Origin of the sequence: Cryobacterium melibiosiphilum, assembly GCF_003602235.1 — a bacterium.
Lineage (GTDB): Bacteria > Actinomycetota > Actinomycetes > Actinomycetales > Microbacteriaceae > Cryobacterium > Cryobacterium melibiosiphilum.
This window is the reverse complement of sequence record NZ_QZVS01000059.1, coordinates 1-42,307: the sequence shown is the minus strand read 5'-3', so window position 1 is coordinate 42,307 and position 42,307 is coordinate 1. Positions and strand designations below refer to the sequence as shown.

Here is a 42,307-nt window from a genome sequence, read left to right as displayed (position 1 = left end):
GGCGGCGGCCGCCGCCGCGGCGGCATCGTGAGCGGCCTGCGCGGCCCGGGCCGCGGCATCCGTCGTCGTGGTCGAACCGGCCGTGCTCGCCGTGTTGCCCGAGGCGGTCAGGCTCTGCGACGCCTCGATGGATTGGGTGCCGAGCTGCCACCCGATGCCGAGCACCGAGACGGAAGCCACGGCGGCCAGGAGTACTGCGCGTGATCTCACCAATCAAACCTTTCGTAGTGAATCTGTCGGGTGGGCAGGCCCGCCGAACGCGCGTCGCGCACGACGGCGTCGGTCCAGCGGCGGGGGCCGCAGACATACACGTCGGAGTAGCGCAGCTGCGGAACCAGCGTGCGGAGGGTGATGCGGGCGGCGGCGGCATCCGCCGGCAGCCAGCTGTCACCGCGGGGTGCACGTGTGCCGGCGATGATGCGCAGCTCGGCGCCGCGGCGCTGGCAGAGTTCGATGATCTCGCTGCTGAGGTAGCTGTCGCCGACGCTGTGCGAGCGCAGCAGCACCGTGGCGCCGCCCGGGGCGAAGTCGGCGTTCTCGAGCAGCGACCGAATCGGCGCCGCCCCGATGCCGGCGGCGACCAGCACGAGGTGCGGGGCGGTGCGGGCGCGGTCGGTGAAGATGCCGTAGGGGCCCTCGAAGCTCACGCGGGTGCCGCGGGGCAGATTCGGCAGGTCCGCCGAAGCGTCACCGAGGGCCCGCACGGTGATGCGGAGGCTGTCGTTGGTCGGCGCGGCCGACAGCGAGAACGGATGCGCCTGCCACCAGAGCCCCTGGCTCCAGAACCGCCAGATGAAGAACTGCCCACTCTCGGCGCGCAGCTTGTTCACCTCGCGGCCCGTCAGGGTGATCGACACCACACCGGGGGCGATCCGTTCGATACGGTCGACGACCAGTTGGTGACGCAGCGACCGCACGATCGGCAGCACGAACCGGTAGACGATGATGGCGGCAGCCACCCCGAGGTACAGGGTGAGCCAGTAGTAGCGGGCGATGGCGCCTTCGGCGAGCAGTCCGCCGACGCTCAACTGGTGCGGGACGGAGACCAGCACCGCGAGATAGCCGAGCAGGTGCACGGCGTGCCAGGCCTCGTAGCGAAAGCGACGCCGCACGATGACGAGCGAGGTGACGACGACCGCGATCAGCAGGCCGAGGCCGAGGAAGGCGAGCGGCATGTCGGGCAGGGTGAAGAACATGCTCCAGGTCTCGGCGAACACATTCACGTTCTCGGCGGCCGCATAGCCGCCGATCAGGAACACGGCGTGGCCGAGTAGCAGGTAGAGGGCCGGTTTGCCCAGTTGCTGGTGCAGTGCCATGGCACTGTCGTGGCCGAAGGCCCGGTCGATGGGCGGCAGGCGGGAGGCGAGCAGCATCATGACGAGCAGCAGGTCGGTGCCGATCAGGCCGGCGAGGATCCCGATCGAGGTCAGCGTGTCGGCGAAGGTGCCGAAGTCGGCCGCCCCGCCGTCGGCGAGGAAGATGGCGACGACGAGGGCGACCGAGGTGATGCAGAGGGTCTGCAGGGTGTCGGCCAGGCGCATCCGCTTCGTGTAAGCGGGGCGTACGGGCAGCCGGCCGGGAGCCGGGGCGGGGACGCGAGCGGCCCGGGGCGCGGGGCTGGTGCCGGGTCGGGTACTGCGCGTGTCGAGGGTCATGAGAAGAGCATCCCGGCCGACCTCATCGAACAGCTATCGGGACGCTGAGAAAAACCTGTGATGCGGCACTGCGGTTCCGATGCAGCGGCCGACCCGCGCCCGAGGCGGCTGCATAACTCCTGCAGATTCTGCGGCCACTCCTACCAAAGCCCGGAAAGACGGGCAACGTTTCGGCCGATCGGGCAAACTGCAGGAGTTATGCCGCCGGCCGCCGACGCACCCCGACGCAACCCGCGCACCCCGCGCACCCGGCTGCCAGCACGGCCGAGGCGCCGGTCAGGCAGAGCGCAGCCGGCGGCGCTGGGCGGCCTGCACGAGGAGCACGATGCCGAGGGCGACCACTCCGCCGAGCGTGGTCTCGAGCACCCGGTCGACCAGCAGGGTCGCCACCGGCTCGGGGCTCACGAGGTGCACGACCGTCAGGGCGAGCGGCGTCACAAACAGCAGCGCGGCGCCATAGTGCCGGCCGATGAACAGCTCGGCCCCGAACTGGGCGACCGCGATGACCAGAATGAGCACCCAGACCGGCGGATCCGGCAGCAGCACGAGCCCCGCCACCCCCAGACCCAGCACCGTGCCGATGATGCGGTGAAAGGCCCGTGACACCGAGTGTGCGGCGTGCGGCGGCGGCAGCACGGCCACGACCGCGATGACCGCCCAGTAGGCATGCCCGAGGCCGAACGACATCGCGAGCGCGCCCGCCAGCAGGGCGCCAATCACGTTCTGCGCCACGTTCAGCCACACCTGCGGGTCGGCGACGGCTCGCGGACGCACGGTCGCGGCCCGGGACAGTTCCTTGAACAGGGCCGGTTCGCGGCGGCCGGCAAGGCGGCGCAGCAGCCAGCCCGACATCGTCAGCGCCCAGGCGACGGATGCCCCCGCTACCGCCACGAGCAACCGCGGCCCGAACTCCTCCGCCGGAACAGCGATCTCGGCGACGACGGCGTAGCCGAAGACGAAGAAGATCGGCGTGCCGGGGAACAGGCCGAGGGTGCGGCAGAGCACAATGCTCACCGTGAGCACGAGCACGAGCCCGCCGGTCAGGGCGAGCAGTCCGGCACCGAAGTTCGCCAGCGTCAGGGCGAAGGCGATGATCGCGAGCATGAGCAGTCCGGCGGCGGTGACCGTGCGCATCCGCTGCCGGTAGGGCTCGTTGCGCCCATAGAGGCTCGTCATCGCGCCGAACGCGGCGTAGGCGGCCCAGTCGAGCCGGCCGACCGAGGCGAGCACCGCGAGCGGAACGGCCACCGAGACCGCCGCGCGCGAGGCGACCTCAAACTGCCAGCCGCGCAGCGAGCGCAGAAACTGCAGCAACGATTCCGGCCGGCGCCCGCGGTCGGGCGCCGCCGGGTCAACCCAAGCCATGCTAGAGCTTTTCGATCGGTGCGACCTTGATCAGCAGTTTCTTGGCCCCGGAGGTGTCGAACTGCACGTGCGCGATGCGTTTGGTGCCCTCGCCGGTGACCTGGTTCACGAGTCCGTCGCCGAAATCAACGTGACGGATGCGGTCGCCCGCTTCGAGCGTCAGGCTGCCGTTGTCGCGCACGGTTCCGGTGATGCGGTTCGCCCATTCGGTCTTCGTCTTGGGGGGCGCCGGCGGCAGCCCGGCGAGTTCTTTGCTGCGGCCGTTGAAGCCGCCGCCGTAGCCGTCGCGGCGCACGTTGAGGGCGCGCGGCTGGGTGCCGCCACGGGAGTTCGCCATGCCCGGCGACTGCCGCCAGTCCATCAGCTCGGCGGGGATCTCTTGCAGGTATCGGCTCGGCATCGCCACGTTGATATCGCCGAACTGGGCGCGTGTCATGGCCAGCGAGAGGTACAGCCGCTGCCTGGCCCGGGTGATGCCGACGTAGAACAGGCGGCGTTCTTCGGCGGGGCCGCCGGGTTCGTTCGCGGACATCTGGTGCGGCAGCAGGCCCTCCTCGATGCCGGTCAGGAACACGGCTTCGTATTCGAGGCCCTTCGCGGTGTGCAGCGTCATGAGCGACACCGTTCCGGAGGCGTCGTCGAGGTCGTCGGCAGCCGCGACGAGCGAGACCTGGGTGAGAAAGTCGACGAGCCCCCCATCGGGGTTCTCCTTGTTGAAGTCCTTGGTCTGGGCGACGAGTTCCTCGATGTTCTCGGCGCGGGCCTCGTCTTGCGGGTCCCGGCTGCCGCGCAGCACGGCGAGCAGGCCGCTGCCCTCGAGCAGAAACTCGAGCACCTCGCTGACGTTGGAGCCGCCGGTGCCGGTGCCGTCTTCGGCGATGACCGTGGGCACGAGCATCAGCGCGGCGGCGTCGAGTAGTTCGGCGAGTTTCAGGATCGCGCCGGTGACCTTCGGGCCGAGGCCCAGCGCGCTCGACGACCGCATCGCCTGGCGAAAGGTGAAGTCGTTGTCGTCGGCGAAGCTCGCGAGCGCGGTTTCGGTCGCGGGGCCGATGCCGCGCTTGGGGGTGTTCAGAATGCGCCGCAGGGCGAGTTCGTCGACCGGGTTGGCGACCGCGATCAGGTAGGCGAGGGCATCCTTGATCTCGCCGCGTTCATAGAACTTGGTTCCGCCGACCACGCGGTACGGCGTGGCGGAGCGCACCAGGATTTCTTCGAGCGCGCGGGTCTGCGCGTTGGTGCGGTAGAACACGGCCATATCGCGGTAGGCCATGCCGGCGCGGTGCAGCACGTCGATCTCGTCGGAGACGAACTGGGCCTCGTCGTGGCCCGAGTAGGCGGTGAAGCCCACGATCTTCTCGCCGTCGCCGCCGGCACTCCAGAGCTTCTTGTCTTTGCGGTCGAAATTGTGACCGATCACGGCGTTCGCCGCCGAGAGGATGTTCTGCGTCGACCGGTAGTTCTGCTCGAGCAGGATCACCTTCGCGCCCGGGTAGTCCCGTTCAAACTCGGTGATGTTGCGGGTGTCGGCGCCGCGGAACGCGTAGATGGACTGGTCGGAGTCACCGACCACGGTCAACGAGGCGCCCGGGATGCCGCCGCTCGCGTCGCGCAGGTTGCGCACGTGCACGCCGTCCCGGTCCATCTGCTCCGCCAGCGCAGGGCTGACCGGCCGGGTCAGTTCGTGCACGAAGGCGTACTGGGCGTGGTTGGTGTCCTGGTACTCGTCGACCAGCAGGTGCCGGAACCGGCGTCGGTAGAGGGCGGCGACATCCGGAAACGCCCGGAACAGGTAGACCGTCTCGCCGATCAGGTCGTCGAAGTCGAGGGCGCTCGCGGCGCGCAGCCGGGCCGTGTACTGGCGGAAAATCTCGACGAACATGACCTCCTGCGGGTCGCTCATGTTCGCGTTGCGGGCGTAGGAGTCGACATCGGCGAGCTCGTTCTTGAGCTTGGAGATCTTGGCGCCGGCCGATCCGGGCGTGAACCCGTAGGTGTCGGCGTCGAGGCTCTTGATGATGCGCTTCAGGGTGACCTTGGTGTCGGCCGAGTCGTAGATGCTGAAGCTACTCGACAGGCCGATCTTGTCGGCCTCCCGCCGCAGAATGCGCACGCACGACGAGTGGAACGTGCTGATCCACATGCCGGATGCCCCGTCACCGAGAATCGCCTGCACCCGTTCACGCATCTCAGCAGCGGCCTTGTTGGTGAAGGTGATCGCCAGAATCTGGCTCGGCCAGGCATCCCGGGTCTCCAGGAGGCTCGCGACCCGGCGGGTGAGCACGCTGGTCTTGCCCGAGCCGGCACCGGCGATGATCAGCAGCGCCTGCCCGCGGTATTCGACGGCTTCGCGTTGTTGCGGGTTGAGCCCGTCGAGCAGGTGGCTGCGGTGCTCGCCGCCGGAACCCGCCCCGGCCGTGCCGACCGGGCCGCCGTGGCCGTCGAGGATGATCGGGGTTGCCGAACGTCCCGTCTGGGCGGGGCGCGCAGGCGGCTGGTATTCCGGAGCAGAAGAGGGTGTCATATCGAGTTCAATTCTAGGCGAGGCGTCTGACACCCGTTCCGGGAGGTCAGCCGAGCAGCAGTTCCTCTTCGCGCTGCAGTTCGGCGCGCACCATTACCGCGAGGTCGGGGTGGTCGACGAACACGCCGTCGACGCCGGAGCCCATGATGGTGCGGAACTCCGCGGACCAGTTGCCGAACTGGGCCTTGTATCGGCCGCGGCGAAAACTCGGCGCGAGAAAACGGTTCTCGGGGCGCAGGCTCCAGCAGTAGATATACAGGCCGGCGGCGTGGGCCGCGTCGACGAGGGGGCTCGCCCCGGTGACGGTACCGCCCTCGTCCGTTTCGAGAATGAGCGATTTGGGCACGCTGACTCCGTCGACCGTGCCGCGCAGGTCGTACAGGCCGGCGTCGGTCAGGTAGTGGGCGTAGCGCGGAGCGTCGGCGCCGAGCCGGGAGACCAGGTCGACCGGTTTGCCCCGGGCTTCGAGCAGCAGGATCCGCTTGCCGTACACGCCGCGGGCGTGCAGCTGGGCGAGCACGGTCGGTTCGAAGCTCTCGGTGATGAGGCGGCCGTCGCCCGCATTCCAGCCGGCCCGGTTGATCTCGGCGGCGAACAGTTCGTCGAGCGGCAGCCCGATCGACGCGAAATAGGACGGATGCTTCAGCTCGGCCACCATGCTGCGGGGCGCCCGGGCGATCTCCGCGGCCCGGTCGACGAGCTTCATGACGTCGCGCAGCCGCAGCATGGGGAACTGCCCATCGAAGCTCGCGCTGTTCTTGCGCAGCGCCGGGAGGCGTTCGCGCATGCCGAGGGTGCGGAGCTCCCCCCAGGTGAAGTCCTCGGTGAACCAACCGGTCAAGACCTTGCCGTCAACGGTTTTGGTCGTGTGGCGGGCGGCGAATTCGGGGTGATCGGCGACATCCGTCGTCTCGCTGATCTGATTCTCGTGGCGCACGACGAGCACGCCGTCCTTCGAGGCGACCACATCGGGTTCGACGGCGTCGGCGCCGAGCGCGAACGCGAGTTCGTAGGCGGAGCGGGTGTGTTCGGGGCGGTAACCGCTGGCGCCGCGGTGACCGATGACTAACGGATGCATCAGATCAGGCTAGTCCTGTGGTCGGCGTTCCCCGTGCCCGAGCGACTTTCGGCGCCTCGTGCCACGGGCGCCGGAGGCTGTAAATCCACTGATGGCCGCTGCAATCGGAGGGGCTCTTCGATACAGTGGTGGGTACTCCCTCTATAGGGGGGTCCCGTCTACCTAACTTGATTGTGAGCTGCGATTTACATGGCAACCTCCAACCCCGCGTTCTCCCGAAACGCCGCGTTCGGCGCCCCCGGTGCGCTGGCGGCTTCCCGCACCTTGTCTGACAACGACCTGCAGGACATGTACAACAAGCCCTCCGCGGGTTCGCAGGACACCGGTCACATGACCTACGAAGACACGATCACCAAGACCGGCATCGCCTTCGCCGTTCTGATCGTGGCCGCGGCGGTCGGCTGGATGTTCCCGATCCTGATGATTCCGGGCGCGATCGCCGGTTTTGTACTCGGCCTGGTCAACACCTTCAAGAAGGAGCCGTCGGCTCCGCTGATCCTGACCTTCGCGGCGGCCCAGGGCCTCTTCGTCGGCGGCATCTCGATGCTCTTCAACGGTGCTTACCAGGGCATCGTCACGCAGGCGATCCTCGCGACCCTCGTCGTGGTCGGGGTCACCCTGGCCCTGTTTCGCAGCGGCAAGATCCGCGCCTCGAAGAAGGCCACCAAGGTCTTCATCATCGCCATGGTCGGCTACGGCGTGTTCCAGCTGATCAACCTCGGCCTGATGGTCTTCACCGGCGCCGACACGATGCGCAGCGGCTGGTTCGGCGTAGCGATCGGGCTCTTCGCCGTCATCCTCGCCGCGTACTCGCTCGTGCTCGACTTCGACTTCGTGCAGAAAGGCGTGCAGAACCGCGCCCCCCGCAAGTACGGCTGGTCCGCTGCGTTCGGCATCGTGCTGACCGTCGTTTGGCTCTACGTCGAACTGCTGCGCATCTTCGCGATCCTGCGCGGCGAATAGCCGCCAGACCCCACCACGTCGACCCCCGCGCCGCACGGCGCGGGGGTCGACGTGTTTTCAGGCGGAGGCCGCACCAGTGCCGTCACGTCGCTGCCCCCGGCATGTGGTTGGCTTAAGGCATGCGTTTCATCGAATTGAGCCTGTCCGCCATGCCCGGGCTACTGCCTGCCGAACTCGAAGGCAACAATGCCCCGCTCGGCTATGTCTCCGGGGCCATCATTCTGCTCGGGCTGCTCGGTGTCGTGATCGTCGCCATCCGTCGCTGGCTGAAGGCCCCGAAAGACTAGCTCCGGAGGTCGTCCCACCCGGATTGAGCTTGTCGAAATCTCGACCGGCGCGCTTCGCGCACCGGCTCAACCAGCGGATTCATCCACACGCTGGTTGAGCCTGCGCGCGAAGCGCGCTGGTCGAAACCTCGTGAGCCGACCTGCAGACCGCGCCGCGGCTAGCTGTTGACCGATTCGCGGGTCGTGGTGCGGATCGCGTCGAGGATCAGGTCTGCGACCTCCCGCGGGTGGCTGATCATGGCCACGTGCGAGCTGTCGATCTCCACCGTGCGGGCCTTTGCCCGCGCCGCCATGAACCGCTCCGCTTCGGGCGGGATGATGCGGTCCGCCGATGACACGAGGTACCAGCTCGGGATGCTCTTCCACGCCGGCGGGCCCGACGGCACCCCGAGGGTGGACAGCGCCGCGGGACGCTGCGTGGCCGCGAGGGCCGCGGCATCCGCCTTCGGAAGATCCTGGCCGAAGATCGAGTGGAAGAACGCGGGGTCGATGTAGGCGTCGGCGTCGCCCTCCGCGGCTCCCGGGAACGGGCGGGCCAGGATGTGTTCGGTGAGGCTCGAGTGGCCGCCGCCGAGCTCGTTGGCAACGGCGACGGGTTCGCCCTCATCGAGAGCGAACGCGTTGATGTAGACGAGCGCCTTCACGTTGGGATTTCCGGTCGCCGCGTTGGTGATGACGGCGCCACCGTAGGAGTGGCCGACGAGCACGATCGGGCCGGGCACGGTGTTCAGGAACGCCCGCAGGTAGTCGGCGTCGCTGCGCAGGCCCCGCAGCGGGTTTGCCGGGGCGAGGGCGGTGAAGCCGTCGGCCTCGAGGCGGCTGATGGGACCCAACCATCCGGAGGAATCCGCGAACGCGCCGTGCACGAAGACGATGGTGGGCTGGGAGTTGCTGGGCATAGTGGTCTCCTGTGAGTTCTCCGTTGGGTTCGAGTTTTTGACCCAACCAGTCAACTCCCGCCCCGGCAAACGGTCAACCGACAGCCCCGATATGACAGAAGGGCCGGCTCACCACGAGCCGGCCCTTCCTGTCACGCTACCGCGGGATCACTCCCACTCGATGGTTCCCGGCGGCTTCGACGTCACGTCGAGCACGACGCGGTTGACCCCGTCGACCTCGTTCGTGATGCGGTTGCTGATCTTGGCGAGCAGGTCGTAGGGCAGGCGGGTCCAGTCGGCGGTCATGGCATCCTCTGAAGACACCGGGCGCAGCACGATCGGGTGGCCATAGGTGCGGCCGTCACCCTGCACGCCCACCGAGCGCACGTCGGCGAGCAGCACGACCGGGCACTGCCAGATCTCGCGGTCGAGGCCCGCGGCGGTGAGCTCGAAGCGCACGATCGCATCCGCTTTACGCAGCAGATCGAGTCGCTCTTGCGTGATCGATCCGACGATGCGGATGCCCAGGCCGGGTCCGGGGAACGGCTGGCGCTGCACGATCTCCGCCGGCAGGCCCAGTTCCATGCCGATGGCCCGCACCTCGTCCTTGAACAGGGTGCGGAGCGGTTCGACGAGCTCGAACTTGAGGTCGTCGGGCAGGCCACCCACGTTGTGGTGGCTCTTGATGTTCGCGGTGCCGCTGCCGCCGCCGGATTCGACGACGTCGGGGTAGAGGGTGCCCTGCACGAGGAACCGGATCGGGTCGCCGTCGATTTCCCTGGCCTCTTCGATGAGCTCGGCCTGGGCCTGCTCGAAGGTGCGGATGAATTCGCGGCCGATGATCTTGCGCTTGGTCTCGGGGTCACTCACACAGTCGAGGGCGGTGAGGAACTGTTCGCGCACGTCGACGGTCACCAGGCGGATGCCGGTGGCGGCCACGTAGTCCTCCTCGACCTGGCGGCGCTCATCTTCGCGCAGCAGGCCGTGGTCGACGAAGACGCAGACCAGCTGGTCGCCGATCGCCTTGTGCACGAGGGCGGCGGCAACGGCGGAGTCGACTCCGCCGGACAGGCCGCAGATGACCTTGCCGGTGCCGACCTGGGCGCGAATCTTCGCGACCTGTTCGGCGATGACGTTGCCGCTGTTCCAGTCGGCGGCGATGCCGGCGGCGCGGTGCAGAAAGTTCTCCAGCACGTGCTGGCCGTTTTCGGAGTGCTTGACCTCGGGGTGCCACTGCACACCGTAGAGGCGCTTGGCATCGTTGGCGAAGGCGGCGACCGGGGTCGAGACCGAGGAGGCGAGCACGGTGAAGCCCTCGGGCGCGGTGGCGACCGAGTCGCCGTGGCTCATCCACACATTTTGCGCATCGGGCTGGTCGGCCAGCAGCACGTTCTCGCCGTTGCTGACGGTGACCGGAGTGGAGCCGTATTCGCGGGCGCCGGTCTGGGCGACGGTGCCGCCGAGGGCGGTCGCCATCACCTGGAAGCCGTAGCAGATGCCGAGCACCGGAATGCCGAGGTCGAAGATCGCGGCGTCGAACGCCGGGGCTCCCTCGGCGTAGACGCTCGACGGGCCGCCGCTGAGCACGATGCCGAGCGGGTTCTTGGCCTGAACTTCGGCAGCGGTGATCGTGTGCGCGACGATTTCGCTGTAGACGGATGCCTCACGCACGCGCCTCGCGATCAGCTGCGCGTACTGCGCACCGAAGTCGACAACGAGTACCGGGCGGTCGAGGCCCGAGAGGTCGCCGGTCAGCAACGCGGCATCCGGCACAGTGGTGGAGCTGGGGGTGGTGCTGGTCATGAATGAGCCTGGGCCTTCTCGGCAACTGCCGCGGTTTTCTCAGCGTTCTCGGCGATGAAGCGCTTCACCGTGCGGGCAACGGGAACTTCAACGATGAATGACAGGGTGGGAACGACGCCGCCGAGGGCGATGAGCACGAAGCGCCAGAACGGCCAGCGCATCAGGCTCCACAGGCGGAAGTCGGCGAACAGGTACAGCACGTAGAACCAGCCGTGCGCGATCAGGATGCCGGTGCTGAGGTTGACGGCGGTGACCGTGTCGGTCGGGACGAGGGCGAGGAACCCCTGCGGGCCGCCCATTTCGATCTCGTGGCCGAAGCCGTACTTGATGACCATTTCGATGCACAGCAGCAGCAGGAAGACACCGGTGATGGTCGACGACACCTGGTAGAGCCGGAGCGCACCGGGGATTCTGGGCAGATCGGCGGGCTTGGGTTGACGAGGCATGGCCCAATTCTACGGCACGGTATTCTACGGCGCTGGCGCGTGGGCGTTCGCAGGGTGCAGGGCGGAGCGCGGCGCATCGTCGACGTCGGGCTCGCCCGCTGCGGCCGCGGCCGCAGCCGCTTCGGCGGCGTCCTCTTCTTCGCGTTCCACGGCATCCCGCACGAGGCGGTACCAGATGTACACCGCGAAGCCGGCGAACACGGCCCACTCGATGGCATAGAAGATGTTGAGCCAGTTCAGCTCTTTCTCCACGACCGGGATCGGTGAGTCGATGACGGCCAGGCCCGTGGCCGCTTCGGCATCGACGATGTAGCCGAAGTACACGGACTGGTCGGTGAAATCGGCCCACAGGTTGATGAGCGCCGCCGGGGACACGGTGTTCATGGCGTAGGGGTCGCCAGCCTCCTTGTCGGGCAGTTCGGGTGCTTCGCCGGGCAGGAACCGACCGGTGAGGGTCGTGGGCGCATAGTTGTCGGGGGCACCGTCGAGGGTGGCCGTGTCGGCGGCGCTCGACAGGGCGGCCAGGGCCGCACGGGCATCGCCTTCGTCTTCGGCCCAGCCGCGGGCGACGGCGATGCTCGAGCCGTCGGCGGTGACGAAGTGGCTGACCACCCAGTAGCCCAGGGTCTCGCCGTTGAATCGCTGGCCGATCAGCTCTTCGTCGCCGGCGACGTAGTACCCGCCCGTGGTGACCATCTGGCCGGTCGCGATCTGCGTGACCGGACCGTCGGGCTGCACGACCTCCGTGAGCGGGGTCACCAGTTCGGTGGTGCGTTCCACGACGACACCGGATGCGATCGCTCGCTCCAGCTGCCAGTGGCCGAGCACCGCAAACGCGGCGGCAATGGCGAGGGCGAGGAGCAGGGCGAGCACCCAGCGGGGGCGCACCATCATTCTGATCACGAATAGTCTCCTGGCCGGGTCTTGCGGTCCGGCGTGTCGGCGGGGGCGGTGGGGTTCTGGGTAGGGCTCTGGCCCGGCTGGTGCTCGAGGCGGTCGGTGACGAAGTCGAGCATCGAATCGCTCGATCGATCGGAAGCGGATCGATCGGAGGCGCCGGGGTCGGCATCCGTCGGGTCGCCGTCGCCGTTGGTGTACGCGTCAGGCTGCGCATCGCCGTGCGGGCGGGCGTCGGTCACCCTTTTGACGGCACGTTTGGTATCGTCGCCGCCCGGGTTGGCGGTTGCCGCTTCGACGAGGGCGATCTCCTCCTCGAGCATGGCGTTGCGCGGTTTGCGGCCGACGACCGGCACGTTGCCGCTCAGGTAGGCGCCGATCTTCTCCGAGTTGGCAGTGAAGAGCGGCCCGAGGATCGCCATGGACAGCACGTAGAGGCCCGCGAAGGGCTGCAGCCGGGGGTCGAGGCCGGCGCCGAGGGCCAGGGTCGCGAGGATCAGCGTGAATTCGCCGCGGTTCACGAAGATCGCGGCGGTGTTGAGGGCTTCCCGGCGGCCCATTTTGTGCAGGTACGCCAGCAGAGCGCCGGAGCCGAGGCTGAGCACGAATGTCATCACGATCGCGAGCAGCACGACGCCGATCACCGGCGGGAACTCGGCGACGTCGAGGGCGAGGCCGAAGTTGAGAAAGAAGAATGCCGCGAACACGTCGCGCAGCGGCACCGCGACACGCTCTATCTTGGCGCGGTACGTGGATGCGCCGAGCACGACGCCGATCAGGAACGCACCGATCGCATCCGTCACGCCGATGATCTCGCCGATGCCGGCGAACAGCACCACGAGGCCGAAGAACAGGATGGTGAAGAGTTCGTCGTCCTTGGTTCGAATGAGGCGGGACACCACCCGGCCGCCCCAGCGGGCGAGGGAGAACATGACCACCAAAAACAGGAACGCAATCGACAGCTGCAGCACGATCGGCCAGATCTCGGTCTCGCCGCTCAGCACGACCGACACGATGGAGAGGTAGATGGCGATGAAGATGTCGCCGACCACGGTCACCCCGAGAATCATCGGGGTCTCCTTGTTGGCGAGGCGCCGCAGCTCGATGAGCAACTTGGTGATGATGGCGCTCGAGGAGGTTCCGGTCATGCCCGCGATAACGAGCGCTTCGCGGGGACCCCAACCGACCATGAGCCCGAAGATGAAGCCCGCACCCATGTTGATGAGCACCCAGGAACCGCCGGAGATGAGCAGGGTCTTGGCGTTACCGAAGAATTCTTCCTGGTCGAACTCGAGTCCTAGGCTGAACAGCAAGAGCACGAGCCCGAAGACCGCGATCAGCTCGATGTCGCCGGCGGCGAAGTTGAGGGGGAACCACTCCGTGTGCGGGCTCGCCAGAACGCCCACGATCATGTACACGGGAATGGTCGGCAGGCCGATGAGCTTGCCGAGACGCCCGAGCACGTACGCGACGACAAAGAGGATGCCGAGTACCAGAAGGTCTTCGCCCAGATGCATGGGCTAGCCTCCGGGTGGCGCGTCGACGGACTTCGCCTTCACTTCACCGGTGCGGAAGAAGGAAAAGGCCTTCACGACCTTCTCGGGCGAGCCGGCGACCACGAGGGTGTCCCCGGGAAAAACCTTGAAGTCCGTCGCCGGGGCCGGGTTGGCGGATTCGCCGCGCACGACGGCGACGACGGTCAGGCCGGCGATGCCGCGTTCGGCCGGGTTGCCGAGGGGCTGGCCGGCGATGTAGTCCTCATAGTCCACGGTGAACCAGTCGATGCTGAGGCCGGGGATCTGGTCGAGGGCGGTGAGGCTTTCGGTGATCTGGGTGCCGCCGAGCAGTTCGGCGAGGGTGTGGGCCTCATCTTCGCTCAGGCGCAAAGAGACCTTGCTGGCGTCGGGGCCGCCCTCATCGTCCGCGAAGGTGATCAGGTCGCTGTGGCCGGAGCGGTGGGCGATGACGCCGACCTTGCCGCCGTCATCCGTGATGAAGGTGTGCAGAACACCGACTCCGGGGAGTTTGACCCGCCGAACATCAACCATTATTACGACTCCTGGGGATTATGGGCAGGGTTTATGTGCACCCTCCCCATTCTACCGGAGCCCGCATGCACGTCAGCCGGGCCGGGCGCGCAACACGTCCACGCCGGTCGTGGCACGCACTGAGCCGGTCGTGGCACGCGCTGAGCCGGTCGTGGCACTCAGTGCGCAAGCCGGCACTCGTTGTATCGAGTGCCGGCTTGCCGAACGAGTGCCGCGAGCGCGGCAGCCGGCGGCGCGCGCTAGTTGGTGACGACGATGTCGGGGGCCTCGAGGCGCACCCGGTCGGCGGACTCGTCGTCGGGCTCCAACTGCGACGCCCGCTCGGCGGCGACCCGCTTGAGGTAGACGGCCACTTCGCGCTCCTCCTGCGCGGCGTCCCAGCCGAGTACGCCCGCCATCAGCTTCGCCACGACCGGAGCGGCCGACACCCCACGGTCCCAAGCCTCGATCGAGATGCGGGTGCGACGCGCGAGCACGTCATCCAGGTGCAGCGCACCCTCGTGCGAAGCTGCGTAAACGACCTCGGCAGCGATGTAGTCGTCGGCGCCGGGCAGGGGCTCGGCGAGGGAGGCATCCGCTCGAATGAGATCGAGCAGTTCGTCGGTGAGGGTGCCGTAGCGGTTGAGCAGGTGCTCGACCCGCACGGTGTGCAGGTTGAAGGCCCGGCCGATCTTGCCGCGCTTGTTCCACGCGGCCTGGTAGCCCTCGGCACCGAGCAGCGGGATGTTCTGGGTGGTCGAGGCGGGCACCTTGCCGTCGAGGGCGTCCGCCGCCGCGTCGACGGCGTCCTTCGCCATGATGCGGTAGGTGGTCCATTTTCCGCCGGCGATCACGACGAGGCCGGGAACGGAATGCCCGACCAGGTGCTCGCGCGACAGCTTGGAGGTCTGGTCGCTCTCCCCGGCGAGCAGCGGGCGGAGGCCAGCGTACACGCCCTCGACGTCTTCGCGGGTGAGCGGCACGCTCAACACCGAGTTCACGTGTTCGAGGATGTAGTCGATGTCGGCGGCCGTCGCGGCCGGGTGCGACTTGTCGAGGTGCCAGTCGGTGTCGGTCGTGCCGATCAGCCAGTGCCGGCCCCAGGGGATGACGAAGAGCACGCTCTTCTCCGTGCGCAGCAGCAGTCCCATCGCGCTCTGGAACCGGTCCCGCGGCACCACAAGGTGCACACCCTTCGACGCCCGCACCTTGAAGGTGCCGCGTTCGCCGACCATGCGCTGGGTGTCGTCGGTCCAGACGCCGGTCGCGTTGACGACCTGCTTGGCCCGCACGTCGAAGTGTTCGTCGGTCTCGAGGTCGTGGGCGTGCACGCCGACAACGCGTTCGCCAACCTTGATGAAGCCCTCGACCCGCACCCGGCTGGCCGCGTGGGCGCCGTAGAACGAGGCGGTGCGCACGAGCGAGGCCGCGTAGCGGGCGTCGTCGACCTGGGCGTCGTAGTAGGTGATGCCGCCGACGAGCGCGTCGTTGGCGAGGCTCGGCATGAGCTTCTGCACCTGGCGCTTCGACAGGTGGCGGTGGTGCGGCACCCCGGGCGGGCGCCCGCCGGTGTACGAGAAGATGTCGTAGAGCAGCATGCCGGCGCCGATATAGAACCGCTCGGTGAAGCGCTTCTTGAGCGGGTACAAAAAGCGCACCGGCTTCACAAGGTGCGGCGCGAGCTGCTGCAGCAGCAGTCCGCGCTCGGTCAGGGCCTCGCGCACGAGGCGAAAGTCGAGCTGTTCCAGGTAGCGGATGCCGCCGTGCACGAGCTTGGACGACCGGCTCGACGTGCCGGAGGCCCAGTCGCGGGCCTCCAGGATGCCGACGCTGAGGCCCCGGGTGACGGCATCCATCGCGCAGCCAACGCCCACGATGCCGCCGCCGACGACGAGGATGTCGAGTTCCTTCGTCTTGAGCTTGGCCAGCGCAGCCGCGCGTTCCTCGGGACCCAGTTTCGTCGACCGGGTGACGTTGTTGGGGACTGAATCCTGCGTGGCCATGTGCGACTCCAATTTACGAGAAAAAGGTTCGGGCGGGCGGGGAACTACAGCGTTCCGGGTACAGCGTTCTTTTGTAGTGCAGCGAGCTTCTAGACGACGTTAGTTCACTCGGTACGGCGCGACAACCACTTCAACCCGCTGAAATTCTTTGAGATCGGAGTAGCCGGTGGTGGCCATCGATCGGCGCAGCGCACCGATCAGGTTCGCGGTGCCGTCGGCGACGGGAGCCGGGCCGTAGAGGATCGCTTCGAGGGGCGCGACGGTACCGACCTCGACGCGCTTGCCGCGGGGCAGCTGCGGGTGGTGCGCCTCGGCGCCCCAGTGGAATCCGGCGCCGGGAGCATCCGTCGCCCGGGCGAGGGCGGTTCCGAGCATGACGGCGTCGGCGCCGCAGGCGATCGCCTTGACGATATCGCCCGAGGTGCTGAGGCCCCCGTCGGCGATGACGTGCACGTAACGGCCGCCCGATTCGTCCATGTAGTCGCGGCGGGCCCCGGCGACATCGGCAACGGCGGTTGCCATCGGGGCGTGGATGCCGAGGGTTGCGCGGGTGGTGCCCGCGGCTCCCCCGCCGAAACCGACGAGCACGCCGGCCGCGCCGGTGCGCATCAGGTGCAGGGCGGCCGTGTAGGTGGCCGCGCCGCCGACGATGACGGGCACGTCGAGTTCGTAGATGAACTTCTTGAGGTTGAGCGGTTCCTGGTTCTGCGAGACGTGCTCGGCACTGACCGTGGTGCCGCGAATGACAAAGAGGTCGACGCCGGCGGCGACGACGGTTTCGTAGAGTTCCTGGGTGCGCTGCGGCGAGAGGGCGGCCGCGACGGTGACGCCGCCGGCGCGGATCTCGGCCAGGCGCGCGGTGACGAGTTCGGGCCGGATCGGCGCGGAGTACATCTCCTGCATGCGGGCGGTGGCCTTCTCGGGCGAGAGGCGACGGATCTCGTTGAGCAGCAGCTCGGGGTCGTCGTGGCGGGTCCAGAGACCCTCGAGGTCGAGCACGCCGACACCGCCGAGCTGGCCCATCATGATGGCCGTCGCGGGCGACACGACGGAGTCCATCGGTGCGGCCAAAACGGGGATGTCGAACTTATACGCGTCGATCGACCAGCTCACCGACACGTCTTCCGGGTCGCGGGTGCGCCGGGAGGGCACCACCGCGATGTCGTCGAAGGCGTATACGCGGCGTGCGCGCTTGGAACGGCCGATCTCGATTTCCATACTCACCAGCACAGTTTAGCCGGAGCCGCCGACAGTCGGCCCCGCCAGCCGCGCGCGGCATCCGCTTCACGACTGAAGCGGATGCCGCACGGGTGCCTAACGGCGGTAGTTCGGGGCCTCAACCACGATCTGCACGTCGTGCGGGTGTGACTCTTTGAGCCCGGCGGGCGTGATGCGCACGAACTTGCCCTTTTGCTTGAGCTCGGCGATGGTGCGGGCGCCCACATAGAACATGGACTGGCGCAGCCCGCCGATGAGCTGGTAGGCGACGGCGGCGAGCGGGCCGCGGAACGGAACCTGGCCCTCAATGCCCTCGGGGATCAGCTTCTCATCGCTCGGCACGTCACTCTGGAAGTAGCGGTCCTTGGAATACGAGGTCTTCGAACCGCGGGTCTGCAAGGCGCCGAGCGATCCCATGCCGCGGTACGTCTTGAACTGCTTGCCGTTGACGAAGACGAGCTCACCGGGGCTTTCGGTGCAGCCGGCCAGCAGTGAGCCGAGCATCACGGTGTCGGCGCCGGCCACGAGAGCCTTCGCGATGTCACCGGAGTACTGCAGGCCGCCGTCGGCGATGACCGGAATGCCGGTTTCCCGTGCGGCGAGGCTGGCCTGGTAGACGGCGGTGATCTGCGGCACGCCCACGCCGGCCACGATGCGGGTGGTGCAGATCGAGCCGGGGCCCACGCCCACCTTGATCGCGTCTGCGCCGGCGTCGATGAGCGCCTGCGCGCCGGAACGGGTTGCCACGTTGCCGCCGATGACGTCGACGTCGGCGAACGCCTTGTCTGATTTCAGGCGACGGATGATGTCCAGCACCCCGGCGCTGTCACCGTTGGCGGTGTCGACCACGAGCACGTCCACGCCGGCGTCCAGCAGCGCGGTGGCGCGCTGCCAGGCGTCACCGAAGAAGCCGATGGCCGCGCCGACCCGCAGGCGCCCCGCGTCGTCCTTCGTGGCGAGAGGGTATTCCTCGCTCTTGTCGAAGTCCTTGACGGTGATGAGGCCGGTGAGCTTGCCGGCGGCGTCGATCAGGGGGAGCTTCTCGATCTTGTGGCGAGCGAAAATCGCGAGGGCGTCTTCGGGGGCCATACCGACCTTGCCGGTGATCAGCGGCGAGGTCGTCATGACCTCGCTGACCCGGGTGAGGGCCTTTTTCGCGTTCGGCACGAAGCGCATGTCGCGGTTGGTGATGATTCCCACGAGGATTCCCTCGCCGTCGATGACGGGCAGGCCGCTCACGCGGAACTGGCCGCACAGGGCGTCTACCTCCGCCACGGTCGCGTCGGGCGAAGTTGTTACCGGATTGGTAATCATGCCGGATTCGCTGCGCTTGACGAGGTCGACCTGTTCGGCCTGGTCACCGATCGAGAGGTTGCGGTGCAGGATGCCGAGGCCACCCTCGCGGGCCATGGCGATCGCCATGCGGGTCTCGGTGACGGTGTCCATCGCGCTGGAGAGCAGCGGCAAAGACACGTCGATTCGCCGTGTCAACCGGGATTTTGTGACGGCTTCACTCGGAATGACGTCGGTGTGCCCCGGCAGGAGCAGCACGTCGTCGTAGGTGAGCCCGGTGAAACCGAACGGATCTGGCTGATCCATGAAACCCCTTTGCGTGTTGGAACTGTGTATAGAAAGGAACGAAAGAAGCCCGAAAATCTTACGAATTTCGGGTTCTTCAATGTTAAGCGTGTTTAGCCGCCGCGCATTCCGTTACCAGAACGGTGTGTGGATGAACGTCTGCGAAACATATAGGACATAATCGGCACGTACTCTCAACAACGTTGTTGGCAGTGAGACCCGGCGCCCGCCCGGTTTATCCCCGGTCGGCACCAACATGGAGGTCCCGTGAAGCCCATTCAGCTGGCTCGCAGATTCACACCCAGGATGATCGTCATCCTGCTTGGAGTGCTTTTTGCGGCCCTGACCCTGTCGACTTTCTCCGCGGGCAGCGCCCACGCCGATGAAGTCGGAACCGAGTATGAGTTCGCCCTCTCGGGCAACGTGCGCTTCAACGGCGACCCGCTCGAGGGTGTGCTCATCACCGCCCAGGGCGGCGGGTATGACGCCGAAGTCGAAACCGACGCCGAGGGCAAGTGGAAGATCGGTGTTCCCGAAAAGGACACCTACGAGGTCACCCTCGACGAGGACACCCTTCCCGAAGGCGTGGTCGTCGAGGACGGCGCGAACGTCTTCCAGGCCGAGTTCGACCTGATCGACAGCGTCTCGGTCAACTTTTTCCTGGGCGAGGGCACGCGGGAGACCACGAGCTTCTTCAACCAGTTCCTGGATCGACTCGTCAACGGTGTAAACTTCGGGCTGCTGCTCGCCCTCGCCGCGATCGGCGTCTCGCTGATCTTCGGCACCACCGGCCTCAGCAACTTCGCCCATGCCGAGCTGATCACCTTCGGTGCGCTGATGACGCTGGTCTTCTCGGGCTTCGGGCTGCCGGTCTGGCTGGCCATTCTGATCGCCGTCGTGCTCAGCGGAGCCCTCGGCTACACCCTCGATGCGGCGCTGTGGAAACCCCTGCGGCGTAAGGGGGTGGCGGTCATCCCCCTCATGATCGTCAGCATCGGCCTCTCGCTGGCGCTGCGGTATGTGTACCAGTTCTTCTTCGGCGGCAGCACGAGCCAACTGCCGGGGACCGGCCAAGCCGACCTGAAGTTCGGACCCATCTCAATCTCGCCCATCGACATCGGCAGCATGCTCATCAGCATCATCGTGCTGCTGGCGGTGGCCTACTTCCTGTTGCGCACCCGCATCGGCAAGGCCACCCGCGCCGTCTCCGACAACCCGAGCCTCGCCTCGGCCAGCGGCATCGACGTCGACAACGTCATCCGCATCGTCTGGGTGGTCGGCGCCGCGCTGGCCGGCCTCAGCGGGGTGCTCTGGGCCTACTTCCGCCCCGGCGTCAGCTGGGACATGGGGTTCCAGATGCTGCTGCTCGTCTTCGCGGCCGTGACCCTCGGCGGTCTCGGAACCGCCTTCGGCGCCCTCGTCGGGTCCCTCATCGTGGGCATCTTCGTTGAAGTGTCGACGCTGTGGATTCCCTCCGACATGAAGTTCGCCGGTGCCCTGGTCGTGTTGATCCTGGTGCTCCTATTCCGGCCGCAAGGCATCCTGGGTCGCAAAGAGAGAATTGGTTAGGGGTTCACATGGACTGGGGAGCAATCTTCAACAATGCCGCCGGCGAGCTGATCAGCCCGACCACGGCCGCCTACGCCCTCGCCGCCCTCGGGCTCGCGGTGCACTTCGGCTACACCGGCCTGCTCAACTTCGGCCAGGCCGGCTTTATGGCGCTCGGCGCCTACGGCTACGCCATTTCCATCCTCACCTTCGGCTTCCCGGTGTGGGGCGCCTTCCTGGTGGGGGTGGGAGCATCCGTTATTTTCGCGCTGATTCTCGGCATTCCCACTCTGCGGCTGCGGGCAGATTACCTCGCCATCGTCACGATCGCGGCCGCGGAGATCGTGCGGCTGCTGTTCACGACGAACGCTTTCGCATCCGTCACCGGGTCGGCGAACGGTCTCAGCGGCTACAAGAACGAGTTCGCGGCGCTCAACCCGCTCGCCGACGGCACATACGGATTCGGCCCGTTCGAGAACAACGCCTACGACACCTGGCTGGGCATTGTGGCCTGGTCGATCGTGATTCTCGCCGCGCTGTTCGTGTGGCAGATCATGCGCAGCCCGTGGGGCCGCGTCATCAAGGGCATCCGCGAAGATGAGGACGCCGTGCGCGCCCTCGGCAAGAACGTGTACGCCTACAAGATGCAGTCCCTGATTCTCGGCGGCGTGCTGGGCACGATCGCCGGCATGATCTTCGCGCTGCCCCGCGCGGTGGTCCCGTCGAACTACCAGACCACGCTGACGTTCTTCATCTACGCCATCCTGCTACTCGGCGGGGCCGCGACGGTTCTCGGCCCGATCATCGGATCGATGATCTTCTGGGTGCTGCTCTCCTTCTTCTCTGGCTTCATCGCCCGGGCTGTGGAGGCCGGCTGGTTGCCGTTCATGACCGTCGTTCAGGGTAGCCAGTTACGTTTCATCCTGGTGGGCGTCGCGATCATGCTGATAGTGATATTCAGACCGCAAGGCGTCTTCGGAAACAAGAAGGAGTTGGCCTTTGTCCGTTAATACTGTTCCGGTGCTTCCCACGGGCCCGACCGGCAAGCCCATCAAGACGACCGACCTGCACGTCGGCGAGGCAGAGCCCGGCTGCAAGAAGCGGGATCCGATCCTCGTCGTCGACGGTGTGCGCCGCACCTTCGGTGGCCTGACCGCCGTCGATGTCGACCACGTCGAGGTTCCCCGCGGCGCGATCACCGCGCTGATCGGCCCAAACGGCGCCGGCAAGACCACGCTGTTCAACCTGCTCACCGGTTTCGACAAGCCCGACGCGGGCAAGTGGACCTTCGACGGTCGCCCGATCGCCGGAGTGCCGGCCTACCGGGTCGCCCGGTTCGGCCAGATTCGCACGTTCCAGCTCACCAAGGCCCTCGGCCTGCTGACCGTCATGGACAACATGCTGCTCGGCGCGAAGGGCCAGAGCGGCGAGAACCTGTTTCGCGCCCTGCTCCCGTTCCTCTGGCGCAAGCAGGAGACCGACAACCAGGCCAAGGCACTCGACCTGCTCACCCGGTTCAAGCTCGATACCAAGAAGAACGACTACGCGGCGAGCCTCTCCGGCGGCCAGCGCAAGCTGCTCGAAATGGCGCGGGCGCTGATGAGCGACCCGACCCTGGTGATGCTCGACGAGCCGATGGCCGGCGTGAACCCGGCGCTGACCCAGTCGCTGCTCGACCACATCCTCAACCTCAAGGCGCAGGGCATGACCGTGTTGTTCGTTGAGCACGACATGCACATGGTGCGTCACATCGCCGACTGGGTGATCGTGATGGCCGAGGGCAAGGTCGTCGCCGAGGGTGACCCGCACGAGGTCATGAAGAACCCGGCCGTGATCGACGCCTACCTGGGCTCGCACCACGATGAAGACATCGGCGAAGACCCCGCCGCCGAGGTCGAGCACGTTTCCGCCATTACGGAGTTGCTCGATGACGAACGCTAGCCCCCTCGTAGAACCGACCGTTGCTCCCACCCGGGAGAAGGTCGTCGAGGTCAACAACGTCACGGCCGGCTATGTGACCGGCGTGAACATTCTCAACGAGTGCTCACTGACCGCCTACGACGGCGAACTCATCGGCATCATCGGCCCGAACGGCGCCGGCAAGTCAACGCTGCTCAAGTCGATCTTCGGCCAGGTCAAGGTGCGCGAGGGTGAAATCCTGCTGCGCGGCAAGAACATCACCAACCTCAAGGCGAACAAGCTCGTCGCCCAGGGCGTGGGTTTCGTGCCGCAGAACAACAATGTGTTCCCCACCCTCACCATTCGGGAGAACCTCGAGATGGGCATCTTCCTCAAGCCCAAGGGGCTCGTGGAGCGCCTCGAGTTCGTCACTGAGATCTTTCCCGAGCTCGGCAAGCGGATGTCCCAGCGCGCCGGGTCACTCTCGGGTGGTGAACGGCAGATGGTCGCCATGAGCCGCGCCCTGATGATGGGCCCGCACGTGTTGCTGCTGGATGAGCCGAGCGCCGGCCTCTCCCCCGTGCGCCAGGACGAAGCGTTCCTGCGCGTGAAGGAGATCAACAAGGCCGGCGTGACCACGATCATGGTGGAGCAGAACGCGCGCCGCTGCCTGCAGATCTGTGACCGCGGTTACGTGCTCGACCAGGGCCGAGACGCCTACACCGGAACCGGCCGGGAACTGCTGAACGACCCCAAGGTCATCGGCCTCTACCTCGGCACCCTCGGTCAGGATTAGCCGCTTCACCGGTGTCCCCATCAGCGGGGCACTCGCCGGTCAGACACTGTCTGACCAGCGAGTGCCCCGCTTCTGCGTGGGTGGAGCATCCGCTCAATCAGGACCCCGCCGCGACGGATGCCCCGGGCCAGCCCACCGAGGGCGGCCAGCCACCACCGCGCCCGAAACGGGTAAGCGCTACGGCCGTTACCGTAGCGGCCACCCGTATCGGGCGCGCGTATGCGCTCACGGCGCGGGCGCAGTCCGCCCAGGGCACGAGGAAGGGCCCCGGCGGAAGCCGGGGCCCTTCGGTGTTACTGGGGTGCTGCGTTACTCGGCGATGCGGGTGTACTTGTTTTCGCTCCCGTAGACGTACTTGCCGATCGTGGCGTCCTGGGGGTCGCCGTGCTCGTCGAAGTCGACCGGACCGGAGAGGCCGTCGTAGTCGATCTGGTTGCCCTCAGCGAGTTCGGCAGCGCCCTCGGCGAAGGTTGTCACCTTGACGCCCTCACCGGTGCCACCGGAGACCTGGCGGAGGTACGTCTTGAGCGTCTCACCCGAGGTGTCGTTGCCGGCGTAGGCGGCGAGCGCGAGCAGGATCACGGCGTCGTAGGACTCGGCGGCGTAGCTGAAGTCGGTCAGCGACGGGTCGATCTCGAGCAGGCGATCGGTGAAGTCACCGAGGGTCGCCACGTCGAGACCGGGCAGGGTGCCCTTGGAACCCTCAATGAGGCCGGGGGCGAGGTCGGCGCTGTAGTCGAAGAGGTTACCGTCGACGAAGTAGAGCTTGTCGCCCGGGAACCCACCGCTGCCGACGAGGTCGGGAACGATGATCTTGGACTGGTCGAAGGTGATCAGGGCGATCGCGTCGGGGTCGGCCGCGGTCACTTCGGCGATCTGCGCCGCGAAGTTCGGGTCACCCTCGTTGAACAGCGCCGAGGCGACAACCTCGCCGCCGGCGGCTTCGAAGGCCGCCGTTGTGGAGGCTTCGAGGCCGGTGCCGTAGGCGTCGTTGAGGACGATCAGGCCGAGCGTCTCGTTGCCGTCACCGGCGATCAGGTTGCCGAGCTCGGCGCCCTGCAGCAGGTCGGAGGGCGCGGTGCGCCAGTAGTAGTCGTCGTCGGCATACTCGGTGAAGTCTTCCGAGGTGTTGGCCGGCGAGAACTGCACGACGCCGGCGCCGGTGATCTTGTCGATCACGGTCTTGGAGACGCCCGAGGAGGCCGCTCCGACGATGGCGCTGACGCCCTCTCCGAGCAGGTCGTCTACGGAGTTGGTCGCGGTGTCGGTCGTGGTGTCGCCCGAGTCGCGGAAGGTCACTGCGACCTCGAGGCCCAGGCCGGCGTCCTTGATGTCCTGCACTGCGAGGTTCACGCCGGCGATCTCGGGCGGGCCGAGGAAAGCGAGGGTGCCACTCTGGGGCAGAAGCGTTCCGATCTTGAGCTCCAGGGCACGGTCGCCCGCGCCCACCTCCGCGACGACGCCTTCGTCGACGACGGCGGCATCCGTTTCAACGGGATCTGAGGTACCGCTGCAGCCGGTGAGCAGCAGAGCGCTCACTCCCAGCATGGCGACGCCGGTAACGACTGCACGAACTGAGCGGGAGGCCGGGGCCTTCGCGAATACGCTCATGTTGCTCCTTGGGACTAGAAAGAAAACAAAGATCACGGCAGCCGAGTGACTGCCGTGCTTTGACACTAGGCAACGCGGGTACCGATAACCTCACGGATCGTGTTACAACCGTGTAAAGCGACCAAATCGTTACGATCGAACGCCGGTTATGCCCTGATATTCAATGCTCTGCGCATCAACCAGTGCAGCGACGCATTCTCCCCAAGACGTGCAGACCGTCGGTCCGGCCGCGACCGTTTCCCAGCCGATTTCGACGGATGCCGCGGCATCGTCGCCGACGGCCGTCGCGGCGAGCGCCGTCAGGATGACCCCGTCGTAGCTCTCGGCACCGCCGGCCGTGGCCGCCAGCCCGGGATCGGCCGTCTTCAGCCGCGCCGTGAAAGCCTCGTCGGTGGCGAGCGGGGTACCACCGTTCGCGAACTCACCGAGCGCGAGAAACGCAAGCCCGGCCTCGGTGACGGATGCCGCCACTTCGGGAGTCGGCGTCGTCGCCGCGTCCCAGAGCACGACGTCGGCGCCACGGGCCACGAGGTCAGCAACGGCGGCAGCGACGTCGCCGGCGGAGTTGCGGTGGATCAGCTCGATGGTGCGGCCGGGGATGCCGCCCTCATCGGCCACGGTGCGTGCCGCGAGCTCGGTGCCGGCGACCTGGGCCGCGCCGCTCGCAGCCGCATCACCGATCGTGGGAAAGAGCGTGCCGATGCGCAGCACACCATCACCGATGGGCACGATGCCGGAGGTGATCGTCGGCGTCGGACTCGGCACGTTGACGGGCGGCTCGGTCGTGCAGCCGGTCAGGACGAACAGGGCGACGCCCACGGCGGCACACGCGACCAGGGCACGGCGGGGCAGGGCACGGGGCATCCGTCATCCTTTCGTTGGCATTCTTATCGAGGGTAGCGCGCGGGGCCCGCGCCGGGCAGGAGCGGTCGGGCGGATCGGCTCAGGTGCGTTCGAGCGTCGCCCGGCGCGGGGCGCGGCCCGACCGCACCATGTCGACGGTGAGGATGATGAGCGCCACCCAGACCAGGGCGAAGCCGGCCCAGCGTTCGGGCGGCATCGGCTCCTTCAGCACGACGACGCCGACGAGAAATTGCAGCACGGGCGCGATGAACTGCACGAGTCCGATGACGGTGAGCGGCAGCCGTCGAGCGGCCGCGGCGAAAAACAGCAGCGGTACGGCGGTGATCACGCCGGCGCCGAGCAGCGCCACCGTGTGCCAGGGTGAGACCGTGCCGAAGGTCAGGCCCGACATTCCAGCCACCACCACGAGCTGGATGAGGGCCACGGGAGCCAGCCACGCCGTTTCCAGGGTGAGCCCGGTGACCGCGTCGACGTCGCCGCCGACCCGCTTCTTGATCAGGCCGTAGAAGCCGAACGAGAAGGCCAGAACGAGGGAGATCCACGGCAGGGTGCCGTAACCGATGGTGAGCACGATCACGGCCACGAGGCTGATGCCCACCGCGACCCACTGCACCCGGCGCAGCCGTTCGTGCAGCAGCAGCACGCCGAGGAACACGGTGACGATCGGGTTGATGAAGTAGCCGAGGGCCGCCTCGACGACCTGCCCGTTCAGGGCGGCGTAGACGTAGGTCTGCCAGTTGACGAAGATCAGCAGGCCGGCCAGGCCCATCGTCCAGACGACCTTCGGCTTGGCGAAGGCGCCGGCCAATTTGCGCCAGGTGCGGGTGACGGTGATCAGCAGCACACAGAAGACGAGGGAGAAGAGCACCCGCCAGGCGACGACCTCGAAGGCCCCGCTCGGCGCGAGCAGCAGGAAGTAGAGCGGCAGCACTCCCCAGAGGGCGTAGCTGAGCACGGCGAGCAGCAGGCCGCGGCTGTGCTCGCTGCGGGGTGGTTTCGGGGTGACGGCAGCGGTCACCGGTGTCGCAGCATCCGTCATTGTGGGCCCTTTCCGACAAAAAATCCCGAATGGCAGGGCCATCCGGGATTTTTAGTTTACGGCGTGTGCCGCAGGGGAAGCGTCCTAGTGGACGACGACCGCGAGCACGTCGCGTGCGGACAGGACGAGAAGGTCGTCGCCGCCGAACTTGACCTCGGTTCCGCCGTACTTGGAGTAGATGACCTTGTCGCCGACGGCGACGTCGAGGGGAATGCGGTTGCCGTTGTCGTCAATGCGGCCGGGGCCGACTGCAACAACTTCGCCCTCCTGGGGCTTCTCTTTCGCGGTGTCAGGAATGACGAGGCCGGAAGCGGTGGTCTGCTCCGCTTCGACCTGCTTGATGACGATGCGATCCTCGAGCGGCTTGATGGAGACCGACACGGTTGACCTCTTTCTTAACGAAGATTTGGGTTAGCAGACTCACGTCGAGAGTGCTAAATCAAGCTTAGGGCGCATCTGGCACTCACGCAACGTGAGTGCCAGATGCGGGCGTGGGACGGCGGCAGGAGCGTGGGAGAATTGCCTGATGGATCGCTCAGAGCTCGTCGAGCTACTTTCGCCCGAAGGCCTGCGCCTGCTGGATTCCCTGCCGCCCTACGACGCCCACGGCAACGTTGTCGCCCGGGTCAGCGCGCTGCGCAAGGCCGGGCACGCGCCGGGCCTCGTCGCCGCGGTGCTCGGGCAGTCGAAGCTGCGCGGGAAGGCCGGCCCGAAGTTCGGCGATTTCGCCAGCCGGATGCTCTTCACCGAGGCCGGCCTCGAGCAGGCGACCCGGTTGCGCGTCGCAGCCCTGCACGCCGGGCGCTTCCAGGCGGCGGGCCTCAGCCGCGTCGCCGACCTCGGCTGCGGCATCGGCGGCGACGCGATGGCCATGGCCGCCCTCGACCTCGCGGTGACCGCCGTCGACGCCGACGAGGTCACCGCGACCGTCGCGAGTTACAACCTGGCCCCGTTTCCGAGCGCCACGGTCGTGCACTCCAACGCCGAAGACGTCGACCTGGCCGGCTTCGACGCCGCCTGGCTCGACCCGGCGCGCCGCACCGCCGGCCACACCAACACCACCCGACTGACCCGCTCGGAGGACTACTCCCCCAGCCTCGACTTCGTCTTCGGCCTCAGCGAGCGGATGCCGATCGGCGTCAAACTCGGACCCGGCCACGATCGCGACCAGATTCCCCCCGACGCCGAGGCACAGTGGGTCTCCGTCGAGGGACAGCTGGTGGAGATGGCGCTCTGGTTCGGGGTGCTGGCGCGCCCGGGCATCCGTCGTTCGGCGCTGCTGCTCACCCCGGGCGGGGTGGCGGAGATGACTGCCGCGGCCGACAGCGCGGATGCCCCGGTCGGCGAACTCGGCGACTACCTGTACGAACCGAACGGCGCGGTGATCCGGGCCCGGCTGATCGGCGACCTGGCGCGCACGCTCGGCGCCGAGATGCTCAGCGAGGGCCTGGCCTACCTGACGGCTCCGACGCTCACGCCGACCCCGTTCGCGACCGCGTTCCGGGTGCTGGAGTCGCTGCCGGTCGACGAGAAAAAGCTGCGGCTCGCGCTCGCGGAGCGCCAGATCGGAACCCTGGAGATCAAGAAGCGCGGCGTCGACGTGGATCCGGCGACACTGCGCACCCGGCTGAAGCTCAAGGGCTCCGAGTCGGCGACCCTCGTGCTGACCCGCGCCGCGGGGCACCGCGTGGCGCTGCTCGTGGAGCGGGTGCGCTGACAGCGACGGGTACGACGACTGCGACGACTGCGCTGAATGCGACGAATCAGTCTCAGCCGTCGGTGAGCGGCATCAATACCTGGGTGATGTAGTACAGCCAGCCGGCACCGAGCAGCAACCCGGCGATGCCGCAGAGCAGGCCGCCGAGCCAGAAGGCGCCGGCTCTCCGCTCGGACACCCGGGCCGTGAGGGCAAGAACCACGGCGCTGAGGGCGAACGGCAGCCCGAAGACGCCCAGCACGCCCCCGATCAGGCCGAGAACGCCGAGCACGACGGATGCCACGGACAGGCGTCGACGGATGCCGACCGTGCGCACCTCCGCCTCGGTGTAGACGTACGGCACCCACTCGGTGGGGGCCGTTTCGGTGGCCTCCCAGGCGAGTTGCCCCTCGGGGGTGACCGCCGGTGGGCGCGTGAGGTCGTACTCGTAGTCATCCACCGGGGCGGACGGGTCGCGGTGCTGTCCGCTCATGATGGAGTCTCTGGTCTGGGGTCGGCGTTAGAAGGTGGAGTCGTAGCCGGTGCCGTAGCTCGGCGACATGGCGAACACGACAATCCACAGGACGATGCTCAGGATCGCCAGCGCCAGGCTCGCGAAACCGGTGATGAGGCCGGTGAGCCAGTAGCCACGGGCGTGGGGCTCCTTGCTGCGGCCGAGAAAGCCCAGCACGATCGCGCCGATCGGTACGAACAGCCCCAGGAAGCCGCCGACGAACGGGATGAAGCCGATCGGCGACCCGAGCACGGCGATGATGCCGGCAACGAGCGAGAGGATGCTGAGGATCGGCTGCTTCACCGCGGGGGCGCCGTAGGGACTGCTCGCGTAGGGGTTTCCGGCGGGCGGCGGGGGCGCACCGGCCGAGTTCTGGCGCGGGTCGCCGTAGCCGGACGCGGCTCCGTAGGCCGGCGGGGTCGGGGCTCCGTAACCCGGCGGGGTCGGGGCTCCATAGACCGGCGGGGTCGGGGCTCCGTAAGCCGGCGGGGTCGGGACTCCATAGGCCGGCGGAGCCGACGGCTCACCCGGTTCGGTGAACGGCGTCGCCGGACGGGCCTGGGCATCCGTCGCACCGGGGACCTGCGAAACGTCGGGCACCTGGGGAACATCGGGCACTTGGGGAACGCCGGGAACCTCGGGCACCGGCGGTACCGGAGGCGTGCCTGGGGTGGTGGGGTCACTCATCGGTAGCTTCCTCCTGACACGGGAACGGAACCGGCTGGTGCGGCTGCCCAGCCGGGCAGCCGCCGGGTTTCGTAACCGCTGAACCTAGTAGTTGTTGAGTTCGTTCTGAAAGCTCGGGTCGCTCAGAATGGCGAGGTAGAGCGGAATCAGGATCGCCAGGGCGATGATGCCCGCCGCGATACCCGCGTAGCCGAGGACGAGCCCGCCGATGGCGAGGCCGCGGCCCTTCTCGCCGGTCTTCTTGATCTGGCTGAGCGCGATGTGCCCGGTGATGACCGCGACGAGCGAGATGAAGAACGCCGAGACGAGCGACACGATTGCGAGCACGTTGTACTTGTCGGAGCCGGTCGGCGGAGCGCCGTAGGGCTGCGGCGCCGGGGCGCCATAGACGGGTGCACCGTAAGCGGGGGCACCATATGCCGGGGCCTGGCCGAAGTCAGGGGCGGCCGGCTGTCCGTACGCGGGGGGAGGATTGTTGGACGGCGGCGTGACGGGGGGCTGGTTCGGATCAGTCATGCGAACTCCTTGGGGGTTCCGGTCGTGCAGGGTGTCTCACGATAAACATACAGAATACCCGGTCGGGTTGACTAGGTCACCCCGGCGGGCGTGTTGCCGTCGTTCCCACCGCGGACGGCTGGAACCACGGGCGCCGGTGCGACCTGGATCTGTTCAACGGGCAGGGTCGAATCCGCGCCGAAATCGAGCGTGGACGGCTCGTGCCCGTTCATGATCAGCTGGGCGCCGAGCGCGGCGATCATCGCACCGTTGTCGGTGCAGAGCGACAGCGGCGGGATGCGCAGGGTGAGCCCGGCGGCATCCGTTCGTTCGATGGCCACCTGCCGCAGCCGGGCGTTGGCGATCACGCCGCCGCCGAGCAGCAGCCGGGGCACGCCGTAGTCGGCGCAGGCGGCCACGGCCTTGGTGAGCAGGATGTCGACGACGGCCTCGCGAAAGCTCGCCGCCACATCACTGACGGGCACCGGCTCGCCGGCGTCCTCACGGTGTTCCACCCAGCGGGCGACGGATGTCTTCAGCCCCGAGAACGAGAAGTCGTAGCGGTGCTCGTCCATGTCTTTCGGGCGGCTGAGCCCGCGGGGAAAGCGGATGGCGCGCGGGTCGCCGGTCGCGGCGGCCGCGTCGATGCGGGGTCCGCCCGGGTACGGCATGCCGAGGATGCGGGCGACCTTGTCGAAGGCCTCGCCCGCAGCGTCGTCGATGGTCTCGCCGAGCAATTCGACGTCGCTCGTGAGGTCGCGCACGAGCAGCAGGGAAGTGTGTCCGCCGGAGACGAGCAGCGCGATCGTCGGGTACTCCAGCGGCACGGTATCCGATTCACCCAGCCGCAGCACATCGGCGCCGACGTGCCCGACCAGGTGGTTCACCGCATAGATCGGCTTGCCGAGGGCGAGGGCGAGGGCCTTGGCCGCGCCGACGCCGACCATGAGCGCACCCGCGAGCCCCGGACCGCTCGTCACCGCGATCGCGTCGAGGTCTTCCAGGCGGATGCCGCTCTCGGCGACGGCGGCCTCAATCGCCGGGACCAGCTCTTCGAGGTGCGCGCGCGCCGCGACCTCGGGCACGACGCCGCCGTAGCGGGCGTGTTCGTCCATGGAGGAGGCGATCACGTTGGCGAGCAGGGTGGTGCCGCGAACAATGCCGATTCCGGTCTCGTCGCAGGAGGTTTCGATGCCGAGCACGAGCGGGTTCTCGCGATTCATCGGGGTCATGCGGGCACCTCGGGGCTGTCGGGGGCTGTGGGGCTGTCGGAGTCTGGCGGGCTGTCGGGGCCTGGCGGGCCGTCGGGGGCTGGCGGGCCGTCGGGCGCCGGCGCACCGTGCGCCGCCAGGGTGGTGTGCGGGTCGGGCACGGTCAGGCGCATGACGATGGCGTCGACGTTGTCGGGCTGGTAGTAGCCGCGGCGCAGGCCGAGCTCTTCGAAGCCGAGTCGGGCGTAGAGCCGCTGGGCCGGTGGGTTGTCGGCGCGCACCTCGAGAAAAACCTCCCGGGCACCGCGTTTGCGGGCCTCACCGATGAGCGTGAGCATGAGCACCCGGCCCAGGCCCCGGCCCCGGGCAGTCTCGGCCACCGCGATGGTCTGAATGTCACCCTGAGCGCCGCCGCGCGGCGCCAGCAGGCCGGCGTAGCCCTCGATGCGGTCGGGATGGTCGGGCGGGAAGGCCACGAGGTAGAAACAGTGGGCGTCGGCGACGTCGCGGCGCATCATCTCGGGGCTCCAGGCATCCGTGGTGAAAACCGTGGTCTCGAGGTGCATGATCGCGGCCAGGTCATCGACGGTTGCGCGGCGCAGCTGCCAGGTCCCCGGCTCAGGGCCGGTCAATTGCTGACCCGCTTGCGGGTGGTGGGCAGCACGGCGTCGGGCGAGCGCAGGTAGAGGGCGTCGTTCGCGGCGAACGGGCGCCCCGCGGCGAACGTCAACTCGGCGAGCAGGCCGAGGTCCCCGGCGCTGACGGTGGCCGCGTCGAGGCGGATCATCCCCGCGAAGGGAAAGTCCGGCTCGAGCAGGGCGGCGGGCTGGGCGAGACCGGGCACGGCGAGGCGTTCGGGCAGCCCCGCGGCATCCGTTCCGCTGAAGGCGCTCCAGTAGACCTCGCGGCGGCGGGCGTCGGTGACCACGAGCAGCGGGCCGGTGTGGCCGCGGCGGTAGTGGCCGAAAGCGATGGCGTCGTGGCTGACGACCGGCACGAGCGGGCGGGCGGCTCCGAGGGCGAAGACACGGGCGGCGGCGATGCCGACCCGCAGCCCGGTGAAGGGGCCGGGTCCCATGCCGCCGACGACACCGGACAGCTCGGCCACGGTCACGCCGGCTTCGGCCAGGCACTGCTGAATCAGCGGGCCGACGACTTCGGCGTGGCGCATGGTGTCGGCCACGCCGTGTTCGGCGAGCACACCACGGGCGTGGTCGACGACGGCGACGCTCGTACCCGCGGAGGTGTCGATGGCGAGGAGCATCCGTTCAGCCTATTCCCTGGGCGCGTCGGGGGTGGAAAGGTCGGGTTCGGGCTTCGGCTTGCGCTGGGCCCGGATCGCCTTGATGGTCAGCTGCACGGCGGCGAGCACGAGCAGGGCGGCGAAGAGAATGCTCGACACCTGCGGCGGCAGAATCAGCGCGATCGCCACCCCGGGAGCGGAGGCCGCCGTCGCCGCGGCGCCCACGACGAGGCCGGCGCGCACGTCCACGAGTTTGCCGCGCACGTTGGAGATGGTGCCCACAATGCCGGTCGGAATCATGACGAGCAGCGAGGTTCCCTTGGCGATGAGGTCGCTGATGCCGAACACGGCGATCAGGGCCGGAACGGCGATGACGCCGCCGCCAATGCCGAAGAGGCCCGAGGCGATACCCATGATCAGGCCGAGCACGATGTAGCCGACCACGACGTACCAGGTCAGGTCGAGCTGCTCGCCGCGCACGGGCACGACCAGGAGCATGCGCACGGCGACGCCGACGAGCAGGGCGATGAACATCCAGCGCAGCCAGACGAGCGGCAGGCGCTTGAGCAGCCAGCTGCCGAGCACGGCTCCGAAGATGGCGCCGAAGGCCACAAAGCCGCCGGCCACGAGGTCGGTCTCCCCGTTGGCGAGGTAGGTGATGGCGCCGACCGTCGCGGCCGGCACGATGGCCACGAGGGTTGTCGCGGCCGCGCGGCGCTGGTCCATGCCGGCCAGGGAAACGAGCAACGGCACCATGATGATGCCGCCGCCGACCCCGAAGGTTCCCGACAGCAGCCCGCCGATAAGGCCGACGGCCAGCAGAATGATCCAGTATCGTGCGCCGTGCCGCAGCATGCTGCTCCCTGTTCGAGGTCCTGTCGATGTGGTCCTCTCGCCGAGGTCCTGTCGAAGTCTACGGGCGACGCGAGACTAGAGGCTCGTCCAGCGCGGGCCGTGCGCGGTGATCGTCACGGTGCGCGGCTCGTCGAGGTCGTCATCGTCGAGGTCGTCGTCGTCCGCGTCGTGCCCGGTGACGGATGCCGCGGCATCCGTCGTCGCCATCAGCCGCCCGCCGCGCGGCCGCTCGATCTCCACGTCGAGCCAGCTCTCGGTGATGCCGTCGAGCATGCCGCGGCCCCATTCGACGACCACGACGGACCGCGGAAAGTCGATGTCGAGGTCGTCGAGTTCGACGGCGCTCTGCAGGCGGTACGCGTCGACGTGCACGAGCGGCGGCCCGCCGACCAGGCTCGGATGGGTGCGGGCGAGTACGAAGGTGGGGCTCGTGACCGGGCCGCGCACTCCCAGGCCCTCGCCGAGTCCCCGGGTCAGGGTCGTCTTGCCGGCGCCCAAGGGACCCGTGAGCACCACCAGGTCCCCGGCGCCGAGTGCCGTGGCGAGGTCCCGGCCGAAGCGGTGCATGGCCGCGGAGTCGGGAACGACGCTCCGTCCGAGCCGGAACGGCGCCACGCTCACCGGTCGGCCTCGGCCACAACGAAGGCGCAGGCGACGCCGGCGTCGTGGGTCATGGTGACGTGCACCCGATCGATGCCGCGCGCGGCGAGAACGGCGGCGAGCGGGCCATCGACCACGAATCCGGGGTTGCCGTGCACGTCGGAGACGATCTCCATGTCGCGCCAGGTCAGGGTGCCGCTGTGGCCGAGGGCCTTGACCAGGGCCTCCTTGGCTGCGAACCGGGCGGCGAGGGAGTGCACCGCCAGTCCGCGTTCGCTCTCAGCGAACAGCCGCGGGATGAGGGCGGGCGTGCGGTCGACCTGGCGCCCAAACCGCGCCAGGTCGACCACGTCGACCCCGATGCCCACAATCACTGTTGCTGCCGGCGAACTACTCGACGGTGACGGACTTGGCCAGGTTGCGGGGCTGGTCCACGTCGAGGCCCTTCGCGGTCGCCAGCTCCATCGCGAACAGCTGCAGCGGCACCACGGCCAGCAGCGGCTCGAACAGCGGGGCGGCCAGGGGAATGTGGATCACGGTGTCGGCGAAGGGCAGCACCGCGGCATCCCCCTGCTCGGCGATCACGATGACCCGGGCACCGCGGGCGCGGATCTCCTGAATGTTGGAGACGACCTTCGGGTGCAGGTGCGCCGAGCCGCGCGGGCTCGGCACCACGACGAACACCGGCTGGCCGGGCTCGATCAGCGCGATCGGGCCGTGCTTGAGCTCGCCGGCGGCGAAGCCCTCGGCGTGGATGTAGGCGAGTTCCTTGAGCTTCAACGCGCCCTCGAGCGCGATCGGGAAGCCCACGTGCCGGCCGAGGAACAGCACCGCGCGGGAGTCGGTCATCCACGTCGCGAGCTGGCGTACGGCGTCGCCCTGCAGCAGGGTGGTGGCGATCTTCTCCGGAATGGCCTGCAGTTCGGCGGTGTGCTCGAGCAGTTCAGCGCTGCCGAGCGTGCCGCGCACCCGGGCCAGGTGCAGGGCGAACAGGTACAGCGCGGCTATCTGGGCGACAAACGCCTTCGTCGACGCGACCGCGACCTCGGGGCCGGCATGCGTGTAGATGACCGCGTTGCTCTCGCGCGGGATCGTGGCGCCCTGGGTGTTGCAGATCGAGATCGCGACCGCCCCGGCCTCACGGGCGTACTTCACGGCCATCAGGGTGTCCATGGTCTCGCCGGACTGACTGATGGACACCACCAGGGTGTCGTTCTCGATGACGGGGTCACGGTAGCGGAACTCGTGGCTGAGCTCGACATCCACCGGAACCTTTGCCCACTTCTCGATCGCGTACTTGGCGACCTGACCGGCATACGCTGCGGTACCGCAGGCGATGATCACAATGCGGCGGATGCGCGCGAGCGCCTCATCCCCGAACTCGGCCAATTCCGGGATCACGACGACCCCGTCGACGATGCGGCCACGCAGCGTGTTCGCGACGGCGTCGGGCTGCTCCGAGACCTCCTTGGCCATGAAACTCGACCAACCACCCTTGTCCGACGCGGAAGCGTCCCACGCCACGTCGAACTCTTCGACCTCGACGGGCGCGCCGAAGAAGTCGGTCACGGTGACGCTGTCGGGCGTGATCGTCACGATCTGGTCCTGACCGATGGCGACCGCACGACGGGTGTACTCGATGAACGCGGCCACGTCGGAGCCGAGAAAGTTCTCACCGTCGCCGAGGCCGATCACGAGCGGCGAGTTGCGACGGGCGCCGACGACAACGCCGGGCTGGTCCTGGTGCAGGGCCAGCAGGGTGAACGCACCGTCGAGGCGGGCGACGACGCTGCGGAAGGCTTCGCCGAGGTCGCCCACGCGCTGGTATTCGCGGCCGAGCAGCACGGCGGCGACCTCGGTGTCGGTTTCGCTCTCGAAGGTGTAGCCCTCGGCGAGCAGTTCGGCCTTGAGGGGGCCGAAGTTCTCGATGATGCCGTTGTGGATCAGGGCGAGCTTGCCGTTGTCGGCGAGGTGCGGGTGCGCGTTCTCGTCGGTCGGGCCTCCGTGGGTGGCCCAGCGGGTGTGCCCGATACCGGTGCGCCCCGCGTTGACCGGGTGACGTTTCAGCTCATCGGAGAGCATCGCGAGCTTGCCGGCGCGCTTCACGGAGTTGAGAACGCCCTCCTCGTCGATCACGGCGATGCCGGCGGAGTCGTAGCCCCGGTACTCCAGACGTCGCAGCCCTCCCATCAAAACCTCGACCGCTTTGTTGGTGCCTCCGACGTAACCCACGATTCCACACATGGCCCCGATTTTAGTCGGACTAAGCTTGGGAAAATGTCCGATCCGGTGACCAGCCCCATCAACAAGGTTCACGGCACCCCTTTTGTGGAACTGGATCGTGCCGACTGGGCCGCGCTCGCCGCATCCACTCGCCTGCCGCTTCGGGAGACCGAGATCGTGCAGTTGCGCGGGCTGGGTGAGCCACTCGACATCAACGAGGTGACGGATGTCTACCTTCCGCTGAGCCGGCTGCTCAACCTCTACGCGGCCGGCGCCCGCCACCTGCACCGGGCGACGAGTGATTTTCTCGGCGAACGCGCCCTGCACGTGCCGTTCGTGATCGGGGTTGCCGGCTCGGTTGCCGTGGGTAAATCCACGATCGCCCGACTGCTGCGCGAGCTGCTGGCGCGCTGGGAAGACACCCCCCGCGTTGAGCTCGTCACGACCGACGGGTTTCTCTACCCCAATGCGGAGCTCGCGCGCCGCGGCATCATGGACCGCAAGGGATTTCCCGAGTCCTACGACCGGCGGGCACTGCTGCGTTTCGTGAGTGCGGTCAAGAGCGGCGCCGCCGAGGCCCGCACCCCGTTCTACTCACACCTGAGCTATGACATCGTGCCCGACGCGCAGATCATCGTGCGGCAGCCGGACATCCTGATCATCGAGGGCCTCAACGTGCTGCAGCCCCCCGGGGCCGGCCACGGCCTGGCCGTGAGCGACCTGTTCGACTTCACGGTCTACGTGGACGCCCGCACGCAAGACGTGGCGCGCTGGTACGAAGAACGGTTTTTGAAGCTGCAGCGCGGGGCGTTCATCAACCCGAAGTCGTATTTTCACCGCTACGCGGACATGACCGAGGCCGAGGCCCGGGCGAAGGCGCGGCAGATCTGGATCAGCATCAACGAACCCAACCTGCTGCGCAACATCCGTCCCACCAAGAGCCGGGCGACGCTCGTGCTGCGCAAAGATCCCGACCATGCGGTTTCGAAGGTACTGCTGCGCAAGGTCTAGCGGATGCCCGCGCTCGCGGCACTCGTCACGTCGGCAGGCACGGTCGCGGCACTCGGGACCGTTCGGGGGCGGCTAGTTGGCGAGGCGCTCGCGCACCACGTCGGCGAGCTGGTGCGCCAGGCGGTCGGCGGTCGGCTGGTCGGCCGCTTCGACCATCACGCGAACCATCGGTTCGGTGCCCGAGGGGCGCAGCAGCACGCGTCCGGTGTCGCCCAGTTCGGTCTCGGCGGCGAGAATCGCCTCGGCGATCACGGCATCGGAGTGCAGCGCCCGGTGGTCGACGCCCCGCACGTTCACGAGGATCTGCGGGTAGACCGTCATGACGGATGCCAGTTCGGCGAGCGTCTTGCCGGTGCGCGCCATCTCGGCAACCAGGTGCAGCCCGGTCAGGATGCCGTCCCCGGTGGTCGCGAACTTGGTCATGATGACGTGTCCGCTCTGCTCGCCGCCGAGCGAGTAGCCGTGGGCGTTGAGCTCTTCGAGCACGTACCGGTCGCCGACCTTGGTCTGCACGACGGTGATGTCGTTGGCGGCCATGGCTTTGCGCAGGCCGAGGTTGCTCATCACGGTGGCGACGAGGGTGCGGTCTTTCAGCACGCCGCGTTCGGCCATCGAGACGGCGAGGATCGCCATGATCTGGTCGCCGTCGACGATGTTGCCGGCCGCGTCGACCGCGAGGCAGCGGTCGGCGTCGCCGTCGTGGGCGATGCCGATGTCGGCGCCGTGTTCGAGCACGGCGCGGGCGAGGTTGTCCAGGTGCGTCGAGCCGACACCGTCGTTGATGTTGAGGCCGTCGGGGTCGGCGCCGATCACGGTGAGGCGAGCGCCGGCATCCGTGAAGACCTGCGGTGACACGCCGGCCGCGGCGCCGTGCGCGCAGTCAAGCACGACGTGCAGGCCGTCGAGGCGGTGCGGCAGCGTCGTCAGCAGGTGAACGACGTAGCGGTCTTCGGCGTCGGCGAAGCGACGGATGCGCCCCACGTCACCGCCGATCGGCATCAGGGTGTCGTGTCCGATGTAGGACTCGATGCGGTCCTCGACGTCGTCGGGAAGCTTGGTGCCGCCAAAGGCGAAGATTTTGATGCCGTTGTCGGGGGCCGGGTTGTGTGAGGCGGAAATCATCACACCGAAGTCGGCGCCGATATCGGAGATCAGGAATGCGGCAGCGGGGGTGGGGATCACGCCGGCGTCGAGGACATCGACTCCGGAGCTCGCCAGCCCGGCAGAGACCGCGGCAATAATGAATTCACCGGAGACACGGGGGTCCCGGGCGACCACGGCGACGGGGCGTTGACCGGATTCGCGGCGCTTTTCGGCGCGGCGACCGGTGGTAAGCACCGCGGCAGTGGCCTGAGCCAGCTCCAGGGCCAGGCCAGCCGTGAGATCACGGTTGGCCAGGCCCCGCACGCCGTCGGTGCCGAACAGTCGAGTCATATCGACGTCGGCTATTCGACTAGCGCTTGCTGAACTGAGGAGCCTTGCGGGCCTTCTTGAGTCCGGCCTTCTTGCGCTCCTTGACACGAGCGTCGCGGCTCAGGAAGCCGTTCTTCTTGAGGATCGCGCGGTTGTTCTCTTCGTCGATCAGGTTCAGCGAGCGAGCGATGCCGAGGCGCAGCGCGCCGGCCTGGCCCGAGGGGCCACCACCGGTGATGCGTGCGATGACGTCGTAGCTGCCGAGCAGGTCGAGGACCTTGAACGGGTCGTTGATGAGCTGCTGGTGCAGCTTGTTCGGGAAGTAGTCCTCCAGCGCACGGCCGTTCACCACGATGGTGCCCGAACCGGGAACGATGCGCACGCGGGCAATGGCCTGCTTGCGACGTCCCACGGCTGCGCCGGGAACGTTGAGGATGGCGCGGGGCGCCTTGGTTGCGGTCTCGGCGGGAGTCTCTGTCGAGTAGCTCTCCGGAGCCTGGTCAATCTGGTCTGCGATCTTCGCCACGATTGTGTGAATCCTTTTTCTAGAGTCTTGAGAAGTCTGAGGCGGACGCTACTGAGCGACCTGGCTGAGGGTGTACGGCTTCGGCTGCTGGGCCGAGTGCGGGTGCTCTGCACCGGCGTAGACCTTCAGCTTGAGGAGCTGTGCACGGCCGAGGGAGTTCTTCGGCAGCATGCCACGGATGGCCTTCTCGACCGCGCGGGTCGGGTGCTTCTCGAGCATCTCGGAGTAGTTGGTCGCCGTGAGGCCGCCCGGGTAACCGGAGTGGCGGTAAGCGATCTTGAGGTCGAGCTTCTTGCCGGTGAGGGCAACCTTCTCCGCGTTGATGATGATGACGAAGTCGCCACCGTCCATGTGGGGAGAGAAGGTGGCCTTGTGCTTGCCGCGCAGCAGGATCGCCGCGTGGCTGGCCAGACGTCCGAGGACGATATCGGTGGCATCGATGACAACCCAGTCGTGCTGGAGTTCGCTTGCCTTGGGGGTGTAAGTGCGCGTCACTGTTGTGCTGCTTTCTTCTTTTTCGAACGGAGGTGTTCGTGAATCCCGCTCCGGGCGTGTTTTCCTGATGAAAACACTGTCGATGGAGGGCTCACGTTCGGATGCCGTGCTGCAACGCACAGACACCAAGGGTCCACACTAGTCGAGCGGGCCGCTCAAGGCAACTTCTCCGCTCAGCTCTGAGAGTTCATGCGCGGTAGTTGCGCCGCTGCGCGGTGGTTGCGCCACTGCGCGGGAGTTACGCCAGGGGCAAGGGGGGCATGTTCGAGCTGCGCGGTACGTGCGCCGCTGCGCGGGACCTACGCCACCCCGCATCCGTGCAGCCTCTGCGCTGCGCGCGGCCTGCGCCGCTGCGCGGTGGTTACGCCAGGGGCAAAGGGGCGCAAATTCGAGCTGCACGGTAGGTACGCCGCTGCGCGGGATTCAGGCCCCCTCGACGGCGGATGCCGCGGCTCGGCTACTCGGCGTCGTCGCCGACCAAGGCGGGCAGCGAACGGCGGTTGCGGGTCTCGACGGCCCGCAGGCGCATCTCGGCGTCTTCGGGGTAGCCGACCCGCATCAGGGTCAGCCCGTGCGCCTGCATCACTTTGAACTCGGTGATGCGGGTGCGGTCCATGCGCATCGTGGCGAGGCGGTCGATGCCGAGCCGCCCCTCCCCCACCGCGACGGTCGCGCCGACCACGGCACGCACCATGCTGTGGCAGAAAGCATCCGCGGTGATCGTGGCGACGAGCACTCCGTCGGGATCGCGCCGCCAGCGGAAGTCCTGCAACTCGCGGATCGTCGTGGCGCCGGGTCGGGGTTTGCAGTAGGCCGCGAAGTCGCGCAGGCCGATGAGGGTCGCGGCGGCCTCATCCATCGCCTCGAGGTTGAGTTTGCCCGGATGCCAGGTGGTGCGCAGTCGCTGCTGAGGATCGCGCAGGGCGTTGAGGTCGCTGATGCGGTACTCATAGGTGCGCCAGAGCGCCGAGAAGCGGGCGTCGAACCCGGCGGGGGCGACGGATGCCGCGCGCAGCACGATCTCGGGCTTGGTCACCAGGATTCCGCCGAGTCTGCGCAGCACCGCGGTGCCGAGCGTGACCGGCGGGCGGATGCCGGTGCCGCGCTTCACGCGCACCAGGCTGTCGGCCTGTGCGGGGGTCAGGTCGAAGTGCGCGACCTGACCGACGGCGTGCACCCCGGTGTCGGTGCGACCGGCAACATACAGGGTGGGGCTCGGCGGGTAACGCAGCATGATCGAGGCGAGGCCGTCTTCGATGTCGCCCTGCACGGTGCGAAACCCGGGCTGGCGTGCCCAGCCGGTGAAGTCGGTGCCGTCATAGGCGAGGTCGAGGCGGATGCGCGTAGTCGGCGGCACGGGAAGGCCGTCAATCGGCGCGAAAAAAGTCACGAGCCTAAGCCTAGGCTGCTCGCTGGCGGCTATCGTGGGACCGGGGCGCCCGGTCACCCCCTTTCGAGTGCCAACAGATGCAAATCAGCCCCACCCTTCCCCCGTCGGCCACAGGTCCCACGATTATGCGTCCGGGTACATCCGCCGGCACGCCGCGGGCCGGGCGGCTGGGCGGACTCGACGGGTTGCGCGCCATCGCCGTCGTCGCGGTCGTGCTGTTCCACTTCTTTCCCGCGGCGCTGCCGGGTGGGTTCATCGGCGTGGACATCTTTTTCGTCATCAGCGGCTTTCTGATCACCGGGCTGCTCGTTGCCGAGCACGAGCGCAGCGGCCGGCTCGACCTCCGCCGGTTCTGGAAACGCCGGGTGCGCCGACTGGTGCCCCCGATCGTGCCGCTCGCGCTCGCCGGTTGCACGGCCGCGTGGCTGGTCGGCGGCGACGTACTGATCGGACTCGGCGGCCAACTTCTCGGGGCCGCGACGTTTGGCTACAACTGGGTCGCGATCGCGGCCGACACCAGCTATTTCAGCGCCGATCAGCCGGAACTGTTCCGTAACCTCTGGTCGCTCGCGGTGGAAGAGCAGTTCTACCTGGTCTGGCCGCTCGCACTCCTCGGGCTGCTGCGCATTCGCCGCCCCGATCTGCGGCTGGGGCTCGTGCTCGGGCTGGCGGCGGCATCCGCCCTGTGGATGGCTGTGCTCTTCGACGGCGGCGACCCGACGCGGGTGTACTACGGCTCGGACACGCACAGCTTCGGGCTTCTGATCGGCGCGGCCCTCGCGCTGGTGCTGCGCCGCGAGCGCGCCGTCGGGCCGGTTCGCCGCACGGCAGCGCTGCTGGCGCGTGCCCGGCCCTGGCTCGGCGCCCTCGCCTTGGCACTCGTCGCCGTGGGCTTCTGGGTGCTGCCGAACAATGGTGTTGCGTCGTATCGGGGCGGCCTCGTGCTCGTGAGCCTGCTGACCGCACTGGTGATCTGGGCGGGCGTGCGCGGCGACGCCTTCGGCCGGGCGCTCGATAGCAGACCGCTGCGGTACCTGGGCGAACGCTCCTACGGCCTCTACCTGTGGCACTGGCCCGTACTGGTGCTCGTGCAGCTGGCCTGGCCGGCAGCACGGCACGATCTCCTCCCGATCGGGATCACGGCGGGAGCGATCACCCTGCTCGCCGCCGGGAGCTCCTACCGGTGGCTGGAAATGCCGATCCGGCGCTTCGGTGCGCGCGGCTGCTGGCGCCGGCTCACGGCGCGTCGCCTCACCTCCCGTCGGCGCGGACCGTCACTCGTGCTGCTGTCCGTGGTGATCGTGACCGGGTTGCTGGCTTCCGGTACGTTCGCGGCGTTGGCCACGGCTCCCGCGGCCGCGGCCGCGCAGGTCGCCATCGCGCGCGGTCAGGCCGCCCTCGAGGCCGCCGAACGCAGCGCGGCCGCGCAGTCCGCGGCGCGCAGCCTCGAAGAAGAAGCGGCCCGCGCC

General features: G+C 68.0%; 40 protein-coding genes and 1 pseudogene. 9 read left to right on the top strand and 32 right to left on the bottom strand.

Going from position 1 to position 42,307, the window contains the following annotated elements:
- The 5 genes and pseudogenes from D6T64_RS03870 to D6T64_RS03850 all read right to left on the bottom strand — a co-directional run.
- Positions 1 to 210 (bottom strand): annotated as a pseudogene (locus D6T64_RS03870) (hypothetical protein); the annotation flags it as partial.
- On the bottom strand, positions 207 to 1,655 hold the full coding sequence (locus D6T64_RS03865) for a ferredoxin reductase family protein (RefSeq protein WP_119971883.1): 1,449 nt from the start codon (positions 1,653 to 1,655) through the stop codon (positions 207 to 209). The gene D6T64_RS03865 and the pseudogene D6T64_RS03870, both read right to left, overlap by 4 nt.
- A gap of 276 nt (positions 1,656 to 1,931) precedes the next feature.
- Positions 1,932 to 3,020, bottom strand: a complete 1,089-nt coding sequence (locus tag D6T64_RS03860; protein ID WP_119971879.1) for an FUSC family protein — start codon at positions 3,018 to 3,020, stop codon at positions 1,932 to 1,934.
- Between the two features lies 1 nt (position 3,021).
- Positions 3,022 to 5,544 (bottom strand): ATP-dependent helicase, encoded by a 2,523-nt coding sequence (locus tag D6T64_RS03855; RefSeq protein WP_119971875.1) that lies wholly within the window; start codon positions 5,542 to 5,544, stop codon positions 3,022 to 3,024.
- Positions 5,545 to 5,590: 46 nt separating this feature from the next.
- Positions 5,591 to 6,622, bottom strand: coding sequence for a glycerophosphodiester phosphodiesterase family protein (locus tag D6T64_RS03850; protein WP_119971871.1), 1,032 nt, complete (start codon positions 6,620 to 6,622; stop codon positions 5,591 to 5,593).
- Positions 6,623 to 6,811: 189 nt separating this feature from the next.
- Here D6T64_RS03850 and D6T64_RS03845 point away from each other — a divergent pair, with 189 nt between their 5' ends.
- On the top strand, positions 6,812 to 7,585 hold the full coding sequence (locus D6T64_RS03845) for a Bax inhibitor-1/YccA family protein (RefSeq protein WP_119971868.1): 774 nt from the start codon (positions 6,812 to 6,814) through the stop codon (positions 7,583 to 7,585).
- A 119-nt stretch (positions 7,586 to 7,704) separates the two neighbouring features.
- Complete coding sequence (locus D6T64_RS22495; protein WP_158594792.1) at positions 7,705 to 7,872, top strand: hypothetical protein; 168 nt, start codon at positions 7,705 to 7,707, stop codon at positions 7,870 to 7,872.
- Between the two features lie 158 nt (positions 7,873 to 8,030).
- Here D6T64_RS22495 and D6T64_RS03840 read toward each other — a convergent pair whose 3' ends face one another.
- The 9 genes from D6T64_RS03840 to guaB form a co-directional block, all read right to left on the bottom strand.
- Positions 8,031 to 8,771, bottom strand: a complete 741-nt coding sequence (locus D6T64_RS03840) for an alpha/beta fold hydrolase (RefSeq protein ID WP_119971865.1) — start codon at positions 8,769 to 8,771, stop codon at positions 8,031 to 8,033.
- A 147-nt stretch (positions 8,772 to 8,918) separates the two neighbouring features.
- Positions 8,919 to 10,553, bottom strand: a complete 1,635-nt coding sequence (gene guaA / locus D6T64_RS03835; RefSeq protein ID WP_119971862.1) for a glutamine-hydrolyzing GMP synthase — start codon at positions 10,551 to 10,553, stop codon at positions 8,919 to 8,921.
- A complete protein-coding gene (locus tag D6T64_RS03830; protein WP_119971858.1) occupies positions 10,550 to 10,999 on the bottom strand; it encodes a DUF3817 domain-containing protein in 450 nt (149 codons plus the stop codon). Before D6T64_RS03830 ends, guaA begins: the two co-directional genes overlap by 4 nt.
- 24 nt (positions 11,000 to 11,023) lie before the next feature.
- Positions 11,024 to 11,893, bottom strand: coding sequence for an SURF1 family cytochrome oxidase biogenesis protein (locus D6T64_RS03825; RefSeq protein ID WP_233550816.1), 870 nt, complete (start codon positions 11,891 to 11,893; stop codon positions 11,024 to 11,026).
- A 5-nt stretch (positions 11,894 to 11,898) separates the two neighbouring features.
- Positions 11,899 to 13,413 (bottom strand): cation:proton antiporter, encoded by a 1,515-nt coding sequence (locus tag D6T64_RS03820; RefSeq protein ID WP_119971851.1) that lies wholly within the window; start codon positions 13,411 to 13,413, stop codon positions 11,899 to 11,901.
- A 3-nt stretch (positions 13,414 to 13,416) separates the two neighbouring features.
- Positions 13,417 to 13,944, bottom strand: coding sequence for a cation:proton antiporter regulatory subunit (locus D6T64_RS03815; RefSeq protein ID WP_119971848.1), 528 nt, complete (start codon positions 13,942 to 13,944; stop codon positions 13,417 to 13,419).
- Between the two features lie 239 nt (positions 13,945 to 14,183).
- On the bottom strand, positions 14,184 to 15,926 hold the full coding sequence (locus D6T64_RS03810; RefSeq protein WP_119971845.1) for a glycerol-3-phosphate dehydrogenase/oxidase: 1,743 nt from the start codon (positions 15,924 to 15,926) through the stop codon (positions 14,184 to 14,186).
- Positions 15,927 to 16,025: 99 nt separating this feature from the next.
- Positions 16,026 to 17,144: a GuaB3 family IMP dehydrogenase-related protein gene (locus D6T64_RS03805; RefSeq protein ID WP_119971842.1), complete on the bottom strand. Its 1,119-nt coding sequence runs from the start codon at positions 17,142 to 17,144 to the stop codon at positions 16,026 to 16,028.
- Positions 17,145 to 17,240: 96 nt separating this feature from the next.
- Entirely contained in the window at positions 17,241 to 18,743 is a 1,503-nt protein-coding gene (guaB, locus tag D6T64_RS03800) for an IMP dehydrogenase (RefSeq protein WP_119971839.1), read from the bottom strand.
- Positions 18,744 to 19,028: 285 nt separating this feature from the next.
- Here guaB and D6T64_RS03795 point away from each other — a divergent pair, with 285 nt between their 5' ends.
- From D6T64_RS03795 to D6T64_RS03780, 4 genes are read left to right on the top strand one after another with little or no spacing between them, the layout of a single operon-like run.
- Positions 19,029 to 20,291 (top strand): branched-chain amino acid ABC transporter permease, encoded by a 1,263-nt coding sequence (locus D6T64_RS03795; RefSeq protein ID WP_119971837.1) that lies wholly within the window; start codon positions 19,029 to 19,031, stop codon positions 20,289 to 20,291.
- A gap of 8 nt (positions 20,292 to 20,299) precedes the next feature.
- Positions 20,300 to 21,280, top strand: a complete 981-nt coding sequence (locus D6T64_RS03790; RefSeq protein ID WP_119971834.1) for a branched-chain amino acid ABC transporter permease — start codon at positions 20,300 to 20,302, stop codon at positions 21,278 to 21,280.
- Positions 21,281 to 21,320: 40 nt separating this feature from the next.
- The gene (locus D6T64_RS03785; RefSeq protein WP_233550815.1) at positions 21,321 to 22,211 is read left to right on the top strand and encodes an ABC transporter ATP-binding protein; all 891 of its coding nucleotides are present in this window, start codon (positions 21,321 to 21,323) and stop codon (positions 22,209 to 22,211) included.
- Positions 22,198 to 22,965, top strand: a complete 768-nt coding sequence (locus D6T64_RS03780; RefSeq protein ID WP_119971829.1) for an ABC transporter ATP-binding protein — start codon at positions 22,198 to 22,200, stop codon at positions 22,963 to 22,965. The genes D6T64_RS03785 and D6T64_RS03780 overlap by 14 nt, the downstream gene beginning before the upstream one ends.
- A 309-nt stretch (positions 22,966 to 23,274) precedes the next feature.
- On the opposite strand, the gene D6T64_RS03775 is transcribed toward D6T64_RS03780, so the two are convergent.
- From D6T64_RS03775 to groES, 4 genes are all read right to left on the bottom strand, one after another.
- Entirely contained in the window at positions 23,275 to 24,576 is a 1,302-nt protein-coding gene (locus D6T64_RS03775; protein WP_119971826.1) for an ABC transporter substrate-binding protein, read from the bottom strand.
- 129 nt (positions 24,577 to 24,705) lie between these two features.
- Positions 24,706 to 25,440, bottom strand: a complete 735-nt coding sequence (locus tag D6T64_RS03770) for an ABC transporter substrate-binding protein (protein WP_119971823.1) — start codon at positions 25,438 to 25,440, stop codon at positions 24,706 to 24,708.
- A gap of 79 nt (positions 25,441 to 25,519) precedes the next feature.
- Positions 25,520 to 26,479: an EamA family transporter RarD gene (gene rarD / locus D6T64_RS03765; RefSeq protein WP_119971818.1), complete on the bottom strand. Its 960-nt coding sequence runs from the start codon at positions 26,477 to 26,479 to the stop codon at positions 25,520 to 25,522.
- An 84-nt stretch (positions 26,480 to 26,563) separates the two neighbouring features.
- Complete coding sequence (gene groES / locus D6T64_RS03760) at positions 26,564 to 26,860, bottom strand: co-chaperone GroES (RefSeq protein ID WP_119971815.1); 297 nt, start codon at positions 26,858 to 26,860, stop codon at positions 26,564 to 26,566.
- A gap of 145 nt (positions 26,861 to 27,005) precedes the next feature.
- On the opposite strand from groES, the gene D6T64_RS03755 reads away from it, so the two are divergent.
- The gene (locus D6T64_RS03755) at positions 27,006 to 28,196 is read left to right on the top strand and encodes a class I SAM-dependent methyltransferase (RefSeq protein ID WP_119971811.1); all 1,191 of its coding nucleotides are present in this window, start codon (positions 27,006 to 27,008) and stop codon (positions 28,194 to 28,196) included.
- Positions 28,197 to 28,248: 52 nt separating this feature from the next.
- Here D6T64_RS03755 and D6T64_RS03750 read toward each other — a convergent pair whose 3' ends face one another.
- The 10 genes from D6T64_RS03750 to glmS form a co-directional block, all read right to left on the bottom strand.
- Positions 28,249 to 28,668 (bottom strand): phage holin family protein, encoded by a 420-nt coding sequence (locus D6T64_RS03750; protein ID WP_119971809.1) that lies wholly within the window; start codon positions 28,666 to 28,668, stop codon positions 28,249 to 28,251.
- A gap of 27 nt (positions 28,669 to 28,695) precedes the next feature.
- A complete protein-coding gene (locus D6T64_RS03745; protein ID WP_119971806.1) occupies positions 28,696 to 29,376 on the bottom strand; it encodes a DUF4190 domain-containing protein in 681 nt (226 codons plus the stop codon).
- An 84-nt stretch (positions 29,377 to 29,460) separates the two neighbouring features.
- Positions 29,461 to 29,892 carry a DUF4190 domain-containing protein gene (locus D6T64_RS03740; RefSeq protein WP_119971804.1) on the bottom strand — a complete coding sequence of 144 codons (432 nt, stop codon included), beginning with the start codon at positions 29,890 to 29,892 and terminating at the stop codon, positions 29,461 to 29,463.
- Positions 29,893 to 29,963: 71 nt separating this feature from the next.
- Positions 29,964 to 31,094, bottom strand: a complete 1,131-nt coding sequence (gene tsaD, locus D6T64_RS03735; protein ID WP_199719045.1) for a tRNA (adenosine(37)-N6)-threonylcarbamoyltransferase complex transferase subunit TsaD — start codon at positions 31,092 to 31,094, stop codon at positions 29,964 to 29,966.
- A gap of 5 nt (positions 31,095 to 31,099) precedes the next feature.
- Positions 31,100 to 31,714, bottom strand: a complete 615-nt coding sequence (gene rimI, locus D6T64_RS03730; RefSeq protein WP_233550814.1) for a ribosomal protein S18-alanine N-acetyltransferase — start codon at positions 31,712 to 31,714, stop codon at positions 31,100 to 31,102.
- Positions 31,711 to 32,346, bottom strand: a complete 636-nt coding sequence (gene tsaB / locus D6T64_RS03725; protein WP_119971798.1) for a tRNA (adenosine(37)-N6)-threonylcarbamoyltransferase complex dimerization subunit type 1 TsaB — start codon at positions 32,344 to 32,346, stop codon at positions 31,711 to 31,713. The genes rimI and tsaB overlap by 4 nt, the downstream gene beginning before the upstream one ends.
- A gap of 9 nt (positions 32,347 to 32,355) precedes the next feature.
- A complete protein-coding gene (locus D6T64_RS03720) occupies positions 32,356 to 33,180 on the bottom strand; it encodes a sulfite exporter TauE/SafE family protein (protein ID WP_119971796.1) in 825 nt (274 codons plus the stop codon).
- 75 nt (positions 33,181 to 33,255) lie between these two features.
- Positions 33,256 to 33,801 (bottom strand): tRNA (adenosine(37)-N6)-threonylcarbamoyltransferase complex ATPase subunit type 1 TsaE, encoded by a 546-nt coding sequence (gene tsaE, locus D6T64_RS03715; protein WP_377010044.1) that lies wholly within the window; start codon positions 33,799 to 33,801, stop codon positions 33,256 to 33,258.
- Positions 33,798 to 34,154, bottom strand: coding sequence for a holo-ACP synthase (locus tag D6T64_RS03710; protein ID WP_119971793.1), 357 nt, complete (start codon positions 34,152 to 34,154; stop codon positions 33,798 to 33,800). The genes tsaE and D6T64_RS03710 overlap by 4 nt, the downstream gene beginning before the upstream one ends.
- Before the next feature lie 16 nt (positions 34,155 to 34,170).
- Positions 34,171 to 36,024 (bottom strand): glutamine--fructose-6-phosphate transaminase (isomerizing), encoded by a 1,854-nt coding sequence (gene glmS / locus D6T64_RS03705; RefSeq protein WP_119971790.1) that lies wholly within the window; start codon positions 36,022 to 36,024, stop codon positions 34,171 to 34,173.
- Between the two features lie 33 nt (positions 36,025 to 36,057).
- On the opposite strand from glmS, the gene coaA reads away from it, so the two are divergent.
- Positions 36,058 to 37,014: a type I pantothenate kinase gene (coaA, locus tag D6T64_RS03700; protein WP_119971788.1), complete on the top strand. Its 957-nt coding sequence runs from the start codon at positions 36,058 to 36,060 to the stop codon at positions 37,012 to 37,014.
- A gap of 72 nt (positions 37,015 to 37,086) precedes the next feature.
- Here coaA and glmM read toward each other — a convergent pair whose 3' ends face one another.
- The 4 genes from glmM to D6T64_RS03680 form a co-directional block, all read right to left on the bottom strand.
- Entirely contained in the window at positions 37,087 to 38,448 is a 1,362-nt protein-coding gene (gene glmM, locus D6T64_RS03695; RefSeq protein ID WP_119971785.1) for a phosphoglucosamine mutase, read from the bottom strand.
- 19 nt (positions 38,449 to 38,467) lie between these two features.
- Complete coding sequence (gene rpsI, locus D6T64_RS03690; RefSeq protein ID WP_119971782.1) at positions 38,468 to 38,953, bottom strand: 30S ribosomal protein S9; 486 nt, start codon at positions 38,951 to 38,953, stop codon at positions 38,468 to 38,470.
- 48 nt (positions 38,954 to 39,001) lie between these two features.
- Positions 39,002 to 39,448 carry a 50S ribosomal protein L13 gene (rplM, locus tag D6T64_RS03685; protein ID WP_119971779.1) on the bottom strand — a complete coding sequence of 149 codons (447 nt, stop codon included), beginning with the start codon at positions 39,446 to 39,448 and terminating at the stop codon, positions 39,002 to 39,004.
- A 457-nt stretch (positions 39,449 to 39,905) separates the two neighbouring features.
- Positions 39,906 to 40,838, bottom strand: a complete 933-nt coding sequence (locus D6T64_RS03680) for a tRNA pseudouridine synthase A (RefSeq protein ID WP_233550813.1) — start codon at positions 40,836 to 40,838, stop codon at positions 39,906 to 39,908.
- Positions 40,839 to 40,963: 125 nt separating this feature from the next.
- On the opposite strand from D6T64_RS03680, the gene D6T64_RS03675 reads away from it, so the two are divergent.
- The coding region (locus tag D6T64_RS03675; protein WP_158594791.1) for an acyltransferase family protein at positions 40,964 to 42,307 on the top strand (1,344 nt) is incomplete at its 3' end.

Coding starts and splice junctions, on each gene's coding strand:
- D6T64_RS03865 (WP_119971883.1), bottom strand. CDS start 1,655: ATGACCCTCGACACGCGCAGTACCCGACCCGGCACCAGCCCCGCGCCC.
- D6T64_RS03860 (WP_119971879.1), bottom strand. CDS start 3,020: ATGGCTTGGGTTGACCCGGCGGCGCCCGACCGCGGGCGCCGGCCGGAA.
- D6T64_RS03855 (WP_119971875.1), bottom strand. CDS start 5,544: ATGACACCCTCTTCTGCTCCGGAATACCAGCCGCCTGCGCGCCCCGCC.
- D6T64_RS03850 (WP_119971871.1), bottom strand. CDS start 6,622: ATGCATCCGTTAGTCATCGGTCACCGCGGCGCCAGCGGTTACCGCCCC.
- D6T64_RS03845 (WP_119971868.1), top strand. CDS start 6,812: ATGGCAACCTCCAACCCCGCGTTCTCCCGAAACGCCGCGTTCGGCGCC.
- D6T64_RS22495 (WP_158594792.1), top strand. CDS start 7,705: ATGCGTTTCATCGAATTGAGCCTGTCCGCCATGCCCGGGCTACTGCCT.
- D6T64_RS03840 (WP_119971865.1), bottom strand. CDS start 8,771: ATGCCCAGCAACTCCCAGCCCACCATCGTCTTCGTGCACGGCGCGTTC.
- guaA (WP_119971862.1), bottom strand. CDS start 10,553: ATGACCAGCACCACCCCCAGCTCCACCACTGTGCCGGATGCCGCGTTG.
- D6T64_RS03830 (WP_119971858.1), bottom strand. CDS start 10,999: ATGCCTCGTCAACCCAAGCCCGCCGATCTGCCCAGAATCCCCGGTGCG.
- D6T64_RS03825 (WP_233550816.1), bottom strand. CDS start 11,893: ATGATGGTGCGCCCCCGCTGGGTGCTCGCCCTGCTCCTCGCCCTCGCC.
- D6T64_RS03820 (WP_119971851.1), bottom strand. CDS start 13,413: ATGCATCTGGGCGAAGACCTTCTGGTACTCGGCATCCTCTTTGTCGTC.
- D6T64_RS03815 (WP_119971848.1), bottom strand. CDS start 13,944: ATGGTTGATGTTCGGCGGGTCAAACTCCCCGGAGTCGGTGTTCTGCAC.
- D6T64_RS03810 (WP_119971845.1), bottom strand. CDS start 15,926: ATGGCCACGCAGGATTCAGTCCCCAACAACGTCACCCGGTCGACGAAA.
- D6T64_RS03805 (WP_119971842.1), bottom strand. CDS start 17,144: ATGGAAATCGAGATCGGCCGTTCCAAGCGCGCACGCCGCGTATACGCC.
- guaB (WP_119971839.1), bottom strand. CDS start 18,743: ATGGATCAGCCAGATCCGTTCGGTTTCACCGGGCTCACCTACGACGAC.
- D6T64_RS03795 (WP_119971837.1), top strand. CDS start 19,029: ATGATCGTCATCCTGCTTGGAGTGCTTTTTGCGGCCCTGACCCTGTCG.
- D6T64_RS03790 (WP_119971834.1), top strand. CDS start 20,300: ATGGACTGGGGAGCAATCTTCAACAATGCCGCCGGCGAGCTGATCAGC.
- D6T64_RS03780 (WP_119971829.1), top strand. CDS start 22,198: ATGACGAACGCTAGCCCCCTCGTAGAACCGACCGTTGCTCCCACCCGG.
- D6T64_RS03775 (WP_119971826.1), bottom strand. CDS start 24,576: ATGAGCGTATTCGCGAAGGCCCCGGCCTCCCGCTCAGTTCGTGCAGTC.
- D6T64_RS03770 (WP_119971823.1), bottom strand. CDS start 25,440: ATGCCCCGTGCCCTGCCCCGCCGTGCCCTGGTCGCGTGTGCCGCCGTG.
- rarD (WP_119971818.1), bottom strand. CDS start 26,479: ATGACGGATGCTGCGACACCGGTGACCGCTGCCGTCACCCCGAAACCA.
- D6T64_RS03755 (WP_119971811.1), top strand. CDS start 27,006: ATGGATCGCTCAGAGCTCGTCGAGCTACTTTCGCCCGAAGGCCTGCGC.
- D6T64_RS03750 (WP_119971809.1), bottom strand. CDS start 28,668: ATGAGCGGACAGCACCGCGACCCGTCCGCCCCGGTGGATGACTACGAG.
- D6T64_RS03745 (WP_119971806.1), bottom strand. CDS start 29,376: ATGAGTGACCCCACCACCCCAGGCACGCCTCCGGTACCGCCGGTGCCC.
- D6T64_RS03740 (WP_119971804.1), bottom strand. CDS start 29,892: ATGACTGATCCGAACCAGCCCCCCGTCACGCCGCCGTCCAACAATCCT.
- tsaD (WP_199719045.1), bottom strand. CDS start 31,094: ATGAATCGCGAGAACCCGCTCGTGCTCGGCATCGAAACCTCCTGCGAC.
- tsaB (WP_119971798.1), bottom strand. CDS start 32,346: ATGCTCCTCGCCATCGACACCTCCGCGGGTACGAGCGTCGCCGTCGTC.
- D6T64_RS03720 (WP_119971796.1), bottom strand. CDS start 33,180: ATGCTGCGGCACGGCGCACGATACTGGATCATTCTGCTGGCCGTCGGC.
- glmS (WP_119971790.1), bottom strand. CDS start 36,024: ATGTGTGGAATCGTGGGTTACGTCGGAGGCACCAACAAAGCGGTCGAG.
- coaA (WP_119971788.1), top strand. CDS start 36,058: ATGTCCGATCCGGTGACCAGCCCCATCAACAAGGTTCACGGCACCCCT.
- glmM (WP_119971785.1), bottom strand. CDS start 38,448: ATGACTCGACTGTTCGGCACCGACGGCGTGCGGGGCCTGGCCAACCGT.